Genomic DNA, 52524 nt, shown 5'->3' on the forward strand with positions numbered 1-52524 from the left:
CGGCGAAGACGGCAACGCCGAAGTCGAAGCCCGCGTCCGCGCCCAGGTCGCAGACCTCTGCAACCGCTTCCCTATCTACCCGAACCTGTAAACGATTAAAAAGAAAAGAAAACGGCGCTCTTGAGGCGCCGTTTTTTGTTGTTTGAGCAGTCGCTTCGATAGAGGGGGATCTGGCCACGCGTCAGCTTGGCAGCCTTCTGAAAGTCAGATCAAATCGCGCCACCACAGAAAGACAAGCAACAGCGCTGTCAGAGCCAACAGGTTGAAAGCCAGCCCCCCCAGCAAACCAAGGAACCAGCCCCACCTGCGGTCCGCAAGGTTGATGCTTCCCAGATGGTCCTGCACCACGTCCGACGCCCTGACGAGCTTGGGAGTATCCAGAATCAACCGCATCTTCGGGTGCGACGCCATCGCCTCGGACCGGGCAAGCACCATGGCCTGCCGGTACACCCGGCGCGGCAGACGTCGTTTTGCCTTGCGAATGGATGCCTCTAGCGTCTTGTCGCGCACGCCAAGCTTGGCACGCAGCAAGGCCACCGTCTCGGCGATCCGGGTCTGAATGTCTGGGTCCTGAGGCATGGGCTCTCTCCTGCCGCCGCAATCTAGCCTGCACCACAAAGACCTACAATGGGGCTGGTGATCCGCTGTAGGCACTTGTATCACGCAAGCTATGCTGAACACGATTGTACATGGCGAACCGACCGCCCGCCCACCGCTGGTAATAGCACACGGCCTTTACGGATCTGCTCGGAATTGGGGCGTCATTGCCAAAAGGCTTTCAGACGAACGGCAGGTTGTGGCGGTGGACATGCGCAACCATGCTTACAGCATGTGGGACCCGAGCCATGATTATCCCCATCTGGCACAGGATATCGCCGAAGTCATAGAACAGATCGGCGGCGTGGCGGATGTTCTTGGACATTCCATGGGCGGAAAGGCTGCCATGACCCTGGCCCTGCGGCACAATGGGTTGGTGAACAAGCTGGTGGTCGCCGACATCGCGCCGGTTCAATACGCGCACAGCCAAATCCAGTTCATCGAGGCCATGCGGGCTGTTGATTTTTCGCGCATCACCCGCCGGTCGGATGCGGAAATGCAATTGGCCGATCAAGGTGTTGAGAAAGCGTTGCAAAGCTTTTTCACCCAATCGCTGGATATCAAGGGAAAACGGTGGCTGCTTAATCTGGATGTTCTTGCAGCCGAGATGCCAAAGATCATGGGCTTCCCCAAGTTGGACGCCACATGGAATGGCCCCGCCCTGTTCCTGTCGGGCGCGGCATCGGATTATGTCCTGCCGGAACACCGCCCTGAAATCCGCTCGCTGTTTTCCGGCGCGCGTTTTGCCAAAATACCCGGAGCCGGGCATTGGCTGCACGCCGAAAAGCCACGTGAATTCGAAGCGGCGATTCGGACGTTCCTGAACGCCTGATCAGGCGCCCCGGTACAGCCGTCGGGCCACCATCCACGACGCCGGAGCAGCGATGACCGCCCCAGCAACTGCGGCACCGACAATTGCGCTGACGGAAACCAATCCCGCAGACAGCACAGCGATTACGGCAGAACCTGAAATGGCAGTGGCGATCAGTGAATACAGCATGGCGGCAAGGCGAAACATGGTCGGGTGTTCCTTATGATGACTTCCGGCCAAACATGTCTCGATTCGAATGTGTTTTGCATTGATTTGCATCAGATGCGGAAATCTGGCGCTTCATGAACCTGTGATTTCGCAACCACCGTTGAGCCGATCCGCCAACCCGCCAAGGATGTGGAGCGTGTGAAAACCCAAGTCTTGCACCGTCAAAGGCACGCGCGTTCTCCTACACGCAACTCGCAAATGGGTTATGGGCGAATTGATGTAAGTAAAACAACGGCCTTAGGCACCTAGGTTATTGCTCGCGAAACGCACGCGACATGCTGTCCGACACAGGTTTGGCGATATAGGCCGCAAAAGTTCGTTCCTCGGTTTGGATCATAATTTCCGCAGGCATGCCGGGGGTCGGAACAAAGCCGCTGACCCGGTGCAGCTCGTCTGGGGTAAGTGAGATACGCGCCAGATATACCTCTTTTGGAACGCCTGCTGCCTCTTCAAGCAGCGCGTCGGCAGAGACATAAAAGACTTCTCCGTACAAAACCGGCGTTGTGCGCTGATTGAGCGCGATCAGTCGCACCGAGGCGGTCTGCCCGGTTACCACACTATCAATCTCGGTGCGTGGGATTTGCGCCTCAATAATCAACGGCGCATCGGCAGGCAGGATTTCGGCAATGGGTTCGCCCGTTTCGATCACACCACCCGGAGTATGATAATGCAGGCGAACCACTGTCCCGGTCACAGGAGCCCGTACCACGGCCCGGTCCAGGACATTACGGGCCTGACGGGATTTTTCGCGCACGCTTTCCAGATCGGCCTCGACCACGCCCAATTCATCCAGTGCAGCCTCGCGATAGGCGGATCGGGTGCGCGTAATCTGTTCCTGGTATTTCAGAAGCATCTGATTGATTTCAGCGGCCTCCGCCTGCAACCGGGCCTGCTGCCCCTCGGCTTCGGCCTGCACTCGCCGGATCGTGTTCAATTCGCCCTTTCGAACCAGCCCTTTCTGGAAAAGCTGGTTTTTGGACTCGTACTCTTCCTGCAAGATCTCGGCACGTGTGACCATGCTGTCCAATTGGGCCTCAAAGCCGCTTGCCCGGATCTTCAAAGCCTCCATATTGCGTTCCAAAAGTGCCACATCATTCAGCAAGGTCTTGCGCGACACATCAAAGCTGAGCATTTGACCGTCGAGAATGGCCATGACTTCCACGTCTTTGGAGGCCTCGACCAGATCTGGCGTAAAGACCAGACGATCCCGTTCCCCATATTCCGCCAGCAACCGCTCGGTCATCGCCTGCAAGCGCAATTTGCGGATGAACAGCTCGCGCTCATTGGCCTGGGCCGAGGTCTGATCCAGCGTCATCAGCACCTGACCTGCCTGAACCGATTGCCCCTCAGTGACCTTGATGTCTTCGATGATCCCGCCCTCAAGGTGCTGGACAATCTTGTTGCGTCCGGTGGCGACAAAGCTGCCCTGCGCGATGACCGCCGCCGCCAGCGGGGCACTGAAGGACCACACTCCGAAACCGCCAAAACAGACGACCAGCATGATTATACCGGTGACAATGAAGCGGTTGATCGAGCGCGGAACTTCCGCATACCAGACGTCAGGTTCACCGGCAGAGTGCCTTACGGGTACGAGGTCATTCATGGTCAGCCTCCCTGTTGCCCTTCAATTCCGGTCCGTTTGCGCGGCCCGTTGATCTGCTGAAGAACCTGCTCGCGCTGACCGAACAATGCGACGCGCCCATCGGTCAGCAACATGATCTTGTCGACCACATTCAGCAGGGTCGGTTTCTGCGTGATGACGACCACGGTAATTTTGCTTTCGCGCGCCTGTTCAATGGCACGCGCCAAGGCTTTGTCCCCGGCAACGTCAAGGTTCGAGTTCGGCTCGTCCAGCACCACCATTCGCGGGTTCCCAAAAAACGCCCGCGCCAGCGCAATGCGTTGTTTCTGTCCGCCCGATAAAGGCGATCCATCGGAGGCCACCACAGTCTCATATCCCTGCGGCAGGGTTGCGATCATGTTGTGTACATCGGCCAGAACAGCGGCGTCGTGGATTTGTTCGTCCGTGGCATCAGCCCGCATCCGGCCGATATTGTCCTTGATGGTTCCGGGGAACAGCTGCACATCCTGCGGCAGATAACCTATGCTTTCTCCAAACTGGCGCGGGTCCCAGTTGCGGATATCCATCAGGTCCAGCCGCACACTTCCCGACGTGGGCAGAACGGACCCGACAAGGGTTTTGCCCAAGGTGGTTTTGCCCGCACCGGAATTGCCGATAATGGCCAGTGTTTCACCGGGGGTGAGTGAGAAGGTAATCCCGTTCAGAACCACACGTTTGGTTCCACCGGGGACATAGAGCAACCGCTCAACATCCAGCCGGCCTTCGGGGCGCGGCAGGCGCAACTTCTCGTGTTGCAGGGCCGAGGTTGACAGCAGCGCCTTGATCCGTCCATAGGCCGCGCGCGTCAGCAGGTAACTGTTCCACCCTTCAATCGAACCTTCGATGGGCGCAAAGGCGCGCCCGGCAATGATTGAGGCCGCGATCACCATTCCGCCGGTAATCTCTCCCTGCAGTGCCAGAAATGCGCCCCAACCCAGAATGCCAATCTGAGTCAGCAGACGAACAGCGCGCGAAATCGCCGCGAAGATCACGTTTCGGTCCTGCGCGCGCACCTGCCAGGTCAGGGATTGGGCGGTGTCCCGCCCCCAGATCCGCACCGCCTCGGGGATCATGGCCAAGGCGTTGATGATCTGGCTGTTGCGCGACATGGAATCCAGATGCAGGTTCGCCATGGATTGTGCCCTGTTTGCCTCGGCAAACGGTTTGGCTGTCATTTTCTGGTTGATCAGCGCAATCGTCATCAGAATCAGCGCTGTCACCACGACGATCATGCCCAGTTGCGGGTGCACGAGAAAGATCATCAGAATGAACAGTGGCGCGAATGGCACGTCCAAAAACGAGATCAGCGTGCCGGAAACCAGAAAACCCCGCAGCTGCTGCAAATCGCCAAGCGTCTGATACTCGCGCCCGTTTCCATGCAACGACGCGTGCGCAGCCGCACTAAGCACCGGGGCACCCAAACGAACGGCAACCTCGACACCGGTTCGCATCAGCGTAAACCGCCGCACCGCATCAAAGGCTGACTGAAAGATCACGGCCCCGGCGACGATTGCCGTCAACATGATCAGCGTATCCAAAGATCGGCTGGTCAGAACCCTGTCACTGATCTGAAACAGGTAGATCGGAATCGACAGGATCAGAATATTGGTCGCGCAGGTCAGCACCAGAACAAATGCAAGGTTACGCCGGATCGCCCGGATCGAATCCCGCAATGTGCGCTGGAAATCCTCGGGCGGGGTGCGCTTGTGAAAGGTTTGGGGTGGCCCGTTCCCGTCACCGCCGCCGGAGTTTGTCCGCAACAGTGGCTGGTTTGCCTTGGCCTCGATCGTTGCGCCCATGTGATCCGCGCCGGACGCGCGCGCAGAGGGGGTCTTGCGCGCTGTCGTTTCGTCCGCGGTTGCATGATCCGGGCCGTCAGCATCAGCCACCCCGTCACCACCGCCCGCAATGTCCTTGTCTTGCACGGGCTGCGGCGGCGCACGCCAATGGGGAGGTTCAGCGCGCGGTTGTTCACATGAGTGTTTCTGGTCTTTGGCCGGTTTCAACGCATCGTTTTCAACCGGCCGGTTTTGATCTGGTTCAGGCACTCGAAACTCCTGCGTCAGATGCAGTCGGGTGGTGGCACCTGTGGCCCGTTTTGCAGGATCTGTCCCAGGTTCGGGATCCTGACGCTTCAGACCCAACCCGCCTTGCCTGTCCAGCGGGCTGGATAAGGGGTGGCGGCGCGACGAAAAAACAAACGACATGTAGAAACCTTCTGGTCACTCGGTAAAAATCTTGGGGGATCAGGCCAACATGGTTTGCAGGCCGTCGTCAGGTGTTGTTGCATCAAGAGCTGGGGTATTCAGTGCCAGGGCCGCATCCGGTTGCGCGACGGTCATGTCACCCATGATGGCCGCAATTGCCTCATTGGTCATCGCGGTAATCTCGTCGTTGTCCGGCATGTCGATCAGGCTGGCCTGATGCAGCAGCAGATCGGAATACGACCCGTCAGCTGCCATGACCGTCGAGTCCACACCCATCTTGGTCAGATGCGCGGTGTTCAGCATGGCGTTGCTGCCCGCGACTACATCGGCCCCGGCAGCATTCGGGCCGGACAGGTCAATATCATCCTGATCAAGCATCATCGTGGCCTGATTGACGATGTTCACCTGTATAAGATCGCCGTCGATCTTAAGGACGCGCAACTGCTCCATCCCGGCGAACATCGGATCATTCAGAAGCGCGTCTTCCAACGCGTCCATGTCCATTTCCGGTATGGCAAGCGCGTCCGCCATATTCTGTTGCATATCCTGGTGAATGTCCTTGCCGATCGTTTTGACCGACGCGTCGTTCATGAGCAGGTTTTCATCACCGCCCATCACCGGCGCGGGCACTCCGCCGCTGATGATGTCGTCATCCATAAGGGCCATGGATTGAACCAGCACATCGACTGAAATCATGTTTCCGCCGATCATGATCAGATCGTAATAGCTGCCCAACTGCACGATATCGGCGACATTGTACATTTCGTTGTCGCCCAGCACGTAAAGCGTGGATGTGGCTGAAATTTCGGTCTGAATGTGATCAATATCGGTGGCATCAATACTTTGGTTGATGAAATTCGCGACCACCAGATCGCCGTGAACCCAGTCGACAACAACATATGCGGGCTGGCCGCTTGTTCCGTCGACATCGTCCAGCCAGGCGGCCTCTTTGCCTTCGACTTCGATCACCGAAGACTGAACCAGGTTGGTACCGCTTCCGGCATTCATGGCACCTACGTCCCAGTCGGAAACAAGCGCGACCTGACTGATGACCGTCAGATTGATGGCCTGCCCGCCTACAACAATGTACGGAGCATCCACCCAACCAATAGTCGCAGACACTGCATTGATCGCCAGATTACCACCGGTCACCACCAGATGCCCGTCGTCAAAATCGGAATCCTTGGACTGGTCCCATTCGGCGGGCCACGGCGTGTCCGCTTCATCACCAGTCGCTTCATCCGGCTGATGGAAAGCAGGCAACAGGTCGGTCCATTCAGGTGCTTCGGCCATGTGCTTGCCATTGACGATCACGCCCAAGGCATCATCGCCATGGAACTGATACACGGTGACTCCATCCACATCCCCGTTCATCGGGTTCAACATCTGTTCGGCCAGTGCCTCGACCATCTCGATTGACTGGTAGTCCGCGAGTGAAAATGACGGGCTTGCCACGGCATGAAGTGACAACGCCATGTCCAGCATCTGCTCACCTTTTGCGATCAGCGCATCCGTGTCGCGAAATTCACCCTCGCCCACCGTGTCGTTGTCGCGCAGGAAAACCTTTTGCTTAACGTAACTCACCGCCGACCCCAACGGCACATTGTCAGGCCGCAGAATGACAAGCACAGGCGCGGATGACGGTCCAATCGTGTCGTCCGGGACAAAACGCTCGGAAACCGGCCCATCTCCACCAAGGATGATCACCGATTCATGTACAGGCCCCTTCGGCGCATCTGGTAGTGGCAGGTTAGGTTGAGGTGGGGCAAAATTGTATGGGAGGAGTTTGTACTCGCCCACCGGGATATCAAGATCGGCCCTGATATGGATCGCAGCAGGATCGTCCAGCCCGTCAATTTCGGCTTTTCGCCTCAGGGCAGTGAATTCATCATACTGGTCCCGCAGCCGGGCCTGTTCGATCGTAAGTTCAAATGTTCCAACAAAATGCGCTATCGTTTCCGTAATTGCGTCAAGGGCCATGTCGGTCATCCTTTTTCACCCGCACCGGCCAGAATTTCCGCTTTGGGTTCAGTTGGGCCGGGGCCACCGCGCGCGGCCCCGGCATTTTCGAAAACAGCGAGGCCCAATAATGCGGGCCCCGCCTTATGACTTATGCGTCGTTGTCGTCGCTTGCGTAGGACGAGGTCATCGAGCCACCGACCATGGTCGTATCGACCGAGTTGCCAAGCACGTTGGCCCCCATGACAATCGACTGGTTAAAGGCCGAGGTGTCGACAACAGCCGCTGCCGAGGCATAGGACTCGCCGGTCACGATGCCATCGCCACCGTTATTCGAGCCCCAGTTGCCAGCGTTACCGCCTGCACCACCGTCACCCGAATACGCACCAGCCGCGCTGCCGCCCGTGATGGTTCCACCCATGGTGTCACCGGACATGGCTGTACCGGTCGAGTATCCGCTGGCTCCGCCATTTGCGGCAGACGCGCCACCGGCACCACCGGCACCCGAGCTGGCCGCACCGGTCGCATCGCCCGAACCGGTCGATGTGGCATCGTTATCGGACATGCCCGAACCACCGTATCCGGCGATAGCTTCGGCCAGGCTGTCGGCGGCGCCGTTTGTATCGGCATCACCGAATACATCCGCCGCTCCGCCATCACCGGCGGTATTGGCCGCATCGGCGGATCCGGCACCGTTGCCCGAAGACGTGGATGTGGGCGTCGTTGTGCCGCCTGCTCCGCCGTCACCGTCTGCTGCAGACGTACCAGAGCCCGTTGCGTCCGCTGTGCCGTTGGCAGAATTGGATCCGCCATCACCACCGCTTCCATCGGTGTTCTGCGAATTGCTGGATGCACCGTTCACGTCACCCGGGCTTTGGTTGATGTTGGGGCCGCTTGCGGACTGGTCGCCAACACCCTGCGCATCCGAATCCGCGTCGGCGGTTCCACCGGAACCATCGCCGCCCGAACCGTCACCGCCTGAGCCATCGCCACCAGCGCCATCGCCGCCCGAACCGTCGCCACCGGTTCCGTCACCGCCGGTTCCGTCACCGCCTTCGCCCGCTTCGGCATCAACCATGCCAAGCTCTTCCTGCAGGGCCATGATTGCAGCTTCGACCATAGCGGCAAATCCGCCTTCGCCGTCACCGCCGGTACCGTCACCGCCCGTGCCGTCGCCACCGGATCCTTCACCACCGGTTCCTTCGCCGCCTGAACCTTCACCGCCGGTACCAGGTCCGCCAGTTCCGTCAGCCGAGCTGTCCGCACCACTGTCAGCGCTGCCCTCTGCTGCGTTGCTGCCAGCAGTTGCATCATTGGCTTCGGTTGTGCTGTCACTGGAATTCGACGACGAACCGTCTGTCGAGGCGCTGCCGTCACCGCCGTCGGAACCTTCGGCGTCTACGTCATTGCCGGCCAGACCAAAGCCCGTGCCGCTCGAGTCGGAATCGCTGTCGCCGCCATCGGCGCTACCCGAGGCATTCGAGCCGGACAGACCAAGGCCCAGTCCCAGACCAAACGAATCTGCGCTTCCGCCGTTACCGCCGGTTCCGTCACCATCAACGCTTGTGCTGCCGTCGTTGTCAGCAGAAGACGAACTGTCAGCGTCGCCGCCGTCGCCGCCGGTGCTGTCACCGTCAGCCCCTGCGCCGGACAGACCGACACCAATGCTGGCGTTATTTGCGTCACCGGTATCACCGCCGGCGCCGCCACTCGAATCCGCGTCGGCACTGCCGGTATCGCCACCGGCACCAAACGCATGGCTGCCCAGCGTGGTCGAGTCTGCCGAACCACCATAGCTGGTACCACCGTCGCCCGAATCTCCACCGTTGGACTTGACGCCGATACCTTCTTCAGCGTTGGCGGTGCCGCCATAGGCGCTACCATTCTGATAGAAACCGGAATTGTTCGAAACTGACGCCGATTCCAGCGTGTCGTCATCGCTCAGACTGGCGACCTGACTGTTGACGGACGCCATTGCGGTTCCGGCACCATCCATTGAGATATCGACATTCATGTCATCGCCGGGATCATAGTTTAGATCACGGCCTGCGGTGATTACGTCGCCAACCGACGCGTTATCTCCGAAGTCCAGATCAACCTGATCATCATCGCGCGGAATCCACTCTCCGCCACCAAAGTCGATATTGATCGCGTTGCTGTTTGAATTGTCGTTGGTGTTATCTCCGGCATTGAGCGTCTGGTCCTGATCCTGACCTTGATCCTGATCCTGGCCCTGATCTTGGCCTTGGTCCTGGCCTTGTTCCTGACCCTGATCCTGGCCTTGATTTTGGTCCTGGCCCTGATCGTTGGAGTTTTCGACAGTCTGGTCCTGTTGCTGCTGTTGTGCAGTCAGATCAGCTTCGACAAACGCCTCATCAATCGGGATTTCAACATTTACCGGAGCTTCCAGATTCTCGACATTAATTTCGTCGACGGTCGTTACGTTTGTATTATTCACATTACGTCTCATGACAAATTCCTATTTCTGGAACGCCAGACCGCCATTCATCTAAAAAGCGGCATCAGGCGAGATTGAAACAAAAATATCCGCGCAGCGCATGAACGCGCTGAAAGCGGTCTGTGGAAGTTTCTAAATGGCCACCTCCTTTCCCGGCTAAGCCGAAAGCGCGGCGGTTCATGAAGGTTGCTTGAATACGCAATTACCGGCGCGACAGGGACAGGCGCTTCGACAATTGAAGCCCAGCCATGTTCGCAGCGACGCACGCCCACGCCTAGCTAGTCGAAAGTTTTGAAGTAGTTACAGTGTTGTTTTTATTATTTACTTTTGGAACACACCTGAGTTTTCGCTCGCCTGCCCCGCATGACCCACCTACAAAAAATCGCAACAAAATAATTCAATTGTTTCCGCTGGTTGCACAAATATCCAAGCGGAAACCTAACCGAAAGTTCTATGGCACGGGCTCTGGAAGAACTCCTCCCGGTTGTGGAAAACCATGCTTTCGAGTATAATAAAAGTTAATTACCTATTTGATTAGTTAACTATTTTAGATCGCCAGAATTCAAATTAGCAATTTTTGGTTGACCCTGTTTGCGAGGGAATGTGATGAGTGTGTCATTGATAGAAGAAACTGCCAATCAGGATCTTTATTCAGAAGATTTTTCGGTTGTCTTTATTGGAAAAGAATTATTCTACTCCAATCAGACCCTAAGAAGCGTTCAAACTGAATTCGGGGTTCGTGCCCGGCGGTTCGAAACCCTCGAATCCATGAACGGCCACACACCCGGCTGCAGCAAGATCATTGTTGTGGACCAGATGATGCTTGAAGACCTGTTGGCGCGCCCAATGGCCTATACCAAAAGTACGGGATCCGGCTGTCTCGCATTTGCCTATCGCAAGGAAGAATCGGCCCGGCATATGTTTGAATCCTGGGATCGCGCGCAGTTCGGCGAAATTGGGTTTCTACCCATGAATGTGGCGCCCGATGCCTGGCGCGCCATCCTCAGGCTGTTGATGCATGAAGAACTGTACCTACCCAGCTTCCTTGCCGATTGCGCCACATTCCCAAGCCAGCGCACGCGGGACATCCCAACCCGTCCAGTGACAAATGTCCCAAATGGTGTCGACCAGCAATCGCGGTATCTGAAGCTGACGCGTCGCGAGAAGCAGGTCCTGCAACTTGTCTCGCAGGGCAAAAGCAACAAGTTGATCGCGGCCAAGCTGGGAATTACGGAACACACGGTCAAACTGCATATGCACAACGTGGTTGGTAAGATCGGCGTCAGCAACCGCACCGCTGCCGCGCATTTCTACTACGAGGTTGCGCCACACGAGGCGCAGCACTCTGCCCTTGACTGACACGTTCGAAGCCCGGTTCGATCGCCTGATCCTTCTGGTTGGCAGGCTGAACTATATGTGGACCAACACCGAAAGCCTGCTGATCCACCTGATCGCTGGCCTTTCCGGAACGTCGAAAGACGTGGCCGTCATTATCTTCCTGACCCTGAACACAACCCGCGCGCGTATTGATCTGGTCGAACGGCTTGCCAAGATGGAGGGAAGGCCCGCGCAGGTTCGCGACCCGATCCTTGAACGCACGCAACGGCTCAGCAAGCTTTCCGGCATCCGAAACAAGTATAACCACTGCATCTATTCGTTCGATCAGGAGAGCGGAAACCCGAAAACGATCCTGATGCGGATTGCTGACCGCAAGACCGACATAAAACTGGGTCGCGCGGATACGGTAGATGATGATGCGCTTCGCGAAATCGAAGCGGTCGTCAATCAGCTTTCAGCCGCGAACCAGGACATCTGGAGGCTGATCCGGGAATTAGGGTATCCGGTATAGTCCTGGTCATGAATATGACGCCATGACGACGTAGGCTGCGTTTCACTGCATTTGCGATACCGATGACGCGCAAACCGGGCGGCGGAATGCAGCTTTCGAAAGTGCCTGGTGCGGGCGGTGGGACTCGAACCCACACGGGCATACGCCCTTCAGATTTTAAGTCTGATATGTCTACCATTCCATCACGCCCGCACGGCGCGGCCCTTTCGGACTGTGCAACGTCCTTACAAGCACAACGAGATGATAACAATGTGCTTTGACCCGCAGGATTGGGAAAAATAGACGGCAGCACTGGTGAAACTCAATCGCACCCAACGGTACCTCCATTGTCTCACTTGGCTTTGGTGCGGTCCGACATATCCACAGGTCCGATGCATCGGATCGACTGAAGGTACTTCTCCAAAGAGCAGGTGCTGTCAGAACCGAACCGTTTTCCGTTCTATCCCAAAAAGGAAATCGTCAGGGCGCTGGCCGAAAAAACTCCCGGCATCATCACATTATAATCCTCTGGTTATCAAGAACTCGAGCTGAGTCTGCCATCCATTTGCATGGCCGATTGGAGCGGCAGTATGGTGCGCAGGTTATGATTATGTCTATCGCCCGGGCTCGCAGGCGCTGCGAAAGTCTGGTCTAACGGGCGGAACCCAGCGGAGTTTTGGCATGGCCAATGTCCGGAAAGGGCCTGTGCAAACGCTTCGACTTACTTTGAACGCCTTGGCACAGCGTTACCGCCCTTATTTGCCGCAGCGCGTGCACGGTTTTTCTTGCTGTTGGGCTTACCCTTTGGCGGTGGCGGGCCTTTTGGGCGGCGGTCAAGTTTTTTACTCAGACCACTGCGGTTGTCGTCATCGCGTTTGGGCTTGGCTTCAACTTTGGCCTTTTCAGGGGGCTTGGACACAGTCTTTTTCCGCGCTTTCGCAGGCTGCGGCTCGACAAGTCGGCTCGGTTTGCGTGCAGTCTTTTCCAGACCTTTCTTGCCTTTGGCGGACCGGTTGAAGCTTGTCTTTGCTGAGTTCGACAAATCGGGGGCTGAATCCAACTGCACAATGTCTTTTGTACCCTCGATCTTCATTTCCGGCCCAATCGCCTCCAAAAAACCGGCGACGCTGCTTTCGCGAATTTCGATATAGGTCTCGTCGTCAACGATCCGGATCGCACCGACATCGGATTTCGTGATGTTCCCCGCCTTGCACACCATAGGAAGTAGATATCGCGGAGACGCATTTTCGTTGCGCCCTTCTGACAGCGAAAACCAAACACTCGGACCAAAAGGTGCGCTTTGCTTTGGCGCCGCTTCCTGAATGTCGTTTAGTTCTTCCGGAGCGGAATGCGCCCTGTTGTATTGACGGACATATGCCGCAGCGAGTTGTTCTGGCGAGAACCTTTCTACCAGTTCGTTGACTGACTGCCGCTCGGTCTTTGTTATTTCAGAGCACCAGTCCTCCGATCCGAACATCCGTTGCAGGTCTTGCGCTTTGACCTCTTCAGCGGAGGGCGCCGCACCCCAATCGGCCGTGAGTTTAGCGAATTTCAACAGCCTTTGGGCTTTTTTGTAAGAAGCCGGTGCAACGATCAGTGTGCTGACACCTTTGCGCCCTGCACGTCCAGTTCGGCCTGAACGGTGCAAAAGCGTTTCATGACTGCTGGGCAGTTCCGCATGGATCACCAGATCCAGATTTGGCAGATCAATTCCGCGCGCCGCGACATCGGTCGCTACACAGACGCGGGCCCGTCCGTCACGCATGGCTTGCAAGGCGTTTGACCGTTCACCTTGGGTCAGTTCTCCGGAAAGAGCCACAACCGAAAACCCGCGGTTGGACAGTCGGGCTGTCAGACGGCTGACCATGGCGCGCGTGTTGCAGAAAACGATGGCGTTAGGAGCCTCGTAGTAGCGTAGCACGTTAATGATAGCATTTTCACCGTCACGTGGAGCCACATTCATCGCACGGTACTCGATATCGGCGTGTTGCATCCGCTCACTGACAGTACTTACACGCTCGGCATCCCTTTGGTACCGGGCAGCCAAGGTGGCGATGGCGCGCGGTACCGTTGCCGAGAACAATAGTGTCTGGCGGTCTGATTGCGTTTGTTCGAGGATGAATTCCAGATCTTCACGGAATCCAAGGTCGAGCATTTCGTCAGCCTCATCCAACACAACGGCGCGTACGGATGCCAAATCAATCGAGCCGCGCATGATATGATCCCGCAACCGCCCTGGTGTCGCGACCACAATATGTGCCCCTCGGGACAGCGCCCGGCGTTCGTCGCGCATATCCATGCCGCCAACGCATGAGGCAATGAAGGCCCCCGCATCCGCATAGAGCCACCCCAGTTCTCGTTTGACCTGCAGCGCCAACTCTCGCGTCGGCGCAACAACCAACGCCAAAGGCGCGCCTGCCACATCGAAAACCTGCGCATCGCTCAAAATTGTTGGTGCGATGGCCAAGCCGAACGCGATGGTTTTTCCTGATCCGGTCTGCGCCGAAACTAACAAGTCTCGTCCCTGCAAATCCGGTGCGGACACGGCCTCCTGAACAGGGGTCAGCGTGTCATATCCTTTACGCTTCAATGCGATTGCGAGTGTCGGGTTCATGGCTCAGCTCTCCGGAGTGATACGGTCACCCTCAGAGCTTCCGACACACGGGTCATAGTAGAAGCGCAGTCCATACTGCGAGGAGAACCGGATGTATAGATCGGAAAATGCGCCTCCCAATGAGCCTCCCAATGAGCCTCCCCAACGGAACTGGTCCACACTTATGTTAAGGTGTCTGAAGTCAGCGCCTACCGGACAGATTTAGTGTTTTCATCATATACTCTTTAGCTGCTCGAAGTACGTGTGAATAAGTTTGTCGCCGCAATCTGTTGTTCTAACGTCGTGAACAACAGAAATGCGCCACTGCGCGCCGGAGACACTTCTCTAGCTTAGCAAACGAACCGCAAAACGATTGTGAACCATAGAGCTACAGAGGCTGATCCGCAGCAGACGTTCCTTTAGTACTTTCGTTGAGCCTTTTTACATCGACTTAGCCAAAAGCCAAAAAGTGATGGTCAAGTCCACGAAGACTTTTCTTTAAAACTCATCACTCATGCTAGATACCAATCCAATTTCAGCAGCCTGCACTTCTTTCAAATCTGGTAGCTGCTCAAGGAGCTTCCAGTCGCTAATCCCATAACAATCGTCCAAAACACGTGTCTACAGGCCGAATATCATACCCAAGCATCACTGTGGATTAAGGTACTGAGGTTTGGATAATGCTTACGAACATCGTCGGTAACTCGCCTCCGAAAATAGTAAACACCGCCCTCTTTCTTCTGAGAAAAGAATTTGCTGAGATCATAATCGCTCCAAATTCAGCGATAACTAGAGGCATAGCGTCGCCTCGTGTGTCACCTTCGAATCCAGAGAATGCGCTTTAAAACGCTTATATTTAAGAGATTTCAGTGATTTAATGGTGCCCACACGTCTCCTTATTGACGGTCTAATATTTTGCCAAATATATTATTTTTTGGGAATATTTAGAAACGTACCCCCAATCGTACCCCCAAGCGGATCATGACACCGCGCTTTGCTCAAATCTTGCCGCCAGACCTTCGACAATTTTTCGCGAACGGCGGCTGCTGGTGAAAGCCGACGTTCCGGCTGGAAATTTCAAACCGATGGCGTCGAACGGCTGCTAAACGCGACACAGCAGACACTCGCCAAAATTCAGCGAAGGGCTGCTCGGAGCCCAACGCAGACCTCAGGTTCAAGCTTAGCATTCGGTACTTTGGGCGGGAAGCAGAAGTTCGCTGCGAGTGCAACGATTATCTCATCGGGAGCCAAGAGCGGACCTTTGTCCGTCCATCAGACGCCCATTCGGTATCGATGAACTTTGTTTTGATCTCGTCTGAAGGTTCGTCCACTTCGCAACCAACGCACCTCCTCCTTGGAAGCGCAGGCCTCTAAACGAATTATTACAAACCCCTTAGAATATCGTCAGGGCTTGACGGGCCCTGACCAACCGGCAGCTTTCATTGCACTGATCAGTTCTTGAACTGGCTGTGGGTCGACAAACACGCGAGTCTTCAGTTCTTCGAGGGGGAAGCTTGGCCAAGTGTCCGAAAATACTTGTGCAAGCCGCTGTGCCTCTGCTTGTTCCCCGTTCCGCAAGCGGGCCGCCATAAGATAAGCCGCGGAAATTGGCCCGAATGGCCCACCGCGAGATATCGATTCATCAAACGTTCGGATTGCGGCAGCATAATCCCCGGTGTGGAACTGAGCCGCACCCAATGCATTGTCAAAGACAAGTCCTCCTCCGTTCTGGGCCAGTGTTCGATATCTCGCTGATTGCGACAGAACCCGTTCAAAATCGGATGTATAAAGAGAGATCAAGGCGTCGAATTCAGCAATATGTGAATCACCGGGTGCCAAGTCTGTGGCCCGTTGGGATAATCGAACTGCGCCATCGTAATTGCCCACCCCAAATTCAAACCACGCTCGCGCTGAAAGCGGCCAAGGTGCATTCGGAGCCATTTCCAAAGCGTAAGCACTATTCTTGTCCGCTGCGTGCAAAAACTCGTCTGAACCGGGCTTGCCCGATTGCATAATGGCGAGCATTGTTTCGACCTGAGAAGCACCAGCATATCCCCCGTAATATAACGGGTCTCGTTCAATCGCTGTTTTAAAAATCAACAACGCGGGCTGAAGCCGGGCTAGATCCGTAACAGGGAAAATCAGATCCCGGCCTGCGTCGCTTAGGTTCATTGCCTCGACACGGGCAGGTGACACGTCGTAGATTGCAGTTTTGCCGGTTTTGGGTGCTACAGATTGCGAATTGCGGCCAATCAGGACACCAAAAAGAATGCTGACTATTAATAGTGAAAGCGAGATAACGACTGCGGTAGCCCGTCGCCTTCCGCGTAAGCTTCGTCTGCTTCGACTGGAGCCCGGCAAAAATTCGGGTGCGTAACCCCCGACGGGCAGTGAGATAACCAATTCGTCAGCAATCCCTTTACCGTCATAATAAGATTGCAGCTTTCGCCGAACACGCCCGGCATCCACACGCACGACGCCCTCGCGTTTCAATAACTCATCCGCGTCGTATCCATAAACATCCATCGCAATGGTCTTGGCACGTATTTCGTCGGAACGACCCTCCAGCGTTTCCGTCACCACGTAAGATAGGAATGATCGCATGCGGGCGGATCCTTTGAATTCATCCGACCTCAGAACCTTGTCCAACGCGGCACGCAACTGCTCGCCCGAGAACGATTGAGTACCAGTCTGGCCCTGATTGCCCACGCTGACGTTCAAAAACTATCCTTTCACAATAAGGGTTTGACGTCACGTTGCTACCGTAGCATGCGGCTTGAAACGTGCAATACATATTCTTTTGGATGCATGCTTAGAGGGAGAATGCCTAAAAAGCGCTGCCAATGACGGATGATGAATTCTTTGAATCTCAATTTCCCAAAGCGGGTCGTCTGCTACGGAACCTGCGGGAAAAAGACCAAGAGTTCGATCAAATTTGTCGCGACTACAAAGAGGTCTTCGCAGAAATGGCGATGCCGCCAAAGTCGCATTCAGTTCTACAGATGCGCTATCTCGCGGATCTGGCAGAAAGCCTCTCGGACCTGCGCAGCAGTATTGACGGACACCTGCGGGCTCAGGGCGCGCGTGCGGAATCGGTACGGAACAAAGATTCGGAGGTTTGACATGAAACTTAGATATATCTTGCCTACGTTGTTGATTGGTGCTGGCTCCGTGCTTGCTCAGGAAACCCCCATTGTTCATGACGGCGAGTTTGAATTCCTCCGCGCGCAGTTTGGTGAGGCATGGGATGCACAAGACGTTGAAGTCGACGCCAAGCTGGCCGAAATCCGAGCGGCCAATGGCGATAGGCCCCCTAACTTCCTCTACATCCTGATTGATGACGTAAGCTTTGGTCAGATGGGTGACCGCAAGATGAATTACGTCATGGGGATCGAGACACCCAGCATCAATCAGTTGGCTACAGAAGGCATGTCGCTGATGCGCATGTATACCGAACCTTCCTGCACTCCCACACGTACTGCTATGCTAACAGGGCGCCATCCAATTCGCGCCGGAGTCGAAGAGGTCAAGGTAGCGCTGGTTGGCGAAGGTCTTCCGACCAGCGAAGTGACATTGCCGGAAATTCTGAAACAGGTCGGCTACAATACAGCGCATGTCGGCAAATGGCACCAAGGCGACATTGAACAATCGTACCCACATAACCAGGGGTTCGACTGGGCCGCATTTCCACTACACCAGCAAGTACAGCTGAGCCTCATGACCCCCGAGGCAATGCGGTCCAACACTATGCTCGGCTATGTGCCCGAGGGGCAGAATAATCAGTTCCAACTGGATGAACGGTTCAAGCCATATGGTCTTGTCACCGGTGTAGAAGCCGAAGCCGGTGGTCCCGCCCTGGAAGTAGACATGTCGGCCGGTGAGGTGTGGACGCAGGCCAAATATGAAGAGATGAACGAACGATATCAACGGCAGGCGCTGGAACAACTTGAACGCGTCGCTTCTGAGGATTCGCCGTTTTTCTTGCAATACTGGCCGCTTTATCCGTTGAACTTCGTCTACCCGGAACAGGCAATTTCACGAAATGGCGGTTTTCATGCCGACAAGCTGCAACTGCTTGATGGTTGGATCGGGGATCTATTGGCCAAGCTCGAAGAAACCGGCAAGGGAGACAACACAATTGTTGTTCTGATGGCGGATAATGGCCTGATGTATCACTATGAAGGCTCATCCGGCCTAAACCAGCTGATCTATCGCGGAGGCAAAACCCAGCACCTTGAAGGTGGCGTACGAACCGACGCATTCATTCGCTGGCCCGGTGTGATCGAACCCAACAGCGCCGCTGGAGACATCTTTCATGTATCGGATATCTTCACCACAATGGCGCGAATTGCCGGAGCAACCGGCTTTATACCGCGGGACCGTATCATCGACGGTATTGACCAGACCGCCTTGCTGTTGAATGGCGAGGGGAATGGTCGGCGCGACTATGTCTATGTTTACGAAGGGCCTGTTTTACGCTCGATCGTTAAACAGGAATTCAAGATGCATCTTCCTGCCCCTGGCCAGCCCGGCGCGGGTGCCCCGACTTATAATATCTATCGGGACCCGCGCGAGGAACACCCGTTGGTGGGCTACTCGCTTTGGGCCGGCGCATCTTTTCAGGATATGATCAAGCGCCACCAGAAGATGATCGCCAAGTACCCGCATTCAGAGATTGGCAAAGGTATTCCTTATGAGGGCATCGAAAATCTGCGCCCGGAAACTGAACTGACCCGCGATGTATTCATGAGCTGGCAATAACACCGCAATCGAAATTAATTAAGCGAATTCGAAGATGCTAAAAACTGCCGACACTATAAAATTCAAACGCCGAAGCTCGGCTTCAAAACGGGGGGGTGGAATGAAACTACAATGGCTTTTGGTTTTGTGTGCAAGCGTGGCGGCACCACCGTTACAAGCACAGGACGACCCAATTCAACACGATGCAGAGTATTACATTCTGCAAGCACAACGCGCGGAACAATGGGCGCAAGATGATACCGCTGTAGATGAGGCTCTGGCGGCCTTTCGTGGCCGCAACAATGGGCAACCCCCAAACATAGTCAGCGTGCTGATAGACGATATGGGCTTTGGCGATATGGGGATACCCGAGCTGAACGCGGTCCGTGGGTACGACACTCCGAACATCAACGACTTTTCGGACGAAGCGCTGCGCATGGTTCGGATGTACACCGAACCGTCCTGCACCCCAACGCGTGTGGCACAAATGACCGGCCGCTTGCCCGTTCGCATGGGAATGGGCGACACTACGGTCGATATTGCTGGCTTTGGATTGCCGGGCAATGAGGTGACGCTGGCGGAGGTCTTGAAACAGGCAGGATATGCAACCAGCCATGTCGGCAAGTGGCACATGGGCGACATTGCCGAAAGCTGGGCCATGAACCAGGGTTTCGACTACGCACAGCACGCCATTCACCAGCAAGGCCAGCTGACCATTTTCAACGATGATGCGATCAAGGAACAGGTCTCGGTCGCGATCCGGGATTATGACGACAAATACACTTTGGATGGCTGGTTCCGACCGGACGCGTCAGCGATGATGACCGTCATCGAAGGTGAGGCCAGCGGGCCGATCCGCGAAATCCGCATGGACGCCGGTGAACGCTGGAACGCCGCCAAATACGATGAAATGAACCAGGCCTTTCAGGACAAAACGCTGAATGAGCTAGAGCGCCTTGCGGGCGGCGATGCGCCGTTTTTCCTGCAATATTGGCCCATGATCCCGCTGGACAATACGCGGGCCGGACGCGACGGGCCGGAAAGTGCGAATGGGGGTCTCTATGTCGACAAAATGCAGCTTTTGGATCAATGGCTGGGAGACCTATTCGCACGAATGGATGAGCTTGGCCTAAGCGAAAACACCATCGTAGTAGTCATGGGAGACAATGGGCATTTCACCAAATACGCGCCGCAATCCGGGTTTACGCCGATGATCTATGCCGGGGGCAAGGGTGACACCACCGAAGGCGGCGTGCGCGTCGATGCCTTTATCCGTTGGCCCGGTATGATCGAGGCGGACGGGTTGTTGAACAGCATCGTTCACGTCTCGGATCTTTACACAACCCTGTCCCGCTTTGCTGGGGCAGACGCGTTCATCCCAAGGGACCGCGTGGTCGACGGTGTCGATCAAGCAGCAGCTTTGCTGTTTTCGGACGAGTCGAAAGCCCGCCGCGATCACGTCATCATCTATTCGGTAGCGAAACCCGAGGCGATCGTGAAAGACCAGCTGAAACTGAAACTGCCGGGACCTGGCGAGAATGCAATCGTCGCCAAATTCTTCGACCTCTACCGCGACACCCGCGAGGAATATTCGGTCTCTACCGAAGTTGGCGCCTGGGGTGGTCAGGAATTCGTGCGCATTCTGGGCCGTCACATGGCCCGAAAAGAGAAATACCCCGATACAACACCCGCCTACGGCATGCCCTATGAAGGGATTGAGAACATTCGTCCCGAGACTCAGCAAGCCGTTGAAGCCTTCATGATCAAGCGCGCATCGCCCCAGAAGTAAGACCGATCCTTCGCGATGAACCGCGAAGGACTGTAGTCACCAAAATCGAGGATCACAGCATGGTTGGCAGCATAATATTCACACTTGGATTGATTGTGTCTCTGGGCATCGGGTTTGTCTATTTCCGCGATTTGGGCGACGTCTCGCAGATGCTGCTGAAGGTAAAGCGCGAGAACATGGTGCGCTTTATCCGACATGAATATCGCCTGATTGGCATCGGACTGGGCGGGTTTGCGGTGGCAACCCTTGCGCATTTCCTATTGGGCGGCGGCCCATTCTGGCTTTGGCTCGTGGCGGCTTTGCTGACCCTTTTCCTTTTTGGGTTTCCCTATGTGTGGGTGCATTTGGGCCTGAGGAACCAGCTTAACGACGCCCAGTATTTTCCTATCGACAAAGCCTGGAAATATGTCGGACCGACAGCGCCGGTCATCGTCATCGAACACAACGGCCATGCGCGCGCGCACCCGGACGCGCAGATCATGCGCCCTCATCTGGCGGGCGATGTAGATGGCCTGGGGGGCGAAGACGTGGTCATGACCTATTGCGCGATGGCCAATCTGGGTCAGGGGTACTCACCGCGAATAGAAGGACGACGGCTGAACCTCGAGGTTCTAGCCCAGCACGGCAACAACCTGATCATGCGCGATAACGAAACGGGTGAGCCGATCCAGCATATCTATGGATTCCGCGAGGCGGACCGCGACCCAAACTCTGATGGTCCTGCCTGCCCCCTCCGACCCGAAGCGCAAATGAAGCCTTGGCCCACTTTTCGAATGACATTTCGGGGGTTTCAAAAAGCCTATCCCGAGGGCGAGGTATTTCTGAACAAACCGTCCCCGAACCCCTTGCTGCGCCTGCTGGATATGATGACCGAGATCACCTTTGGCTGGGGCATCGGACGCCAACATCAGGAAGATGCGCCCGTGATGGACAACATGGAACGTTCAGACCACCGGTTGCCAAACAAAACTCATGTCTGGGGCATTACGATCGGCAAGGATGCCGCTTGCTGGACCGATGATTTCATCGTCGAGAACGACTGGATCGTGAATGCCAATGTCGGGGGAAGGGATGTGGTGGTCAGCCTGGATCCGAAATATGAAAGCCTGGGCATTTGGTATAACGACTCTGGTCGACCCGTGACCCATTGCGATTTTTGGGGCCATGCCGATCAGGGTCAGCTGGAACGAGTCGAAACCCTGCGCGCAGGCATATTCTGGCACGTCTGGTCCGAGTTCTTCCCAAACACAGATATCAATCGCGTCGGCAGCGGGTCGATGGCAACGGAAGAAGCTGCGGAATGACACTCAGGGCCACACAATTTCCAACCAACGATCAATTGTCGAAACTTGTATGTTTGACGGGAGGGACAGAATGATTTCGTCACTATGGATGAAAAGCTGTGCATGCGCGGCAGTCTTATCTGCATCCGTGGCCACATCGGCTTCGGCACAACAGTCCGATTGGTCCCACGAAGCCACGATTTACCTGTTCATGCCTGAAACGGACACATCATTGAGCACACCGATGGGTATTCTGGACGGTACACTCAGCTTTTCTGATGCCCTCGAAAACCTAGATTTGGCCTTTATGGGGGCGTTCTCGGCTACGAATGGTCGTTGGCTGATACTGGCAGACTACAACTACACGGATTTGTCTTTCAGCAATAGCACCCCTGGACCTGCCAGTTCGGGCCTTGAGACATCATTTACCACGCAATACCTGAGTGGTTATCTCGGCTACCGAATCTATGAAGCGCCATCTATCTCCGTGGACATCGCAGGAGGCTTCCGGTGGTTCAGCACCGAAACGGAGTTTACCCTTCTACCCGGCGCGGCACCGGGGGGCACGACAACGGCCGACGACAGCTGGACCGACCCTGTAATCGGCGCCAGAGCACGCGTACAGTTCTCGGACAAATGGTCGGGCTCCGGTTTTGTCGACTACGGAGGCTTCCGCAGTGGCAGTGAAACCTGGCAGGTTCTGCTGACGGCCGATTACGCAATCAACGACAGCTGGCTAATCCGCGGCGGTTATCGCTATATCTCATTTGACCATGAGATCGACGGTAGCGATTTTACATTTGACCAGTCGGGACCTGTGCTAGGCGCGACTTATCAGTTCTAGAATTCTTTGTTGGCAAACCCGAGACAAGGTTGTGATGTTACGAACGTCGTTTGATTGGCGCGATTCTATCGTAAAAACGTTTAGAGAAACGAATTCGCATGTGTCCTCAAATTTGTTTTCGTGTCTGGCACGGCTTTGATGATGTGACCGCCCCCCGACGGCATCATTGTGCCAAGGTGGGTCTGCAACGATCCACAAAGGAGAGCGGTCATGTCAGAGATTATCACGGTCGGGCTCGATCTGGCGAAGAATGTGTTTCAGGCCCACGGGGCAGGTGCAGCGGGGCAGCCTATTCTGCGCAAGAAACTGCGTAGAGTTCAGGTGCTGACCTTCTTCAGCGAGTTGCAGCCCTGTGTTGTCGCGATGGAAGCCTGTGGCGGCGCTCATTTCTGGGGTCGCGAGATCGGCAAGCTGGGTCATGAGGTGCGGCTCATCCCACTCGCCTACGTGAAACCATTCGTCAAACGCCAGAAAAATGATGCCGCCGATGCCGAAGCGATCTGCGAGGCCGCGCTGCGTCCGACGATGCGGTTCGTGCCTGTGAAGAGCGAAGAGACGCAGGGCGCGGTTATGGTGTTTCGCGTGCGCGAGCTTTTGATCCGGCAGCGGACTCAGGCCATCAATGCACTGTGAGGGCATTTGAGCGAGTTCGGGCAGGTCGCGCCACAGGGGGCGGCCAACGCGTCGAAGCTGATTGCAATCGTCGATGACCCGGAAAGCGGCTTGCCAGCCGATGCCATCCCCACACTCAAGGTGCTGATCACTGCCCTGACCCAGTTGTAGGCAGAGATTGTCAATCTCGATGCCGAGATCGCCCGCCGGGCCAAGGAAAACGACGCGGCGCGGCGGTTGATAACGGTGCCGGGGATCGGCCCGCTGATTGCTACGGCCATCGCCACCCTTGCGCCGCCGCCCGAGACGTTTCGCAAGGCCCGGGATTTTGCGGCCTGGCTCGGTCTGACGCCCCGACAGCATTCGACGGGCGGCAAGCAAAGGCTCGGGGCGACGACGAAGATGGGCGAGCGATCCCTCAGGCGGCTACTGATCATTGGCGCCAACAGCGTCATCATCAAACGGCACACCCATGCTGCGGCTCAGCCAGGCACATGGCTGGGCGGAATGCTGTCACGCAAGCCGCCAATGCTAGTGCGGGTGGCGCTCGCGAACAAAATGGCGCGGATCGTCTGGGCCCTGATGGCCCGGGGCGGCGTCTACCAGTCTCCGGTCGCCGCAGCATAAGTCCGCTGTAGGTCGCGAGGACGTCGGAGCACAAGAGGGCAAGGAGAAGTTTGGCGTAACAGTCGTGAGACGGGATCGGGAGAACCAGTGTGCAACAGAGTGCCATCGAGCACGCGGCTTTGATCTGGACCCGACCTTCGAACACCATACGGGCCCGCGGCACGATCAAGGCCGCAATAGAGGCCGGATACATGTCAGCACCCGGTGACGCGCCAATATCAGCTTTGAAAATACCTCTTGCGCAAGGGGCGGTTATACATGTTGCACAAATCGGGTGAGGGATTCACTGTGTGAATCCAGCATGATAGCTGAAGGGCATGAGCAGTTGGGCACCCAAGAAGTACACGACCACAAACTGGTCGGCTTACAATGAAGCGTTGAAGCAACGCGGATCACTGACGATCTGGTTTGATCCGGCGATGATCTGGATCCCACCGCCTAGCGGCAAACGCGGCCGGCAGCAGCAATTCAGCGACGCGGCCATCCAAACCTGTCTGACAATGAAAGTCCTGTTAGGAATGCCGTTGCGGCAGACAACGGGTTTTGTGCAGAGCCTGTTGACGCTGGTCGGATTGGATTGGGCGGTACCGGACTACAGTACATTGTGCCGCCGACAGAAAACCCTGAACGTGAACATTCCGTATCGCGGTGGTGATGGCCCGCTGAACCTGCTGATCGACAGCACTGGCATCAAGGCCGAAGGTGAAGGTGAGTGGAACGCGCGCAAGCATGGTGGTCCGAAGCGCCGCATACTCGCAGCTATGCCCTGTTCAGTGAAGCGGCTGCAGACGCGATGAACATCAGCGACATAATGGAACTCTTCTCAGAGGATATCGATCATTTTGGGGAAGTCCGCATGAAAGTCTATGATCTGGCCAAGTCATGGAAAATGATGCGTGCTGACCGTCAACGCGAATTCCTTGAAGAGCAAGATGGCGTGTGGACAACGCGATATCATTTCGACGCCCCGATCGGGATGGTTTGGGAAGCTTTGGTTGCGCCCGAACATAAACTAAAGTGGATGAACCGCGTGAGCGACATCAAGATGGAAAACCCCCTGGGCCGCATTGGACCGGGTTCGGCCTACCATTGCGCGCACGAAATGGCGCAATTCTTCTATCGTATCACAGATTGGGAACCCTTTGATTACTTTTCGACGCGCATTCTAGACCCTGCACGCCCAGGTATCAGTTTTCCCGAGACCTACCATCTGACGGAAACAACTTCGGGCACGGAATTGCGTTACTCAATGGGTAGAGCCACTGACGCTGATGGCAGGCGTTCGGAAATTTCGGAGCAAGATTGTTCCGCGTTTCTAGCTGAGCTCTGGGCCGTGTCATTTGCCGACATGAATGCGCAACTCCGGCAATCCCAATAGATTTTTCATCCAAAGATCGAACGCAAGCATTCAAGCTGAGTTATGAAAAGTCGGGGCTATCCTGTCTTTCCCATTGGTGAGCCATGCAGTGGAATTGCTTTTTGAACCTGCCCTTAGAGGGCAATCGGCTATGGCCATATCCTTGTCGTTCGTCGCGTCAAAACGATAAACAAGCTGCCACCGAAACCCATGCTGTGCAAGAGAGCACAGAAATCCTATGGCGGCTCTGTCCCGCGTCGAGATGCTCCCGCATGACACAGTGGCGGAGCAATTGCGGTTCGGACGAAATCGACGCCTGCCAACGACAGAATTGGGGACTTGCGCTGCGTCGCAACAATGCACGCGCCACAGTCGCGAAGTGATGCTGCGACAGCAAAGGCCCAATATCCAAGGTCGTTTTGTCCGCGTTGTGTGAGCTTGTGCCTAGGCAAACTTTGCACCCGCAGCGAATGGCCGGTTCGAAGGGCCGCACCGCAGCGATCGAGGTCGACGACGAGCGGCCGCAGTGGGCCGAAAGCAGCAGCTGGACTGATCAATGCGAACGGCAGGAAAGTCCCGCATAGCAGAAACTCAGCGGATTTGATTGCTCGCACGCGCATCGATTGGCGGCTTCGAGCCCGAAGCGGACGTAACCGACGGATAAGTTAGTCCGCGCTTTTGTCACAGTTATTGTCGACTAAGAGAACGCTCTGTGTATTCGCATTTCTACAAACGTAAGAAGCTTGAGACCGACCAGGTTCAGAGCTGACTATAAGAATCAGTCTTTTTAAACAGTGTTTGTTCTCTGGAAAACGGTGCCGATATGATTGTTTGCAATCATTTGTTCAAATGCAGGGACCTGGCTTCGGCGACAAGATTCTCTGGACAGCATGGTTTTCTGGACAGTATGTTCGAACATACTCAAAAAAATGAATACATGGGAGGGGGGGACCCAAATGTGCTTTTGTTCAACGACTTTGGAAGGTCTTCAAAGACCTGCCAAGCTGGTAGGCTTTACGATAGCTGCACTCGCAACGGGAGCGATTACTGCAGCCGCCGGTGAATGCAGTTTACGCGGAATTCCCAGCGTCCCCGATATGACAGTCCTAACTGTAGAGGCGTTGTCTGAACCAGCACCGCATTGTCGTGTTATCGGTGAAATCGGCACTGAAACAGGATTTGAACTGCTGCTTCCCGACGACTGGAACGGGAAATTCGTCATGGGCGGAGGCGGAGGGTTTTCCGGTGACTTTAACAATGCGGCTATGTGGCTAGGGTACATCCTTGAGGACGGATGGGCGACAGTCACAACAGATACAGGCCATAAGGGCAATAGTATCGTTGCAACCTGGGCGCTCAACAATCTCGAACGGCAGGTCAGTTTCGGGTTTCAGGCCGTGCATCGGACTGCTGTCACGTCCCAGTCGATTATCGCCGATTACTATGGGTCAGAGATCGAGCGTAACATCTTTTTTGGCTGTTCACGCGGCGGTGGCCAGGCACTGATGGTCGCCCAGCGGTCTCCGGACTTGTTCGAAGGGATCTATGCAGGCGCTCCGGCATACTCCTGGACGAAGGAAATGGCTGGCCGGTGGACCTATGACGCCATGAACATGTTCCCCGACCCGAACCAGATTTCAACGCCAGTGATCGATGCTGACGCGCAGGCTCTTATCGGGAACGCGATCATGGAACAGTGCGACGCGATTGACGGGCTTGAGGACGGGATTCTGAATGATCCGCGACAATGCGATTTTGAAGTCTCAAGTCTGCAATGCGGAGAAAGCGGAACCAATCAGTGCCTCAGCGCCGACCAGGTCCGGGTGGCAGAAGACCTTTACCGTGAAGTGGAATTCGGCGGCACGTCCTGGTTTGGCATGCCGATGGGCGTCGAGATGCCAGGCCACCCGTTGGGGTGGTCGATGTGGAACACCGGTGGCTATGTGGAAGGCGCGGGTCTCGATTTCCACCCCGGTGATGGTGATGATGAGGGCGAGGTGTACGAAGCCCCCCCGATTCCAAACGGGACTTGGGGGTTTTCTACGCAATTGATGAAGAACTTCTTCTACAGCGATCCCGACTGGACCTATGAAGGGTATGACTACTCAGATTTTGCCCACCACTCAGCACGCCTGAGTCCGTCGCTTGATGCGGACAATCCTGACCTCTCGGAGTTCAGAGCCAAAGGCGGAAAGCTGATCCTCGACAATGGCTGGATGGACGGATCTTTGTCGGCCTACGGGACGATCGACTATTACGAGAGAGTGATAGCATTGGATCCGACCGCCGGTGACGATGTGCGCTTGTTCGTTCGCCCGGGTGTCACCCATTGCCGTTTTGGCCCCGGACCGGATGGCACCGACTACATCGCGGCGCTGGAGGAATGGCTGGACACAGGCGTGGCACCTGACCAGTTGGAAGCCCCTTTTGTACACCCGGTGACCCGAGAACCTACCAGACAGGGCGGACGTATCATCTGCGCGCACCCGACTGTTGTGACCTACGACGGTAGTGGCGATCCGAATGACCCCAGCAGCTTCAGTTGTCAAGTTCCGCAGTGAAACGCATGACCGATCGGCCCATGACGACAGATGAAGCCGATATTCGTCATCATGGTGTCGATTCAACTCGTAACAGCCGGTCGCAGCACTCGGAACTATCGTCGGCTTTGGGCTCGAAGCCCGCGAAGAATTCTCTTGCTAGCTTTTTACTGTGGTGCATGTTTTGGATCAATGCAGCGCAACAAGGAACTGATAAATTTCCAGCGTCTAAAAGTACACGATCGGGAGAGGTTGAATGAAAGTAGCGATACTTAACGGGATTGGACTCGCCGCAATTTTCGCTGGAGCGGCTTTTGCTCAAAGCTACTCCGGCGAACTAGCAATCAACCCTGATGATGTCCGACTTGGCCAGCGAGGCTATTCACCGTTTGTGGACCAGTCTTTCCCTAATAGAGTGTATTGGGGTGACACGCACTTGCACACTTCGTACTCAACCGACGCAGGGATGGTCGGGAATATGCTTGGTCCGGATGAGGCTTTTCGCTTTGCTCGCGGAGAGAAGGTACGTGCGTCCCTCGGCGACTATGCACAGCTGGTTCGCCCTCTGGACTTCATGGTGGTTGCTGATCACGCCGAGAACCTTGGGCTCGCTCCGATGATCGCCGAGTCTAATCCTCAATTGCTGACCAACTCTTGGGGACGAGCGGTTCATGACCTCGTACAATCAGGTGATCCAACTGGCGCTTTTGTAATGTGGAGCGAAGCCATGGGTGCGGTAACTGACCCGATCTCTGATGACAATCTTACACGTACTTTCTGGAACCGGATTGTCGATGCAGCTGAACGTTACAATGAGCCGGGTGTTTTCACTTCGTTGCATGGCTTCGAGTGGTCTTCGATGAAGGACCTCAACAATCTGCACCGCATCGTAATGTTTCGAGATGGCGCCGACAAAGTCGCTGACCTTGTGCCTTTCTCCAACTATGACAGCTCAGATCCTGAAGATCTCTGGGACTGGATGGAAACCTATGAGACGCGGACCGGCGGCAGGGTGATGGCCTTTGCACATAACGGCAACCTTTAAAACGGCACAATGTTCGACGAAATTAGACAAAACGGCGAGCCTGTCGACTCCGCCTATGCAGAGCGCCGTATGCGCTGGGAGCCATTATACGAGGTCACACAGATAAAAGGTGATGGAGAAACGCATCCATTGCTCGCACCCAACGATGAGTTCGCTGACTATTACCGGTGGGATCGTGGTAACTTCGGAAGTGAGTTAAAAACACCAGAGATGCTGCCACGCGAGTACGCACGTGAAGCGCTGGCTCGCGGGCTGAAATTCGAGGCGGAGATTGGCGCGAACCCCTATAAGTTTGGTATGATAGGCGCGACTGACAGCCATACGTCGCTTGCGACTGCACGAGATGACAACTTCTTCGGTAAGGCATCTCCAGCCGAACCGGGTGGTGGTGAGCACCGCTATGAAGATTTCGTCATTCAGCCCGATATTCTTGGAGAAGAGATAGCTATCCGCTCTTACGAGACACTGGCTGCTGGGCTTGCTGCTGCATGGGCACGCGAAAATACACGCGAGGCAATCTGGGACGCGTTCAAGCGCAAGGAGGTGTACGCGACTACGGGCTCACGCATGACCGTCCGCGTATTCGCTGGTTGGGACTTTAGAGCAGATGAAGTCCACCGTCACGACTTTGCTGCCGAAGGCTATGCCCGAGGTGTACCCATGGGCGCTGACCTTTTCACTGGTCCTGAAGGCGCCGCGCCCACCTTCATGGTTCGCGCGCTCCGCGACCCCGATGGCGCGAACCTAGACCGTATCCAAATTGTAAAAGGTTGGGTCAATACGAACGGAGAAACTCAAACCAAGGTCTTCGATGCAGCATGGGCGGGAGACCGCGTACCGGACGGCGAAGGCAAGCTACCTCCAGTCGGAAGTACTGTAGATGGTGCGGAGTTTACCAATACCATCGGGTCCGCTGCGATAGCTGCGCACTGGATGGACCCAGAATTCGATCCCGGAGTACGCGCATATTACTATGTCCGTGTCCTAGAAATCCCGACGCCCAGTTGGCTGGCCCACGATCAAGCCTTTTACAGCAATATCGACCTGCCTGATGATGCCGTAATGGTGCAGCAGGAACGCGCTTACACCTCACCCATATGGTACACGCCGGAGGACTGAATAACACAGGCTCTGGCGATCCGAATGACCCCAGTAGCTTCAGTTGCGAGGTTCCAAACTAGCGAGCCAGAATAGCGTTGGACCTGCCCGACGAACGTTTCGACATGTTCCACTTCGAATGTCACGAACTTTGTGTGTGACACGCCCTTTTAGTAAGGATCAAAGAGAAAATGGATTTCTTTCACAGCAATAGCTTCACAAATCGCTGTGAATTCTTCGTCGCCATCTCCATGGCATTGCTTAGCTTTTCTCAGGTGACGGCGAGCGAACTAGATGAGGTTGTCGAATTGTTGGAACGACAAGTTTTCGATGGTGTCGTTGAAGCGGGTGAACGCACACAGGTCTCGAACAGCATTAACGAAACGTTGGTTAGTGTGAACTTCATCAACGGGCAACGGGTCGAGAAAGGCGAGGTGCTTTTTGAACTTGCAAAGCAGACCTTTGAACTGGACGTCGAACTGGCTGAGAATGAGGTGCGACGACGAGAAGTAGAACTGGAAATCTCACGCGAAGCAGCCGAGCGTGCGTCCTCCCTAGCGGGCACAGGTGCTGCCACAGCGTTGAGGAAGCTGGAAACCAAACAGGCGCTTGCGCTTGCTGAAGTTGCGTTGAGGGAAGCGCAGGCAAAGTTAAAGAAGGCGCAGGTTGTTCTGTCCGCAACCATAATCAAAGCGCAGGCTTCCGGCCGGATTGTCGCCCCGAAGCATGATCTCGGAGCTTATTTGAAAACGCAGACACGCCGTCCAATTGCAGGGATTTTGGACCTGAACACGGTTCTGTTTTCGTATCTTCAGCCTTATGACACTCTCATTGCACTTTAGAACGTCTCTCCAGTGCCTATACCTAAGCTACTTAAGAAGCTTGAGTTTACGTGATCCTGCCCAATGGCACAGTATTCGAGGAGTCCGGAGAAAAAATCTCGACCGACAATGAGTTGGATGAGCAAGGTAATCTGCGCGTCTGGGCAAGGTTCAATAATCCACAGACACTTCTGATCCCAGGCCTGAAAGTCCAGGCAAAGGTCGAACTCAAGAACTAATACCTCCTTATCTGGATGCCGGTTTTACGCAAAGTGCAATTCACCTCCGTTTTGTCCTGTAGAGAACGCCTTAATCCAAGCAGAAAGAGCGACAGCGTTTATCTTTTTGCTTCGGGTGTTAATCCGCGAACAACCGATTTGTCCCGCGTCTGTGGTGTCCGTGTCAGCCGCGGCGAAAGTACGTTAACGGCTCCGCTCGAAATCATGCCAGCGAATGGCCGGCCTGACGACAACTGCCGCAATGCAGAGGATCACCTGCTGCGAGTGCGAACGAATGCTGCGTCAGCAATAGCTGCACCTGCACAAGGCCGCTTCTGTCCGCAGACCAGCCGTTCGTACACCGCGCAGAGAACGGCCGGAGAGAGCCCAAGGCAGTCATCGCGACTTCATGCTGCGCATGCATGCAGCGAAAATCTTGCCGCACTCGCATCGTCGTTGTCTCTGCGAGGCGGCGTGAAAACCGGCCATTCGAAGGCAGCGCAGCGAGGATCGTCAGGGCAAACACACACTGCGCGGACAAAGCGTACACTCGCACGTTTTGGTGGTGCTGTGTCGTCGTGCTAATATGAATTCAAATGTTCCGTTTCTGGGATTGAAGCAAATGAATGTCGTTGAAGCGCGTTCACAGGCCCAAATTGATGATGCCGCAGCCCTTATGCGAGGTTTGTATGAGGCGAACAAATCTCTCTATCACGACGATCTTCAAACTATTGAGGACTACTATCGCGGTTCGTGGTTCTTTGAGGCTGTGCCGAAAATCCCGACCGAATACTGCCCCCCACAAGGTGATGTGCTCGTAGCCTACCTGGATGGAAAAGCCGCGGGTTCCGTGGCGATTTATCGAATGGATGATGAGCATTGCGAGTTGAAATCTATGTTTGTTGAGCCGCAGTACAGGAGCCACGGGGTTGCATCGGTTCTTTGCAAAAAAGTGATCGAGCTGGCTGAAATGCAGGGGTACCGCACCGTTAGGCTGACAACCGGGGAACGCCAACTGCCCGCCAGGCGCTTGTATATGCGGCTTGGCTTCAAGATCATAACACCTTGGGACGCCAATCCTCCCGAAGGCTATGACTATTTCGAACTTGGAATAGCCAAGTAATTTCCAGATCAACTGTTTCTCTCGCACGTTTGCATGCTCGATTGGGCTCTGAGCCGCCGAATGCTTGGGCAGCAAGGACCTCATTTTGTATGGACAGGGACCGGCCATCCACGGGTCCGGCCAAGGGGTTGATATTGCGACGTTTCCGCTGATGCGCTGCCATCCGCGCCCCAAAAGTCGAGGTTCAGATTGATCGCGGCGAAACCATGGTGAGAGCCCGAAGCGGGCCTGTCAGAATGCGTCAAGGCATCAACAAATGAATGTAGGTTGGACTATCCGAAGAGGATCTAAGAACAACATAAAGATTGCCGAATTCGCTTTGGTCGATCGTGACGTCTTCAAGCACGCCCATGTATTCCAGAATTTGTGGAATGGTTTCAGCATGGGTGACAATTAGAACTGTCTCTTTTTCATGGTCGAATTCCAATGAATCGACCAACCCTGCGACATCGCCTTTTGGCAAGGCATTGATTTCAAGGCCAAGGGCGTTGGCAATTATGCCGCCGGTTTCTTGAGTTCGCAGCGCATCCGACGTGATGATGGCATCAAGGCCAACATTCCTAAGCATCTCAGCCCAATCTGCTGCGCGCTGTCTGCCCTCCGGGGTGAGGACAGGGTCAGTTCCAGACAGCTCTTTTTCACCATGTCGGATCAGATAAACTGCTTCCTGAGCTGCGGCAGAAAAACCAGTCGCCAAATTCAGAATCAGAACGGCACAAAGAAAACGCACAAAATTGCACTCCCGACTTGTGAACAGGGTGCCATCTTTTCAGGAAGAAGCTGGCAAATCAAGTTGGCGGCAGCTCTATCCCACCTGCGGATGTTGATCCACCTTAGCAGCCACAAAACATGGCGGTACATTCAGCTGACCTTTGTGAGCCAAGTTTTCAATCGGCAGCCCGCCCATCGTCTCTCAGAACTTTGAACAAGGCCATAACATGTTCATCGCCGTAGCCGGCTTTGACTGCTTTCTCAAAAAGACCTCCAACGTGGCTTGGAAACCCAGCATTCATGCCAGCGTCAATGGCTTGCTGCTTCAACAGTTCCAAAGATGCCTGCCAAACGGACAACGTGGCCGTTCTTTGATCGTAAGTTCCATCTCGGATTGTTCCGACATGATGCTGAATGCGTGCACTATCAGGAAACATCGAAATGAACTTTTGCAGTTCAACCCCCTCTGCCTCGCAAATGTTGGAAGCGTGCAGCATTCCCATGAATTCACCGAAACGGGTCGACAACCACGCCAAGTCAAGCACGGATACCGCTGCGATGTCGTCGCCGAGATACTCTATCTTCCCGCCTTGATGGCCTATGAGGCCTTCAACCGGGTTGTAGATAGAAGAGGGGCCCGAGATCAGGATATTACCGTCCTTCGTTCCCAAATCCTGGGGGCCACAGTGAATGGCTCCGTACAGAAAGTCAGCGTTTCTTTCAGCCAACCATTCTTGGTCTTCTCTTACCTGCTTTGGCAGGCTGGTGCTGAGTTGAATTATTGTTCGACCATCGAGTATCGGCTCGACCTGACTGTGCCCCAAAAGTGTAAGAACCGAATTGGGATCCTCTACACAGATTATTGAAACCGGACTCGCAGCAATTGCCTCTGAAATCGTTTTAGCGATGACGACATTCTTCGGTTCCAACGCCTCTGCCTTTTTGATTGTGCGGTTCCAAACCGTTATAGGAACGCCTCCTTTTTGGTAGGCTTTGGCGATAGCCATTCCCATCAGCCCAAGTCCAAGGATAGAAACTTCACTCATTGCTTGTACTCCAGGTAAGGGCGTGCCGAATGCATTGACCCTATGCACAAACCGCAAGTCTGCCAATGGCGGCAGTGTCCGCGTCTCGTTTGTCTGATCAGCCTGCGGCGAAAGGTTGGTTTGAATTTCGTGTATTACGATGGCTTTGAATGACCGGTCTGGCGACACCGGCTGCAACGCAGCGATGAACGTGACGCACATGCGAGTGTTTTCTGCGTAAGCAATGGCGGCTTGGGCAAAAGGCTGCAAAGTCCCGCGTCTGGATTGTCGGCGAGGGCTGCGGCGAAAGTGCGGTCTCGGTTCGGGTCAAATCGAAACCCGCGAACGACCGCTTCGACGACACGCGCTGTATCGCAACGATGGAGGCGCTGCGTGTGCGAATAGTTGCTGCGTCAGCAAAGGCCAAAAGTCCAATTCCGGCTTTGTCCGCAGCTCGGTCATTGCCGCTTTTCTCGCCAGTGTCTGCTCTGCATCAAAGCCGCCGTAGAAAACGCGCCGTTCTGCGGCCAGAACCTAGACGGAAGTCTTGGGCGTTTTGATCAGTTCGCCTTGCCGCTCCGTGCTGACAGGGAAGTACGAGCTGACCGTTGTAACGACGCTTTCGTGCCCGATGTTTTGAGAGAAGGCTTTGAAGGCTTCGCGCGTCGGGTAATGTTTGTCCGCCCAGACGGTAAGGGTTTTGCGAAATGAATGAGGGGCAAAAGTTGGCAGGCCCGCGTTCTCAAAGGCTTGTTTGACCACTGCCCGGATCGCATTGGCATTTTGATAGGTCTGTCGCTTCAAGCCGATGACCGCGAATTGACCATCGACGATACCCATTTCTGGTGGAGGAAAAAGCGGATCGTCTGGGCCAAAGAGCAATTCCGTTTGAAGATATTGCACCCATTCGCGAAAGCAGTCGGAGTAAATTTGATCAACGGGCATGAAGTACGTTGTGAAGGTCTTGGAGTTTTTCGTCTTTACCTCCCGCGCATCCTGAAAGACGTAGCCATCCACCAAGTTTATGTGCTTGAGCCTCAGAGACGCAACAGCGCCATCCCGTGCTCCCGACATCATGATGAAGGCGACGATGGCTGCGTCGCGCCGGTTAATATTTGTTACGGTAGGCATATGCAGAAAGGCATGCCGGACCATCTCCAGAGAAGGGTAGGGCCGCTCTCTTACGGCGTGCGCCACCCGCTGGCCTTTTGCGTCCATGTTGAAATAGTCGGCATCCGAGTGGCGGATGCGGCTTTTGTAGCCGGGTTGGTCGGCCAACCAGAAAACGAGACCTTTGACGTTTGACAGTCGCGATGCGATGGTCGCCTTCGCCAATGGTTTGCCTGTCCTCTTATTGATTTCAGTGTCAAGTTTGGTGCGGTAGCGGATAGCTTGTTCAATCCGGAACTTCTTAAACGAAGCGTAATTTGTGCTGGCTTCAAAATGCAGGATCGCATCGGCAGCCTTGTCAATGGTAGCTTCGTCTTTGCGTCGAGCAGCCTTGAGATATTGTAGGTATCTTCGTTTTATGCGCTCGTTTTCTTCGTTCACTTTTCTCATGCCAGTTTATCCCTTTCAGATGTGTGTTTCAAACGGTGGGAGCCGGTATCTACTAGGCTTTGCTGGCGAGGTTTTTCTTAAGCCTGAACACTTCAAAGAAATGCTGTGCCTTGGACAAGGAAATGATCCGCGACATGGGTGCTCCGCAGGTGTTGCAAATACCGTTAATTCTGCATGTTTTGCTGGTTTGGGAATGCCGCGTGACCGCCATGTCTACCGGTCGCCGCCCCGCTCTACATGAAAGACAGTAGATTTCATCCTGCGAGAGGGTCTTTTTTCTAGATGCGGATTTTACCCGGATATAGTCGCGGATCGCTTGCCCGAGGATTAGGTACGGTTTGCGTGACGCTAGCACCTCCAACCCATCTTTGATCCAGTGCCGGATAGTCGCGGGCGTCCGTCCCAGCGCATTGGCCGCTTCGATCACGTCATAAGTGCGGGATGCTTTCACCCGCATCGGGTTTGGATACTTAGCCATCGGCGTTACCCTCAAACAGCGCGCGAATGTCCTCGACCTTCCAAACCGTGGTGCGTGGACCAAGTTTTTGAGGCTGGGGAAAGCGACCGTCTTTCACACCCTGCCACCAAGCCGACTTGGAAACAGGGATGGGTCCGGCAGGTGCTAGAATTTGCGAAAGCCGTACGAGGCCAGTGCGGGGAAAATCTATACTGTCCATTCTGATCAATCCTTGTGCTAGGTGATGTGATCAGGTTCTGGATCAAAGTTTGAATACCGAGGGGAAAAAGGATTTTCCGCTCGGAATTATCTATAGATATATGATTTTAAATCGTTTTATCGCCGCTATTTCCTGAGGAAATATCTTTATTCCGGCTTCCAGTCTTCAGGTAATTTCTCTGAGCCTTCGCGGAGATACTTTCGTATCGTTTTGCTGGTTAGGTTTAAGCCCAAACGGTCCGCGATTCCTTCAATCTCATTGGGAATGTCGCTTCGTTTTTCCGTAGGGTCGAAGCCGTATGCATCAATCGCCATTGCCGCGATGAGCTTCACCATTGAGGCTCTTTCGCGACCGTCAAACTTGCTGTCGATCTTGTCAGGTACATCAGGCTTTGACGTCTCACGGGGCTCTGCTGCTCTTTTTGAAACAAGTTTAAAAAACCCTGAGTGAACGGTCAGGTTAACCTCATTGATCCAAACAAAAAGGTCCGCAAATTTTGGTTTGTGCTTTTGGTTGAATGGATCGAACTTCCGCCTGATAACCTCTCTGTGGCGGCTCATGTAAGTGGTCACTTCATCCAGCTTTTGCTTGTTGCCCCTATCATCATACTCCTTGATGGATGCTATGAACCTCTCGTCCGGCTCAAACCCGACGGAAAGCCACACAACTTCATCCAAAGAAAGAAATTCGTGTTTGGCCCAATGTTCAAAATCAGCCAACTGTTTTGTACGAAAGAGTGGCGCTAAATACCAAGGCTTCAGCCGACCAAACGCCGCCTCCATCTCTCTTCGGACTCTGGCGACCAAGTCTCTTCCGTCTTCGGATTGTGCTTCTCCGTTCGGGCCAAAAGACGCCTGAAGCTTATCGGGGTGCCACCACGACAATTCTCTACGGATTGAATCCGACATTTCGTCACGCTTCGCAAACAAGCCCGACATCGCCTTATGGTATTCTTCACCCATTGGCGGAATTTCTGGCTTTTCAGTGCTCGCTAACAAACCACCGCCGATCCTCGCAATTATTCTTTGTTGTCTTTCTAGTCTTTCCGATTGGTCCATGAATGAAACGCCAGTGCTTGCTATGGGCTCAACTTTGCCTTCAGTTCATCTACATATCCAGCCCACCAGTCTGAAAGTCTTACCCGTTCTTCCCAATGTGCGCCGCGCGCATAGGCTCTACGCACTTCGTTACGCTCTTCATGCGCCAATGCTCGTTCGATTGCGTCTGGGTTCCAGAGACCGCTTTCGTTCGCCAGCGTGGAAAACGTGGCACGGAAACCGTGCGCGGTCATTTCGTCGCCAGAGTAGCCCATCCGCCGAAGCGCAGCATTCATAGTGTTTTCGCTCATTGGCCGGTGCCAAGAGCGCAGCGAGGGGAAGAGGTATTCGCTTTCACCTGTAAGGGTGCGCAACTCGTCCAGCAACACGATTGCTTGATCCGCTAGCGGCACAAAGTGGTCGCGTCGCATCTTCATCTTTCCAGCCGGAATTGCCCATACTCTTTCTGTTTCGTCAAACTCACTCCACTTGGCGTGTCGCAATTCTCCGGGGCGCTGTGCGAGTAGGGCCAAAAGCCGAAGTGCGATGCGCGTGGTAACTTGACCTTCGAAGACGTCGATCTCGCGGAGCAATGCGCCGAATGCATTGGGATCCGTTATTGCAGCACGATGCTGTCTTGTCGGTCGGATCAAAGCATCGCGCAAAGCATAAGTCGGGTCGGTTTCGGCTAGTCCGCTTGCAACCGCGTAGCGGAACACAGACCCAATCCGTGCGCGCAACCGGTGCGCTGTCTCATAGTTGCCCTTCGCTTCGACTTTTCGCAGTGTGCGCAAGATCATCGGTGCGGTTATTGCAGTTATTGGTTTCTTGCCAAAATCGCGGTTGGCGAGCTTTAGGTGATAAGCGGTCTTGTCGAGTGTGGCCTTGGACTTTCCTTCTTTGCGCTGTTTCGCCAAGAAAGCCGCACCGATCTTTTCGAAGGTTTGGCCACTGGCTTCCGCGCGACGCAATTTCTCTTCCTGCTTGAGTTCTGATGGATCAAGGCCATCGGCAAGGTTTGTTCGGGCTGCGTCCCGCAACTCACGGGCCTTGCTTAGGCTCACGGCAGGGTAGTCGCCGAACACAATCAGCTTTTCTTTTCCGTCGATGCGATACTTGAACCGCCATGACTTAGAGCCGCTGACTTTGACCAGCACGAAAAGGCCGTCGAAGTCGCTCACTTTGTAAGGCTTTGACTTGGATTTGAGGTTTCGAATCTTGGCATCGCTCAAAGGCATCTGGGGGTACGCTCCACATCTGGCTTTTCAGCGTACCCCCAGAATGACCCCCAATCTGGGGGTACGTCGTCGGACGGCAAAAAACTGTGCTGGACAAACAATCTCATGAAAGCCCTTATATACAGGGCTCAAATGGATGTCACTGGACATTGAGATATTGGAAGATGGTGCCCCCACACGGACTCGAACCGCGGACCTACTGATTACAAATCAGTTGCTCTACCAGCTGAGCTATAGGGGCACTGGCAGTCGATTACTTCGTCCGACAGAGGACTGCAACCCTCATTTTTAACTCAAACTTGGGGATTGCCCGATTTCCTGAGAAAGTGCAGAAACCGCACGGTTGGTTCGTTGCAGATTTTCACGCGACGCAAAGACATGGAATGGGATGGACACAGCCCCTGAGGGTAAAAGGACAAAAGATGCAGGTAGTAATCCATGCCGGGGCCGCTTTCGCCGATGAAGGGCAAGTGCTGTCCTCGCTCTCGGCAAACAAGCAGGCCTTGGCGGATTGCCGTGCTGCGATCTTGGGACCGCGCGGCGGACGTCAGTTTGTCAAGGTTCTGTCTGATGCCCTTGCTCAGGATTTGTCTGATGCAGAAACACAGGACGGGCTGCACGCCCTTCTTCCGGATGATCCAAATGTTGATCGTGTCATCCTCTCGAACGACAAGTTCTTTGGCCCAACACGCTCTGCCCTGCAACATGGACAGATTTACCCTTTTGCCGGGCAGCGGACAGCCTATGTGCAGACCTTGCTGGACGATGCTCAGGTCGAAATATTTGTCGGTCTGGTGAACCCCGGTTTTTTCATACCCAAGGTCCTGATGTCGATCCATGAAGATCACCGACAGGAGATTCTGACCAGCACCGATCTGAGTTGCCTGAGCTGGTTGAGCATGATCGAAGATCTGCGCGATCTTGCACCTCAGGTGCAGCTCACTTTGTGGAAGAACGAACATCTGCCACTGATTCTGGGGGATATCACGCGCGCAATGGCGGGCCTGCCCGGTGACGCTCCTCTGGTGGATGAATATGCGTTGCTGTCTTCGCTTCTGACTGAAACCGGTCAACAGCATGTTCTGGACATCGTGCGGGGCGGTGTCGGCCTCGACAAGGACGCTCAACGCGAAGACCTTGCGCGGGTTTTCGAAGACTATGCCCGGCCCGATGAGGTCGAAGAAGAACTTGATCTGCCCGGCTGGAACGCAGACATCGTTGACGCATTTACAGAGCTTTACGAGCAGGATCTGGCAATCATCCAGACCATGCAGGGCATCCGGATGCTGTAACCCATCTGTCGCGTCCGCACCCTTACAAATGCCCTTTCGTTTGCCGGATGATCCAGTCCGCAAACGCTTGTACGGCTTCGTTCCTCTGCCCGGTCGGCGTTGCAATGAAATATGCGCTGCCCGAGGCATTCACCAATTGCCCGGTCTGGACCAGCGCGCCCGACGCCAACTCGGCCTCGATCAGGTAGGACGGCAAAATCGCAGCCCCAAGTCCGGCAACTGCGCCTTCGATCAGCATCGAGAACTGATCAAAGCGCATCCCTGGAAAAACCGCCCTGGCGTCAAGCCCAAGGCTTGCATGATACTCGGACCATAGCCCGGGCCGTGAGGTCAGATGCAACAGCGGCAGATCGAACACATGCTGTTCCTCGAAAGGCCGTTGGTCGCCCAACAACACGGGCGCGGCTGCCACGACAAGTTTTTCCGGGAACAGCTTGCGTAGCCGCGCACCGGGCCAGTCTTCGTGCCCAAAGTGAATGGCAAGGTCCACGCGCCGCTCTTCCAGGCTGAACGGTGTCGTGTAGGAATGCAAATCCAGTTCGATCCCCGGATGCAGGTGCTTGAAATCCGGCAGTCTTGGCACCAGCCACCGTGTAGCAAAGGTGGGCAGGACCGCCAAGGTCAGCAACGACGCACCGTCACCGGCCGCGATCGCACGATTGATCGTACCGTTCAGCCGCTCTAGGTCGCCTGCAAGTTCTTCAAACAAAGCGCGACCCGCTTTCGACAAGCGAACGGCGCGCCCGACCCGGCGAAACAGCGTCACCCCCAGCGCAGCCTCAAGTTCACGCACCTGGCGGCTAACCGCGCCCTGCGTCACACCAAGCTCCTCTGCTGCCATGGTATAGCTTTCGTGGCGCGCGGCAGCCTCGAAGCTGCGCATGAGGGCAAAAGACGGGAGGGAGCTGATTCTGGGCATGTCACTTATGAGTTTTAGTCACAGAAACGATACAAAACAGCGTATTTTTATCAAGTTACTTTGCAGATAGAACCTCAGTCACCTCCAGAGGAAGATTGACAGTGTTTCACCGCGCAAACCGACTAAACGGTATCGAATTGTCCGAAATCGTGCAGATTTCCGAGGCCGCCGCACGCTTGCGTTCGGAAGGGCGCGATGTTCTGGCATTGTCGACCGGTGAGCCTGACCTGCCCACCCCGCCCCATGTGGTCGAAGCTGCCCACGCGGCAGCGCTGGACGGCAAGACGAAATACCCGCCGACGGCCGGGGTGCCCGACCTGCGTGCCGAAGTTGCCCGGCAGGCCAAAGCCGAAGTGACTCAGGTCATTGTGTCCACCGGTGCCAAGCAGGTGATTGCCAATGCCATGCTGGCCAGCCTGAACCCCGGCGACGAGGTCATCATGCCCGCGCCCTACTGGACCAGCTATTCTGACATAGTGCGGATGGCGGGTGGAACGCCCGTCATTCTGCCTTGCCCGATGGATCAGGGATTCAAGCTTCTGCCGGAACAGTTAGAGGCCGCAATCACACCGCGCACGCGCTGGCTGATGCTCAACACGCCGTCGAACCCGTCGGGGGCAATCTACACGCAGGATGAGATCGCCGCCCTCTCATCTGTTCTGTCCCGTCATCCACAGGTCTGGGTTCTTGCGGATGAGATTTATCGCCATCTCAGCTTTACTCCGTTTGTTTCAGTGGCCGAGGCGGCCCCTGACCTTGCCGACCGTCTGTTGATCGTCGACGGTGTCGCCAAAGCATGGTCCATGACCGGATGGCGCATCGGCTGGGGGATCGGGCCGGTCGAGTTGATCAAGGCAATGGTGGCCGTTCAGGGGCAGGTTACATCGGGCGCCTGTTCGATTGCACAATGGGCCTCGCTTGCGGCGCTGACCGGCAGCCCGGACCTGTTGGAAGAACGCCGGGTCATATTTACCGAACGCCGTGATCTGGTGGTTGCAGGGTTGAACACGGTTCCGGGGTTGCGCTGCGCGGCTCCCGACGGGGCGTTCTACGCCTTTCCTTCCTGCGCCGGACTGCTTGAGGATCAGAGTGGACCGTTCAAAAATGACGCTGACTTCTGCACCTGGTTGTTGGAAGATGCCGGTGTCGCTCTGGTTCCCGGTCGCGCCTTCGGGTTGCCCGGACATTTTCGCCTGAGCTTTGCTTATGCCCAAGATACAATTGCAGCGGGGCTTGCACGTCTCAAAGCCGCTGTAGAAAGGAAACTCTCATGAAACCACAATCCCGCCCCCAGCTTGGCCCTTTCACTTGGGATGACCCTTTTCTGCTGGAAGACCAGCTGGCCGAAGACGAACGCATGGTGCGCGATGCGGCCAACGCCTACGCGCAGGACAAACTGCTGCCACGTGTAACTCAGGCTTTCGCCAATGAAGAAACAGACCCCGAAATCTTTCGCGAGATGGGTCAAATGGGCCTTCTGGGCACGACTATTCCCGAAGAATTCGGCGGCATCGGTGCCAGCTATGTCACTTACGGTCTGGTCGCACGCGAAGTGGAACGGGTCGACAGCGGTTACCGCTCGATGATGTCGGTGCAGTCCAGCCTCGTCATGTATCCGATCTATGCCTACGGAACGGATGAACAGCGCCGGAAATACCTTCCGAAACTGGCCAGCGGGGAGTCTATTGGCTGCTTTGGCCTGACCGAGCCCGATGCAGGCTCGGACCCCGGCGGCATGAAAACCGTCGCGAAAAAGACTGATGGAGGCTATGTCCTCAACGGGTCAAAGATGTGGATTTCGAACGCGCCCATTGCTGACGTGTTTGTTGTCTGGGCCAAATCAGACGCGCATGACGGCAAGATCAAGGGTTTTGTTCTTGAAAAAGGCACACCCGGTCTTTCAGCTCCGAAGATCGAAGGCAAACTGTCGCTGCGCGCCTCGATCACGGGTGAGATCGTGATGAACAATGTCGAGGTCGGGGAAGATGCTCTGTTGCCGGGTGTCGAAGGTCTGAAAGGGCCGTTTGGCTGCCTGAACCGCGCACGATACGGTATCGCCTGGGGATCGATGGGCGCAGCCGAGGCCTGCTGGCACGCCGCGCGGCAATACGGTCTGGACCGAAAACAGTTCGGTCGCCCTTTGGCGCAAACGCAGCTGTTCCAGCTGAAGCTTGCGAACATGCAGACGGAAATCGCCTTGGGCCTTCAGGCCGCTTTGCGCGTGGGTCGTCTGATGGACGAAGCCCGCGCAGCACCGGAGATGATCAGCCTGATCAAGCGCAACAATTGCGGCAAGGCACTTGAGGTCGCACGCCACGCACGTGACATGCACGGCGGCAATGGCATCAGCCAGGATTTCCACGTGATCCGCCACATGGTGAATCTGGAAACCGTGAACACCTATGAAGGCACACATGATGTTCATGCCTTGATCTTGGGTCGCGCGCAAACGGGCCTGCAAGCCTTCGCCTGAGGACGACAAAGATGGATCGCGCAACCATTGTGCATGACAACTTCCTGCGCCGGGTTGCGGCACGGGATTTCCCCGCTGGCGCGACGCCGTCTGGCCCACTGACAGCGTCCGAAGCAGTCGGGCTATATCGCGCGCAATGTCTCAGCCGTGCATTGGACCGCCAAAGCCGGGCAATGCAGAAAGCGGGCCAGGGATTCTATACCATCGGCTCCTCTGGTCACGAGGGGATGGCCGCCGTGGCGGCAGCCCTGCGCCCGACAGACCCTGCTTTTCTGCATTACCGCGACGCCGCTTTTCAGATCGCCCGGTCCGATCAGGTGCCGGGGCAGAGCCCGACATGGGATATTCTGTTGTCCTTCGCTTCATCCTCTGATGATCCGATCAGCGGTGGGCGGCACAAGGTGTTGGGGTCAAAGGCGCTTTGCATCCCCCCGCAGACCTCGACCATTGCCAGCCACCTGCCCAAAGCTGTCGGCGCGGCTTATGCAATCGGGGCAGCCCGCCGTCACAAACCCGAACATGCAGAAATGCCGGATGACGCCATCGTCTACTGTTCCTTTGGTGATGCCTCGGCCAACCATTCCACTGCGCAAGGCGCGTTCAACACCGCGCAGTGGACGTCTTACCAGTCGGTTCCCCTGCCACTGCTGTTCTGCTGCGAGGACAACGGGATCGGAATTTCGACCAAGACACCACAAGGCTGGATTGCCGCAACATTCTCTCATCGACCGGGACTGAAGTATTTCACGTGTGACGGGCTCGACATTTTCGAAACCTACCGTTTCGCACAAGAAGCCGCCGCCTACGTCCGCAGCCGTAAGAAACCCGCATTTCTGCACATCCGCACGGTGCGCCTGTATGGCCACGCCGGGGCAGATATGCCCACCACCTATATGCCAAAATCCGAGGTCGAAGCCGAAGAGGCGAACGACCCCCTGCTGCACTCCGTCCGTCTGCTGGAACAATCCGGTGCGATGCAAGCGGATGACGCGCTGAAGGTATACACCGACACCTGCGACCGCGTCACCCGCGTCGCCGACAAGGCGATCACCCGCCCTCGCCTGAAAACCGCAGGTGACGTGATGGCCAGCCTGATCCCGCCCGCACGCCCCTGCGCCCCTACCAATGGCCCGTCAGCTGAACATCGGGCTGAGGTATTCGGCGGCGACCTCAAAGCACATGCTGAACCCCAGATCATGTCACGCCTGATCAACTGGGCCCTGAGCGACCTGATGCTTGAACACGGCGAGATCGTGATGATGGGCGAAGATGTCGGGCGCAAGGGCGGTGTCTATGGCGTGACGCAAAAGCTTCAGGCCCGTTTCGGCCCTGACCGGATGATCGACACGCTGCTGGACGAACAGTCGATTCTGGGCCTAGCCATCGGGATGGCTCAGAACGGGTTTACACCCATGCCGGAAATCCAGTTCCTGGCCTATCTTCACAACGCCGAAGACCAGTTGCGCGGCGAAGCGGCCACCCTGCCCTTCTTCTCGAACGGTCAGTACACCAACCCGATGGTCGTGCGCATCGCCGGGTTGGGGTATCAAAAGGGTTTTGGCGGGCATTTCCACAATGACAACTCGGTCGCGGTGCTGCGCGATATTCCGGGGCTGATCCTGGCCTGCCCATCGAACGGCGCCGACGCTGCACGAATGCTGCGTGAATGCGTGCGGCTGGCCCGGGAAGAACAGCGGCTGGTCGTGTTTCTGGAACCCATCGCGCTCTACCCGATGCGGGACTTGCACGAAGCTGGGGACGCAGGCTGGATGCACACCTACCCCGACCCATCCGAAAGGATCGGTTTCGGCGAGGTCGGCGTGGATGGCGACGGCGACGATCTGGCGATTGTTACCTTTGGCAATGGCGTCTACCTCAGCCATCAGGCGCGCAAACCGCTGGAGGCCGACGGGATAAAAACCCGGATCATTGACATGCGCTGGTTGTCACCGCTGCCCAAAGACGCGCTGACCCGAGCCGTAAGCGGCGCCAAGCGGATATTGATCGTCGATGAAACCCGGCATCACGGTGGCGTGGCCGAAGCCCTGATGGCCCATTTCCACGAAACCACAGATGTGCCGATGGCACGTATTACGGCCGAAGACAGTTTTATCGCCACCGGCCCGGCCTATGCCGCAACTATGCCATCGAAAGACAGCATCGAGGCCGCAGCAAGATCCCTGATGGAGACGGGCAAATGAGGTCAGCAAAACAAACCGCTGTTGCCATCTGTCCGGGGCGCGGCACCTATAACAAACCTGAATTGGGGGTTCTGAGCCGCCATTTTACCGACAAAGCCCTGCTGGCCCATTTCGACGACATGCGCCGCACGCAGGGTCAGGAAACCCTAAGCGAACTGGACGGCGCAACGCGGTATTCCGTGGCAAAGCACACGCGCGGCGACAATGCCTCGGCCCTGATCTATGCCGCCACGCTGGGCGATTTTCGCGCCATTGATCCAGATAAGATCGACGTGGTGGCTGTGACCGGAAACTCGATGGGCTGGTATTCGGCCCTGGCCTGCGGGGGTGCCTTGACCGCCGAGGCAGGGTTCGAGGTGGTCAACACCATGGGAACACTCATGCAGCAGAGCCTGATTGGCGGCCAGTTGATCTATCCGTTCATGGATGCCGACTGGCAGCCGAACCCGGTACGCAAGGCCGAACTGCTGGCTCTGGTCGCTGAGATCGACGGCACCGGCGCGACCCTCACCCTGTCAATTGATCTGGGCGGGATGCTGGTTCTGGCCGGGAATGAAGCTGGGTTATCCGCCTTTGAAAACAAGGTGCCTGTGGTGCAGGAACGCTTTCCGATGCGGCTGGCCAACCACGCAGGGTTTCATTCACACCTGCAACGCCCAGTTGCCGAAGCCGGTCGCAACCGCCTTGCCGCAGATCTGTTCCGGCAACCCAATTTGCCCATGATAGATGGCCGCGGTCAGATCTGGTGGCCCGGCGCCTGTGATCTGGACGCGCTTTGGGACTACACCTTGGGTCATCAGGTGACCGAAACCTATGATTTCACAAAGGCCGTATCACAAGCCGCGAAAGAGTTTGCACCCGACATGTTCATCGTCACTGGACCGGGAACCACACTGGGCGGAGCCGTCGCGCAGTGCCTGATCCTGAGCAATTGGGATAAGATGCAGGACAAAGCAAGCTTTCAGACCATCCAACGCGAAGAACCTTCGCTAATCTCAATGGGGATCGAGGATCAACGCACACGTGTGACCTGATCTTGCACACCCTGGCGGTTCGCCCGGCGCAAACCGATCTATCGCGGGCACTCCGCTCCACTCTGTGCACCAAACCATCTGTTCAGATCCCACCCGAGCAAGCGCCCTGCATTTCAATTCCACGATTCCGGAACCGGAAAAGGCGACGGAACGCTCCGCCTTCAGGTCACTTCCCTAATGAGCTCCAAATCAATGGCCACTCAAGACCAAAGAAAACACCGGGAGCATAAATACTTGAATTCTTAGAATAATCGCGTGCACCAACCCCAGCGTATCCACGGCGTGTAGATAGACCCGCTCGACAGAACCAACGTCACCTTCGTGTAGAACGTCATGATGATTGCTGTATGCATTCGCCAGACACGTGGACCCGGTCAAAACTTCGTCGACACTGCCAGGATAAACGGGCTCCAGGAAAACCGTTAGGCTGCCCGGCATCAAGCCAATCTGGGGATCAAGAAGACGGTCCTCCTGCCTGATCTGCCCCGAGGGTAAAACATCCTGAATATCGACTACCACCATCGGAATTACAGTGAACGGTTTGGAAAGGCAGGACATTTCGACGTAGCTCCCCACCTTGATGACAGGCGCGGAAATCTGGCCGAAACTGGCTAGGAATCGCTTATTGCTGGAGAATTTTTCAGGGATAAGGATCCCTGCAGGGCGCAAGATCGGATTGACATAGTCTCCGACCTGCAAAGTGAACTGCTCGACTGAACCATCCACACCTGCGTAGACGTAAGTTTTGGCGAGCTCTGCTTCCGCTTGTTCCAGAGTCGCTTTTGCCGCCTCCAATTCAGCAGGTATTTGTTCCTTCAAACGCTCTTGAGCGGCCAGCTGATTGGCCTTGGCAGCTTCCAACTCGTTCTGCCTCACCAAAGCCAGATTCGACGCTTTCACGAGTCGCTGTTCGAGAGCCGCACTCGAATTCTTGTCAGCAAGTTCTCTTTCCTGGTCAAGGTCATATTCTGCTTGCGCCAGATTGGCCTTCGCCATTTCCACTGTTGCACTGGCAGCCGCCAAGTTCGCCTCGGCGACAGGGATCGAAGCTTCGGTTTGCAGAATTCTTGTATTGGCCGCGAGAACTGCAGCCTCTTGGCTGGCGCTGTCCAGACGGAAAAGAAGCTGGCCCCCTTTTACAGATTGACCGTTCTCGACCAAAACCTCCGACACCCGCCCCCCCGTTTCCGGGAGAATTGTAACCGTTCGAAAGAACGAACGGACATTCGTCGCAGATGGGTGATAGTAGAAAACAACAGTGATCAAGGCCAGCGTAAGAAGCAGACATGTCGTCAAGCCATATCTCAGCTCGTACCATACCGAGAAGAGGTTTATCTCCTGACCCCATTTCTTTCCTTGCCAGTAACGGCGAAACAGGTAATCCGGGAAAATTGTGACCAAAGAGCAAAGCAGGAACTCAAGCATTTCCGTCACTTTCCATTTTGGGTTGGGCAGTCTTCTCATCGCGGGGCGCAGCGACAGAAAGTTGAATTGCGTCAAGAGATGACGCAATCGACTTGAGCGGATTAAGAGACCGAGCTATGGATTTGATAGGGGTCAAGAAGTCGGGAAACTTGAAAGCCGCAATGACCAAGGCAATCACCCAAAACAGATTATTGTGCGTGAACAGGGCAAGCAGTGCCAATATCCCCACCACTTGAAACTGGGTATGGCCAGCTTCATGTGCGATGTTTTCCGGCACGGAATGAAGTGTAAAGTACACGGCACCTGCAACGACGAACATTCCAATAAGTGCAACCACGACCAAGATGAACAAAAGGTCGCTTCCATCGCTTGAAGGAAAAAACGCCGGCAAATGACCCGTCGCCAACGGGTGCATGCTTTGTGTCTCAGAAAGAGTACTCATACTTTATTCCTCAGTCTCGTATCTGCTGCCATCGTGCGACACCCAAAAGGCGCATTTACAGGATAGCATATTTGGCCGCGCCCGTGATTTCCGCGTCAGTTGTTGTTTGACTGGATACGTTGCAGGATGACCTCTGGATTGAACGACGATGCTACCTGTTGCGGTGGAAACTCCAAAAGACTCTTGAAAAAGTCCCTGGCCGTGGCTTGAGCGATCGCGCCGACAAACGTTCTGTCAAATGCCCACTGGTCATAGCTGTTGCTGTTGAAGTCTGCCGTTTCGAAGGGGTCTGTTCTGAGGTTGTAGAGCTTTGGGAAGCTGAGCGGGATCATAGGCTCTTGCCAAGCGCCCAAGGCAGTGCCTCGTTGCTCGCTAAAGACCAGCTTCCAATCACGGAAACGCATGGCCGCCACACCTCCGTTGTCAGTAAAATAGAAGAACTCCTGTCGAGCACCGTCCTCGGTTTCGCCAGTCAACAGAGGCAATTGATTGTAGCCATCCAGATGCACACGATATGGTCTCCCATTTAGCTCATGGCCTTCCCTCAGCTTCTCAACAATGTCTGCTTCGCCTGCGGCTGCCAGCAGTGTTGGGAACCAATCAAGATTGGACATAATCTCGTTGGACACCGTTCCAGACGGAATGCGGCCTGGCCATCGCACCGCTCCGGGAACACGATATGCACCTTCCCAATTGGTGAACTTCTCGCTCCGATAGGGAGTAATCCCACCATCAGGCCATAGGCTCGTCTGAGGCCCGTTGTCGGCATGATAGATGACAATGGTATTCTCCGAGAAACCAAGATCATCCAGTTTTCCTAGAAGAGAGCCGACCCATGCATCATGCTGCAACAAACCGTCGGCATATTTGCCTTGTCCTGAAACTCCTTTCCACTCATCAGGCACATAGGTGGGGTAGTGCATTCTGGTAGAGTTCATCCAAAGGAAAAACGGTTGGTCGCTTTCTTTTGCCAGTTCAAGAAAACCAAAGCCCTCGGAAAGCACCTCATCATCAAAGGTCTTCATGCGTTCCCGATCCAGAGGGCCTACATCCTCGATGGTCTGTGTCCCATCACCGTTTGCGACACTTCTGACAGGATTTCGAGGCCCCAGATTTTTCCTGAAGATTGGATTTCCGGGGTAATCTTCGTTTTCTAACTCGTTGTACGCATTCAGATGATACAATATTCCGAAAAAGCGATCGAACCCGTGCATTGTTGGCAAGTGTTCATCGCGATCACCCAGATGGTTCTTTCCAAATTGCGCAGTGATATACCCCTGATCCTTCAAAGCCGTGGCTATCGTCGGATTCTGTTTGTTCATTCCATTCTTGTCGCCGGGCAGGCCCACCTTTGCGAGGCCAGTTCGAACTGTGGCCTGACCGGTGATCAAGGCGGAGCGCCCTGCGGTGCAAGATTGCTCGGCATAGTAATCCGTAAAGGCCATGCCGTCTTCGAACAAACCATCAATGTTCGGTGTTTTGTAACCTCTTGAACCTCTATGATTGAAGCTAAGATCCCAGATTCCCGTATCATCACTCGTGATGATCAGAATGTTGGGCTTCCGCTCTTCGGCAAATGCAGCTCCCATGACCCCTGTCATCAGAGTTGCAACCATTACGCTTCTAATCAAGGATTTAGTCATAGCACTCCAGATCCATTCTTTGCCTTCGCCAATTCAGCGCAGCGATTATTCAGCATGGCCACCATCGACCCAATCGTTGATCATTTGAGCGAAATCTTCTCGCTTATCCTGATATGAGAAATGCCCACACTCCTCAAAAACTCGAAGTTTCGCGTTTTTTAGTCGCTCCTGGAACTTGTACGCCGTTTCCACGAGCAAGAGTTTGTCATCCTCTCCCCAAAAAATTTGGATCGGCAGATCAATTTCGCGAAGATAAGGCTCAATCGAGTCAATGATTTCCGGATAGGCTTTGAACCATTGCATGACGGCGGGTATCCTGCCACGGTAGGACGCAAAATAGTCCTCTACCTCGTCATCACTAGGAGTATAGTTTACATAGGCGAGCTTGTTGGCTCCAACCACGAATGGCCCGGCCCCTCCAATCTTGAATATCAGGCGCCACAATGGTGAAGTGACGGCCCGGTCGATGATTGAACCATTATGCGATGGGGTGACGCAAGGTCCGTCCCCCAAAACGAGACTCTTCAAACGATGATCACGATGAATGGCGTAGTGTAGCGCAACCGGCATGCCAACGTCGGGTCCAACCAGATGAAAATCCGAGATTCCAAGCTCGCGAACAAACAGATCCAGGATCTCGCTTTGAGCTTCGGTATTCATCACCTCGTGGCCGCCTTCGCTCCGGCCGAAGCCGGGAAGGTCGAGCCCGATCAACCGAAACTTTTTGGCAAGACTTGGCCAGATTTGTTCGAAGCAACGAATGCTCTGCGGTAGCGGACTCAGAAAGAGTATTGCCGGACCGCTTTCGTTGCCTGCAGCCGAGTACCTGAGGCGAAGACCCTTGATGGTCATGAACTGAAAGCTCATCTTGTAATCGGTCAACGCGTCCATTTTATCGCTGGACCTTTTCTGAACAGCTTTCAGCGCCCGATACTCGGGTGTTATGAGCATCAAACCTGACGCTATGAATTCGTTGAAGATTGCTCCGGGTATTGATGTGAACTTCATCGTCTGCCTCGCTGCTGGAGGTCAAGACTGCCTATGGCTAGGCAGGACGAGCAATCCATTGTACGATTCCGGCAAGTGAGGGGCCATCAGCGAGGAATAAATTCGAAAAGATGGAGGCCGGTGATCATCTGAACCAACTGAAACGCATGACACTGAGACTCAGCCGTTTTGAGGACTTCCGCTATGCGATTCCAGGCTGGCGGGGAGAATTCACATTGCTGTCCAAGGGTGCATTTGAGGGTAAGCTCGAGGTGGCGCAAATGCCTCACTTGAGAGCGTTTGTCGCCGAGACCAGCAGTTCGCTCCTGACAAAGGGGCCTGCTGACGAAAACAGCGTCACCATCATTCCTATCACAAGACGCTCTCAGGCAACGCGTTGGCAAGGCAGACAGCTTGAACGTGGCGACATTCTCATCAGAGGCACTGGTATTGAATATCATAACTGCACGGAAAGCTGTGCCCAAATTGAAGCCCTGATTGTCAGCAAGCGGGTTCTCCAGAACGCGATGCAAATTCTGTCTTATGGTGAATTGGACATTGATCTCGAGACTTGGACAGTTCTTCACACCAACCCTGAAGGTGCGATGCTTATTCAGCGGCAAATACAAATGCTATGCCATGGCGCAATATCGCATTTGTCACAAGCGGACACCGAGGCAAGAATCCTACGCAGTCTGGTCGAAGCGCTGCAAGAAACTCAGTTCAAATCCGAGCACACGATTGCAAACGAGAAGCAATACAAACTTGTCGCCTCAGTGATCGAATACATGCATGCAAATATTTCTGCCCCTCTGACCGCCTTGGGCCTGTGCAAAGAATTTCATGTCAGCGATCGTCTTCTTAGGCATGCTTTTCACAAGCACTATGGTATGGGACCAATAGCATTTTTGAATGCGACTAGAATAAACCATGTAAAAAAATGTCTGGCATACAGTAGTCCTCATGATGTTCTGGTGTCAGACGTATTACGGGCACACGGCGTAAAAAGGCCAGGAACCTTTTCCCGCAAGTATTTCGACTACTTTGGAGAAAGGCCCAGTGAAACACTTGGAATACGCAAATATTGACCGCTTTTGAACATTGTTTTTGCAGACAGGTTGCCCATGGATGAATACACCCTCAGAATAACTGAGTCATCCAACCTTGGTATTTGTCGATCAATTTTGGGCCAAGCGATCCATGCCTAGAAAACGAGAGGTGACATTTCTGATCTTCTTTGACTGAAGTAACACCAGAAATTTGGATAGTTGGTTATTCGGCGTTGGGGACAGCCATCCTGTACAAAAAAGGGCGTCCAAATATGTCTGGCAGCGCCTTGCGCTGCGCTGCCGCGACTAGTTCCGCAATTTTGAGCAGCCTCATCTGACTGGTCCATTTTGATTGTTAGTGCATGATCGGCCTCTGATCCATCGGAATGATGGCTTCAGGAGCTGGTGGTTT

39 protein-coding genes, 2 tRNA genes and 3 pseudogenes are annotated in these 52524 nt (G+C 55.1%); 22 read left to right on the forward strand and 22 right to left on the reverse strand.

Annotated features, from left to right (window positions below; all coding sequences use genetic code 11):
• Window positions 1-204: 204 nt before the first annotated feature.
• The gene (locus ACR0LL_RS19240) at window positions 205-579 is read right to left on the reverse strand and encodes a hypothetical protein (protein WP_209507997.1); all 375 of its coding nucleotides are present in this window, start codon (window positions 577-579) and stop codon (window positions 205-207) included.
• Between the two features lie 91 nt (window positions 580-670).
• Between ACR0LL_RS19240 and ACR0LL_RS19245 the strand changes: the two genes are divergently transcribed.
• Window positions 671-1429, forward strand: a complete 759-nt coding sequence (locus ACR0LL_RS19245) for an alpha/beta fold hydrolase (protein ID WP_480588768.1) — start codon at window positions 671-673, stop codon at window positions 1427-1429.
• Here the strand turns inward: ACR0LL_RS19245 and ACR0LL_RS19250 are convergent, their stop codons facing one another.
• The 5 genes from ACR0LL_RS19250 to ACR0LL_RS19270 all read right to left on the reverse strand — a co-directional run bounded on the left by ACR0LL_RS19250 (window position 1430) and on the right by ACR0LL_RS19270 (window position 9881).
• Entirely contained in the window at window positions 1430-1615 is a 186-nt protein-coding gene (locus ACR0LL_RS19250) for a hypothetical protein (protein ID WP_480588769.1), read from the reverse strand. It lies immediately after the preceding gene.
• Window positions 1616-1886: 271 nt separating this feature from the next.
• Window positions 1887-3239, reverse strand: a complete 1353-nt coding sequence (locus ACR0LL_RS19255; RefSeq protein ID WP_480588770.1) for an HlyD family type I secretion periplasmic adaptor subunit — start codon at window positions 3237-3239, stop codon at window positions 1887-1889.
• A 2-nt stretch (window positions 3240-3241) separates the two neighbouring features.
• The gene (locus ACR0LL_RS19260; RefSeq protein ID WP_480588771.1) at window positions 3242-5464 is read right to left on the reverse strand and encodes a type I secretion system permease/ATPase; all 2223 of its coding nucleotides are present in this window, start codon (window positions 5462-5464) and stop codon (window positions 3242-3244) included.
• Between the two features lie 39 nt (window positions 5465-5503).
• Window positions 5504-7444 carry a type I secretion protein gene (locus ACR0LL_RS19265; RefSeq protein ID WP_480588772.1) on the reverse strand — a complete coding sequence of 647 codons (1941 nt, stop codon included), beginning with the start codon at window positions 7442-7444 and terminating at the stop codon, window positions 5504-5506.
• Window positions 7445-7574: 130 nt separating this feature from the next.
• On the reverse strand, window positions 7575-9881 hold the full coding sequence (locus ACR0LL_RS19270; RefSeq protein ID WP_480588773.1) for a hypothetical protein: 2307 nt from the start codon (window positions 9879-9881) through the stop codon (window positions 7575-7577).
• A 606-nt stretch (window positions 9882-10487) separates the two neighbouring features.
• Here ACR0LL_RS19270 and ACR0LL_RS19275 point away from each other — a divergent pair.
• Window positions 10488-11240 (forward strand): helix-turn-helix transcriptional regulator, encoded by a 753-nt coding sequence (locus tag ACR0LL_RS19275; RefSeq protein ID WP_480588774.1) that lies wholly within the window; start codon window positions 10488-10490, stop codon window positions 11238-11240.
• Window positions 11233-11730 carry a hypothetical protein gene (locus ACR0LL_RS19280; protein WP_245220737.1) on the forward strand — a complete coding sequence of 166 codons (498 nt, stop codon included), beginning with the start codon at window positions 11233-11235 and terminating at the stop codon, window positions 11728-11730. Before ACR0LL_RS19275 ends, ACR0LL_RS19280 begins: the two co-directional genes overlap by 8 nt.
• 106 nt (window positions 11731-11836) lie before the next feature.
• Here the strand turns inward: ACR0LL_RS19280 and ACR0LL_RS19285 are convergent.
• From ACR0LL_RS19285 to ACR0LL_RS19295, 3 genes are all read right to left on the reverse strand, one after another.
• Window positions 11837-11922, reverse strand: a tRNA-Leu gene (locus tag ACR0LL_RS19285).
• Window positions 11923-12430: 508 nt separating this feature from the next.
• Window positions 12431-14323 carry a DEAD/DEAH box helicase gene (locus ACR0LL_RS19290; RefSeq protein ID WP_480588775.1) on the reverse strand — a complete coding sequence of 631 codons (1893 nt, stop codon included), beginning with the start codon at window positions 14321-14323 and terminating at the stop codon, window positions 12431-12433.
• Between the two features lie 1383 nt (window positions 14324-15706).
• Window positions 15707-16951 (reverse strand): tetratricopeptide repeat protein, encoded by a 1245-nt coding sequence (locus ACR0LL_RS19295; protein ID WP_480588776.1) that lies wholly within the window; start codon window positions 16949-16951, stop codon window positions 15707-15709.
• A gap of 194 nt (window positions 16952-17145) precedes the next feature.
• Between ACR0LL_RS19295 and ACR0LL_RS19300 the strand changes: the two genes are divergently transcribed.
• From ACR0LL_RS19300 to ACR0LL_RS19360, 13 genes and pseudogenes are all read left to right on the forward strand, one after another.
• Window positions 17146-17424 carry a hypothetical protein gene (locus tag ACR0LL_RS19300; protein ID WP_480588777.1) on the forward strand — a complete coding sequence of 93 codons (279 nt, stop codon included), beginning with the start codon at window positions 17146-17148 and terminating at the stop codon, window positions 17422-17424.
• Between the two features lies 1 nt (window position 17425).
• Window positions 17426-19063 carry a sulfatase-like hydrolase/transferase gene (locus ACR0LL_RS19305; protein WP_480588778.1) on the forward strand — a complete coding sequence of 546 codons (1638 nt, stop codon included), beginning with the start codon at window positions 17426-17428 and terminating at the stop codon, window positions 19061-19063.
• A 100-nt stretch (window positions 19064-19163) separates the two neighbouring features.
• Window positions 19164-20831 carry a sulfatase-like hydrolase/transferase gene (locus ACR0LL_RS19310; RefSeq protein WP_480588779.1) on the forward strand — a complete coding sequence of 556 codons (1668 nt, stop codon included), beginning with the start codon at window positions 19164-19166 and terminating at the stop codon, window positions 20829-20831.
• Between the two features lie 59 nt (window positions 20832-20890).
• Window positions 20891-22135, forward strand: coding sequence for a DUF3179 domain-containing (seleno)protein (locus tag ACR0LL_RS19315; RefSeq protein ID WP_480588780.1), 1245 nt, complete (start codon window positions 20891-20893; stop codon window positions 22133-22135).
• 127 nt (window positions 22136-22262) lie between these two features.
• Complete coding sequence (locus ACR0LL_RS19320) at window positions 22263-22958, forward strand: outer membrane protein (protein WP_480588782.1); 696 nt, start codon at window positions 22263-22265, stop codon at window positions 22956-22958.
• Between the two features lie 210 nt (window positions 22959-23168).
• Window positions 23169-24197 (forward strand): annotated as a pseudogene (locus ACR0LL_RS19325) (IS110 family RNA-guided transposase).
• A 317-nt stretch (window positions 24198-24514) separates the two neighbouring features.
• Window positions 24515-24949 (forward strand): annotated as a pseudogene (locus tag ACR0LL_RS19330) (IS5 family transposase); the annotation flags it as partial.
• A gap of 41 nt (window positions 24950-24990) precedes the next feature.
• The gene (locus ACR0LL_RS19335; protein WP_480588783.1) at window positions 24991-25575 is read left to right on the forward strand and encodes an SRPBCC family protein; all 585 of its coding nucleotides are present in this window, start codon (window positions 24991-24993) and stop codon (window positions 25573-25575) included.
• Window positions 25576-26651: 1076 nt separating this feature from the next.
• On the forward strand, window positions 26652-28115 hold the full coding sequence (locus ACR0LL_RS19340) for a tannase/feruloyl esterase family alpha/beta hydrolase (protein ID WP_480588785.1): 1464 nt from the start codon (window positions 26652-26654) through the stop codon (window positions 28113-28115).
• Between the two features lie 235 nt (window positions 28116-28350).
• Window positions 28351-30258, forward strand: a pseudogene (locus ACR0LL_RS19345) (DUF3604 domain-containing protein).
• 170 nt (window positions 30259-30428) lie between these two features.
• Window positions 30429-31079: an efflux RND transporter periplasmic adaptor subunit gene (locus tag ACR0LL_RS19350; RefSeq protein WP_480588786.1), complete on the forward strand. Its 651-nt coding sequence runs from the start codon at window positions 30429-30431 to the stop codon at window positions 31077-31079.
• Window positions 31080-31129: 50 nt separating this feature from the next.
• The gene (locus ACR0LL_RS19355) at window positions 31130-31297 is read left to right on the forward strand and encodes a hypothetical protein (RefSeq protein ID WP_480588788.1); all 168 of its coding nucleotides are present in this window, start codon (window positions 31130-31132) and stop codon (window positions 31295-31297) included.
• A gap of 601 nt (window positions 31298-31898) precedes the next feature.
• The gene (locus ACR0LL_RS19360; RefSeq protein WP_480588789.1) at window positions 31899-32399 is read left to right on the forward strand and encodes a GNAT family N-acetyltransferase; all 501 of its coding nucleotides are present in this window, start codon (window positions 31899-31901) and stop codon (window positions 32397-32399) included.
• 241 nt (window positions 32400-32640) lie between these two features.
• Here ACR0LL_RS19360 and ACR0LL_RS19365 read toward each other — a convergent pair whose 3' ends face one another.
• From ACR0LL_RS19365 to ACR0LL_RS19400, 8 genes are all read right to left on the reverse strand, one after another.
• Window positions 32641-33129, reverse strand: coding sequence for a phosphoglycerate mutase family protein (locus ACR0LL_RS19365; protein WP_480588790.1), 489 nt, complete (start codon window positions 33127-33129; stop codon window positions 32641-32643).
• A 157-nt stretch (window positions 33130-33286) separates the two neighbouring features.
• The gene (locus ACR0LL_RS19370; protein ID WP_480588791.1) at window positions 33287-34405 is read right to left on the reverse strand and encodes an NAD(P)-dependent oxidoreductase; all 1119 of its coding nucleotides are present in this window, start codon (window positions 34403-34405) and stop codon (window positions 33287-33289) included.
• A gap of 264 nt (window positions 34406-34669) precedes the next feature.
• Window positions 34670-35695, reverse strand: coding sequence for a site-specific integrase (locus ACR0LL_RS19375; RefSeq protein ID WP_267365681.1), 1026 nt, complete (start codon window positions 35693-35695; stop codon window positions 34670-34672).
• A gap of 52 nt (window positions 35696-35747) precedes the next feature.
• Window positions 35748-36173: a hypothetical protein gene (locus ACR0LL_RS19380; RefSeq protein ID WP_267365683.1), complete on the reverse strand. Its 426-nt coding sequence runs from the start codon at window positions 36171-36173 to the stop codon at window positions 35748-35750.
• Window positions 36166-36372: a helix-turn-helix transcriptional regulator gene (locus ACR0LL_RS19385; protein WP_480588793.1), complete on the reverse strand. Its 207-nt coding sequence runs from the start codon at window positions 36370-36372 to the stop codon at window positions 36166-36168. The genes ACR0LL_RS19380 and ACR0LL_RS19385 overlap by 8 nt, the downstream gene beginning before the upstream one ends.
• Before the next feature lie 146 nt (window positions 36373-36518).
• Window positions 36519-37430, reverse strand: a complete 912-nt coding sequence (locus ACR0LL_RS19390; protein ID WP_267365687.1) for a hypothetical protein — start codon at window positions 37428-37430, stop codon at window positions 36519-36521.
• 20 nt (window positions 37431-37450) lie between these two features.
• Window positions 37451-38647 carry a tyrosine-type recombinase/integrase gene (locus ACR0LL_RS19395; RefSeq protein WP_267365689.1) on the reverse strand — a complete coding sequence of 399 codons (1197 nt, stop codon included), beginning with the start codon at window positions 38645-38647 and terminating at the stop codon, window positions 37451-37453.
• A gap of 165 nt (window positions 38648-38812) precedes the next feature.
• A tRNA-Thr gene (locus ACR0LL_RS19400) sits at window positions 38813-38888 on the reverse strand.
• A gap of 181 nt (window positions 38889-39069) precedes the next feature.
• Here ACR0LL_RS19400 and ACR0LL_RS19405 point away from each other — a divergent pair.
• On the forward strand, window positions 39070-39939 hold the full coding sequence (locus ACR0LL_RS19405; protein WP_480588795.1) for a hypothetical protein: 870 nt from the start codon (window positions 39070-39072) through the stop codon (window positions 39937-39939).
• A 22-nt stretch (window positions 39940-39961) separates the two neighbouring features.
• On the opposite strand, the gene ACR0LL_RS19410 is transcribed toward ACR0LL_RS19405, so the two are convergent.
• Window positions 39962-40858, reverse strand: a complete 897-nt coding sequence (locus ACR0LL_RS19410) for a LysR substrate-binding domain-containing protein (RefSeq protein ID WP_480588796.1) — start codon at window positions 40856-40858, stop codon at window positions 39962-39964.
• A gap of 101 nt (window positions 40859-40959) precedes the next feature.
• Between ACR0LL_RS19410 and ACR0LL_RS19415 the strand changes: the two genes are divergently transcribed.
• Genes ACR0LL_RS19415 through ACR0LL_RS19430 form a run of 4 tightly spaced genes read left to right on the forward strand, consistent with a single transcriptional unit; the run spans window position 40960 to window position 46566 of the window.
• Window positions 40960-42132 carry a pyridoxal phosphate-dependent aminotransferase gene (locus ACR0LL_RS19415; RefSeq protein ID WP_480588805.1) on the forward strand — a complete coding sequence of 391 codons (1173 nt, stop codon included), beginning with the start codon at window positions 40960-40962 and terminating at the stop codon, window positions 42130-42132.
• Window positions 42129-43331, forward strand: coding sequence for an acyl-CoA dehydrogenase (locus ACR0LL_RS19420; RefSeq protein WP_209508024.1), 1203 nt, complete (start codon window positions 42129-42131; stop codon window positions 43329-43331). Before ACR0LL_RS19415 ends, ACR0LL_RS19420 begins: the two co-directional genes overlap by 4 nt.
• 11 nt (window positions 43332-43342) lie before the next feature.
• The gene (locus tag ACR0LL_RS19425; RefSeq protein ID WP_480588798.1) at window positions 43343-45532 is read left to right on the forward strand and encodes a dehydrogenase E1 component subunit alpha/beta; all 2190 of its coding nucleotides are present in this window, start codon (window positions 43343-43345) and stop codon (window positions 45530-45532) included.
• On the forward strand, window positions 45529-46566 hold the full coding sequence (locus tag ACR0LL_RS19430; protein ID WP_480588799.1) for an ACP S-malonyltransferase: 1038 nt from the start codon (window positions 45529-45531) through the stop codon (window positions 46564-46566). Before ACR0LL_RS19425 ends, ACR0LL_RS19430 begins: the two co-directional genes overlap by 4 nt.
• A gap of 189 nt (window positions 46567-46755) precedes the next feature.
• On the opposite strand, the gene ACR0LL_RS19435 is transcribed toward ACR0LL_RS19430, so the two are convergent.
• The 4 genes from ACR0LL_RS19435 to ACR0LL_RS19450 form a co-directional block, all read right to left on the reverse strand.
• Window positions 46756-48030, reverse strand: a complete 1275-nt coding sequence (locus ACR0LL_RS19435; RefSeq protein ID WP_480588800.1) for an HlyD family secretion protein — start codon at window positions 48028-48030, stop codon at window positions 46756-46758.
• Window positions 47984-48433 carry a hypothetical protein gene (locus ACR0LL_RS19440; RefSeq protein WP_480588801.1) on the reverse strand — a complete coding sequence of 150 codons (450 nt, stop codon included), beginning with the start codon at window positions 48431-48433 and terminating at the stop codon, window positions 47984-47986. The genes ACR0LL_RS19435 and ACR0LL_RS19440 overlap by 47 nt, the downstream gene beginning before the upstream one ends.
• A gap of 95 nt (window positions 48434-48528) precedes the next feature.
• A complete protein-coding gene (locus tag ACR0LL_RS19445; RefSeq protein WP_480588802.1) occupies window positions 48529-50049 on the reverse strand; it encodes an arylsulfatase in 1521 nt (506 codons plus the stop codon).
• A gap of 72 nt (window positions 50050-50121) precedes the next feature.
• On the reverse strand, window positions 50122-51084 hold the full coding sequence (locus tag ACR0LL_RS19450) for an alpha/beta fold hydrolase (protein WP_480588803.1): 963 nt from the start codon (window positions 51082-51084) through the stop codon (window positions 50122-50124).
• Window positions 51085-51194: 110 nt separating this feature from the next.
• Here ACR0LL_RS19450 and ACR0LL_RS19455 point away from each other — a divergent pair, with 110 nt between their 5' ends.
• Window positions 51195-52151 carry a helix-turn-helix domain-containing protein gene (locus ACR0LL_RS19455; RefSeq protein ID WP_480588804.1) on the forward strand — a complete coding sequence of 319 codons (957 nt, stop codon included), beginning with the start codon at window positions 51195-51197 and terminating at the stop codon, window positions 52149-52151.
• Window positions 52152-52524: the final 373 nt, after the last annotated feature.

Source organism: Ruegeria sp. AI2, from assembly GCF_056541275.1.

What these genes read in the sequence shown, in the direction of transcription:
- ACR0LL_RS19380 (WP_267365683.1), bottom strand. Translation starts at nt 36,173, where the DNA reads ATGGCTAAGTATCCAAACCCGATGCGGGTGAAAGCATCCCGCACTTAT.
- ACR0LL_RS19435 (WP_480588800.1), bottom strand. Translation starts at nt 48,030, where the DNA reads ATGAGAAGACTGCCCAACCCAAAATGGAAAGTGACGGAAATGCTTGAG.
- ACR0LL_RS19390 (WP_267365687.1), bottom strand. Translation starts at nt 37,430, where the DNA reads ATGGACCAATCGGAAAGACTAGAAAGACAACAAAGAATAATTGCGAGG.
- ACR0LL_RS19395 (WP_267365689.1), bottom strand. Translation starts at nt 38,647, where the DNA reads ATGCCTTTGAGCGATGCCAAGATTCGAAACCTCAAATCCAAGTCAAAG.
- ACR0LL_RS19310 (WP_480588779.1), top strand. Translation starts at nt 19,164, where the DNA reads ATGAAACTACAATGGCTTTTGGTTTTGTGTGCAAGCGTGGCGGCACCA.
- ACR0LL_RS19335 (WP_480588783.1), top strand. Translation starts at nt 24,991, where the DNA reads ATGAACATCAGCGACATAATGGAACTCTTCTCAGAGGATATCGATCAT.
- ACR0LL_RS19300 (WP_480588777.1), top strand. Translation starts at nt 17,146, where the DNA reads ATGACGGATGATGAATTCTTTGAATCTCAATTTCCCAAAGCGGGTCGT.
- ACR0LL_RS19340 (WP_480588785.1), top strand. Translation starts at nt 26,652, where the DNA reads ATGACAGTCCTAACTGTAGAGGCGTTGTCTGAACCAGCACCGCATTGT.
- ACR0LL_RS19275 (WP_480588774.1), top strand. Translation starts at nt 10,488, where the DNA reads ATGAGTGTGTCATTGATAGAAGAAACTGCCAATCAGGATCTTTATTCA.
- ACR0LL_RS19455 (WP_480588804.1), top strand. Translation starts at nt 51,195, where the DNA reads ATGGAGGCCGGTGATCATCTGAACCAACTGAAACGCATGACACTGAGA.
- ACR0LL_RS19350 (WP_480588786.1), top strand. Translation starts at nt 30,429, where the DNA reads ATGGATTTCTTTCACAGCAATAGCTTCACAAATCGCTGTGAATTCTTC.
- ACR0LL_RS19440 (WP_480588801.1), bottom strand. Translation starts at nt 48,433, where the DNA reads ATGAGTACTCTTTCTGAGACACAAAGCATGCACCCGTTGGCGACGGGT.
- ACR0LL_RS19430 (WP_480588799.1), top strand. Translation starts at nt 45,529, where the DNA reads ATGAGGTCAGCAAAACAAACCGCTGTTGCCATCTGTCCGGGGCGCGGC.
- ACR0LL_RS19315 (WP_480588780.1), top strand. Translation starts at nt 20,891, where the DNA reads ATGGTTGGCAGCATAATATTCACACTTGGATTGATTGTGTCTCTGGGC.
- ACR0LL_RS19385 (WP_480588793.1), bottom strand. Translation starts at nt 36,372, where the DNA reads ATGGACAGTATAGATTTTCCCCGCACTGGCCTCGTACGGCTTTCGCAA.
- ACR0LL_RS19375 (WP_267365681.1), bottom strand. Translation starts at nt 35,695, where the DNA reads ATGAGAAAAGTGAACGAAGAAAACGAGCGCATAAAACGAAGATACCTA.
- ACR0LL_RS19410 (WP_480588796.1), bottom strand. Translation starts at nt 40,858, where the DNA reads ATGCCCAGAATCAGCTCCCTCCCGTCTTTTGCCCTCATGCGCAGCTTC.
- ACR0LL_RS19290 (WP_480588775.1), bottom strand. Translation starts at nt 14,323, where the DNA reads ATGAACCCGACACTCGCAATCGCATTGAAGCGTAAAGGATATGACACG.
- ACR0LL_RS19305 (WP_480588778.1), top strand. Translation starts at nt 17,426, where the DNA reads ATGAAACTTAGATATATCTTGCCTACGTTGTTGATTGGTGCTGGCTCC.
- ACR0LL_RS19250 (WP_480588769.1), bottom strand. Translation starts at nt 1,615, where the DNA reads ATGTTTCGCCTTGCCGCCATGCTGTATTCACTGATCGCCACTGCCATT.
- ACR0LL_RS19420 (WP_209508024.1), top strand. Translation starts at nt 42,129, where the DNA reads ATGAAACCACAATCCCGCCCCCAGCTTGGCCCTTTCACTTGGGATGAC.
- ACR0LL_RS19265 (WP_480588772.1), bottom strand. Translation starts at nt 7,444, where the DNA reads ATGGCCCTTGACGCAATTACGGAAACGATAGCGCATTTTGTTGGAACA.
- ACR0LL_RS19445 (WP_480588802.1), bottom strand. Translation starts at nt 50,049, where the DNA reads ATGGTTGCAACTCTGATGACAGGGGTCATGGGAGCTGCATTTGCCGAA.
- ACR0LL_RS19245 (WP_480588768.1), top strand. Translation starts at nt 671, where the DNA reads ATGCTGAACACGATTGTACATGGCGAACCGACCGCCCGCCCACCGCTG.
- ACR0LL_RS19360 (WP_480588789.1), top strand. Translation starts at nt 31,899, where the DNA reads ATGAATGTCGTTGAAGCGCGTTCACAGGCCCAAATTGATGATGCCGCA.
- ACR0LL_RS19260 (WP_480588771.1), bottom strand. Translation starts at nt 5,464, where the DNA reads ATGTCGTTTGTTTTTTCGTCGCGCCGCCACCCCTTATCCAGCCCGCTG.
- ACR0LL_RS19425 (WP_480588798.1), top strand. Translation starts at nt 43,343, where the DNA reads ATGGATCGCGCAACCATTGTGCATGACAACTTCCTGCGCCGGGTTGCG.
- ACR0LL_RS19240 (WP_209507997.1), bottom strand. Translation starts at nt 579, where the DNA reads ATGCCTCAGGACCCAGACATTCAGACCCGGATCGCCGAGACGGTGGCC.
- ACR0LL_RS19255 (WP_480588770.1), bottom strand. Translation starts at nt 3,239, where the DNA reads ATGAATGACCTCGTACCCGTAAGGCACTCTGCCGGTGAACCTGACGTC.
- ACR0LL_RS19405 (WP_480588795.1), top strand. Translation starts at nt 39,070, where the DNA reads ATGCAGGTAGTAATCCATGCCGGGGCCGCTTTCGCCGATGAAGGGCAA.
- ACR0LL_RS19450 (WP_480588803.1), bottom strand. Translation starts at nt 51,084, where the DNA reads ATGAAGTTCACATCAATACCCGGAGCAATCTTCAACGAATTCATAGCG.